At 46.6% G+C, this 57671-nt stretch carries 43 protein-coding genes (2 of these 43 cut by a window edge); 25 read left to right on the forward strand and 18 right to left on the reverse strand.

The window, feature by feature from the left end; all coding sequences use genetic code 11:
* The 3 genes from IC229_RS10670 to IC229_RS10680 form a co-directional block, all read right to left on the reverse strand.
* Positions 1-970 carry the 5' portion of a phytoene desaturase family protein gene (locus tag IC229_RS10670; protein ID WP_190886951.1) on the reverse strand. Its footprint begins 503 nt before the window's first position, so the window shows 970 of its 1473 coding nt (coding positions 1-970); its start codon is at positions 968-970; its stop codon lies off the left edge, out of view.
* A gap of 476 nt (positions 971-1446) precedes the next feature.
* Positions 1447-1962, reverse strand: coding sequence for an RNA polymerase sigma factor (locus tag IC229_RS10675; protein WP_190886952.1), 516 nt, complete (start codon positions 1960-1962; stop codon positions 1447-1449).
* A 695-nt stretch (positions 1963-2657) separates the two neighbouring features.
* Positions 2658-3626, reverse strand: a complete 969-nt coding sequence (locus IC229_RS10680) for a KpsF/GutQ family sugar-phosphate isomerase (protein ID WP_190886953.1) — start codon at positions 3624-3626, stop codon at positions 2658-2660.
* 106 nt (positions 3627-3732) lie between these two features.
* Here IC229_RS10680 and recQ point away from each other — a divergent pair, with 106 nt between their 5' ends.
* The 3 genes from recQ (at position 3733) to IC229_RS10695 (ending at position 8580) form a co-directional block, all read left to right on the forward strand.
* Complete coding sequence (gene recQ, locus IC229_RS10685) at positions 3733-5943, forward strand: DNA helicase RecQ (RefSeq protein ID WP_190886954.1); 2211 nt, start codon at positions 3733-3735, stop codon at positions 5941-5943.
* A gap of 83 nt (positions 5944-6026) precedes the next feature.
* Positions 6027-7313 (forward strand): phosphoribosylamine--glycine ligase, encoded by a 1287-nt coding sequence (gene purD, locus IC229_RS10690; protein WP_190886955.1) that lies wholly within the window; start codon positions 6027-6029, stop codon positions 7311-7313.
* Positions 7314-7422: 109 nt separating this feature from the next.
* A complete protein-coding gene (locus IC229_RS10695; RefSeq protein ID WP_223833952.1) occupies positions 7423-8580 on the forward strand; it encodes a PSP1 domain-containing protein in 1158 nt (385 codons plus the stop codon).
* Positions 8581-8626: 46 nt separating this feature from the next.
* On the opposite strand, the gene IC229_RS10700 is transcribed toward IC229_RS10695, so the two are convergent.
* Genes IC229_RS10700 through IC229_RS10710 form a run of 3 tightly spaced genes read right to left on the reverse strand, consistent with a single transcriptional unit; the run spans position 8627 to position 11852 of the window.
* On the reverse strand, positions 8627-9619 hold the full coding sequence (locus IC229_RS10700) for a hypothetical protein (RefSeq protein ID WP_190886956.1): 993 nt from the start codon (positions 9617-9619) through the stop codon (positions 8627-8629).
* A 6-nt stretch (positions 9620-9625) separates the two neighbouring features.
* Complete coding sequence (locus IC229_RS10705) at positions 9626-11485, reverse strand: M56 family metallopeptidase (RefSeq protein WP_190886957.1); 1860 nt, start codon at positions 11483-11485, stop codon at positions 9626-9628.
* 4 nt (positions 11486-11489) lie between these two features.
* Positions 11490-11852 carry a BlaI/MecI/CopY family transcriptional regulator gene (locus IC229_RS10710; protein ID WP_190886958.1) on the reverse strand — a complete coding sequence of 121 codons (363 nt, stop codon included), beginning with the start codon at positions 11850-11852 and terminating at the stop codon, positions 11490-11492.
* A 107-nt stretch (positions 11853-11959) separates the two neighbouring features.
* Here IC229_RS10710 and IC229_RS10715 point away from each other — a divergent pair, with 107 nt between their 5' ends.
* From IC229_RS10715 to IC229_RS10725, 3 genes are all read left to right on the forward strand, one after another.
* Complete coding sequence (locus IC229_RS10715; protein ID WP_190886959.1) at positions 11960-12436, forward strand: gliding motility lipoprotein GldH; 477 nt, start codon at positions 11960-11962, stop codon at positions 12434-12436.
* 122 nt (positions 12437-12558) lie between these two features.
* On the forward strand, positions 12559-13197 hold the full coding sequence (locus IC229_RS10720; protein ID WP_190886960.1) for a phosphatase PAP2 family protein: 639 nt from the start codon (positions 12559-12561) through the stop codon (positions 13195-13197).
* A 103-nt stretch (positions 13198-13300) separates the two neighbouring features.
* Complete coding sequence (locus IC229_RS10725) at positions 13301-15193, forward strand: amidophosphoribosyltransferase (RefSeq protein WP_190886961.1); 1893 nt, start codon at positions 13301-13303, stop codon at positions 15191-15193.
* A 77-nt stretch (positions 15194-15270) separates the two neighbouring features.
* On the opposite strand, the gene IC229_RS10730 is transcribed toward IC229_RS10725, so the two are convergent.
* A complete protein-coding gene (locus IC229_RS10730; protein WP_190886962.1) occupies positions 15271-16692 on the reverse strand; it encodes a vanadium-dependent haloperoxidase in 1422 nt (473 codons plus the stop codon).
* Between the two features lie 227 nt (positions 16693-16919).
* Between IC229_RS10730 and dnaG the strand changes: the two genes are divergently transcribed.
* Positions 16920-18998: a DNA primase gene (dnaG, locus tag IC229_RS10735; protein WP_190886963.1), complete on the forward strand. Its 2079-nt coding sequence runs from the start codon at positions 16920-16922 to the stop codon at positions 18996-18998.
* Between the two features lie 86 nt (positions 18999-19084).
* On the opposite strand, the gene IC229_RS10740 is transcribed toward dnaG, so the two are convergent.
* Positions 19085-19462, reverse strand: coding sequence for a hypothetical protein (locus tag IC229_RS10740; protein ID WP_190886964.1), 378 nt, complete (start codon positions 19460-19462; stop codon positions 19085-19087).
* A 241-nt stretch (positions 19463-19703) separates the two neighbouring features.
* On the opposite strand from IC229_RS10740, the gene IC229_RS10745 reads away from it, so the two are divergent.
* Positions 19704-20399, forward strand: a complete 696-nt coding sequence (locus tag IC229_RS10745) for a response regulator (RefSeq protein WP_190886965.1) — start codon at positions 19704-19706, stop codon at positions 20397-20399.
* Positions 20400-20405: 6 nt separating this feature from the next.
* Here the strand turns inward: IC229_RS10745 and IC229_RS10750 are convergent, their stop codons facing one another.
* Positions 20406-21371, reverse strand: a complete 966-nt coding sequence (locus IC229_RS10750) for a LytTR family DNA-binding domain-containing protein (protein ID WP_223833953.1) — start codon at positions 21369-21371, stop codon at positions 20406-20408.
* 241 nt (positions 21372-21612) lie between these two features.
* On the opposite strand from IC229_RS10750, the gene IC229_RS10755 reads away from it, so the two are divergent.
* Together IC229_RS10755 and IC229_RS10760 are read left to right on the forward strand one after the other, a co-directional pair.
* Positions 21613-21783 (forward strand): hypothetical protein, encoded by a 171-nt coding sequence (locus tag IC229_RS10755; RefSeq protein ID WP_190886967.1) that lies wholly within the window; start codon positions 21613-21615, stop codon positions 21781-21783.
* A 13-nt stretch (positions 21784-21796) separates the two neighbouring features.
* Entirely contained in the window at positions 21797-22909 is a 1113-nt protein-coding gene (locus IC229_RS10760) for a lysophospholipid acyltransferase family protein (protein ID WP_190886968.1), read from the forward strand.
* Positions 22910-23006: 97 nt separating this feature from the next.
* Here IC229_RS10760 and IC229_RS10765 read toward each other — a convergent pair whose 3' ends face one another.
* The 3 genes from IC229_RS10765 to IC229_RS10775 form a co-directional block, all read right to left on the reverse strand.
* A complete protein-coding gene (locus IC229_RS10765) occupies positions 23007-24569 on the reverse strand; it encodes an Rne/Rng family ribonuclease (RefSeq protein ID WP_190886969.1) in 1563 nt (520 codons plus the stop codon).
* Positions 24570-24955: 386 nt separating this feature from the next.
* Positions 24956-25822, reverse strand: a complete 867-nt coding sequence (locus IC229_RS10770; protein WP_190886970.1) for a tetratricopeptide repeat protein — start codon at positions 25820-25822, stop codon at positions 24956-24958.
* 50 nt (positions 25823-25872) lie between these two features.
* Entirely contained in the window at positions 25873-26172 is a 300-nt protein-coding gene (locus tag IC229_RS10775) for an HU family DNA-binding protein (RefSeq protein WP_190886971.1), read from the reverse strand.
* A 138-nt stretch (positions 26173-26310) separates the two neighbouring features.
* On the opposite strand from IC229_RS10775, the gene mutY reads away from it, so the two are divergent.
* From mutY to IC229_RS10795, 4 genes are all read left to right on the forward strand, one after another.
* Positions 26311-27399 (forward strand): A/G-specific adenine glycosylase, encoded by a 1089-nt coding sequence (gene mutY, locus IC229_RS10780; protein WP_190886972.1) that lies wholly within the window; start codon positions 26311-26313, stop codon positions 27397-27399.
* A gap of 72 nt (positions 27400-27471) precedes the next feature.
* A complete protein-coding gene (locus tag IC229_RS10785) occupies positions 27472-27975 on the forward strand; it encodes a single-stranded DNA-binding protein (protein ID WP_190886973.1) in 504 nt (167 codons plus the stop codon).
* A gap of 37 nt (positions 27976-28012) precedes the next feature.
* Complete coding sequence (gene gldE / locus IC229_RS10790; protein ID WP_190886974.1) at positions 28013-29350, forward strand: gliding motility-associated protein GldE; 1338 nt, start codon at positions 28013-28015, stop codon at positions 29348-29350.
* Between the two features lie 93 nt (positions 29351-29443).
* Positions 29444-30469, forward strand: coding sequence for a phytanoyl-CoA dioxygenase family protein (locus tag IC229_RS10795; RefSeq protein WP_190886975.1), 1026 nt, complete (start codon positions 29444-29446; stop codon positions 30467-30469).
* A gap of 76 nt (positions 30470-30545) precedes the next feature.
* Here IC229_RS10795 and IC229_RS10800 read toward each other — a convergent pair whose 3' ends face one another.
* Positions 30546-31649, reverse strand: a complete 1104-nt coding sequence (locus tag IC229_RS10800) for an LBF_2804 family protein (protein ID WP_190886976.1) — start codon at positions 31647-31649, stop codon at positions 30546-30548.
* A gap of 171 nt (positions 31650-31820) precedes the next feature.
* Here IC229_RS10800 and IC229_RS10805 point away from each other — a divergent pair, with 171 nt between their 5' ends.
* Positions 31821-32933: a DUF3500 domain-containing protein gene (locus IC229_RS10805; RefSeq protein ID WP_190886977.1), complete on the forward strand. Its 1113-nt coding sequence runs from the start codon at positions 31821-31823 to the stop codon at positions 32931-32933.
* Between the two features lie 88 nt (positions 32934-33021).
* Positions 33022-34626 carry a S8 family peptidase gene (locus IC229_RS10810; RefSeq protein ID WP_190886978.1) on the forward strand — a complete coding sequence of 535 codons (1605 nt, stop codon included), beginning with the start codon at positions 33022-33024 and terminating at the stop codon, positions 34624-34626.
* A gap of 107 nt (positions 34627-34733) precedes the next feature.
* On the opposite strand, the gene IC229_RS10815 is transcribed toward IC229_RS10810, so the two are convergent.
* Together IC229_RS10815 and IC229_RS10820 are read right to left on the reverse strand one after the other, a co-directional pair.
* Entirely contained in the window at positions 34734-37475 is a 2742-nt protein-coding gene (locus tag IC229_RS10815; protein ID WP_190886979.1) for a S8 family serine peptidase, read from the reverse strand.
* A gap of 112 nt (positions 37476-37587) precedes the next feature.
* Positions 37588-41637, reverse strand: coding sequence for a S8 family serine peptidase (locus IC229_RS10820; RefSeq protein ID WP_190886980.1), 4050 nt, complete (start codon positions 41635-41637; stop codon positions 37588-37590).
* Positions 41638-41878: 241 nt separating this feature from the next.
* Between IC229_RS10820 and IC229_RS10825 the strand changes: the two genes are divergently transcribed.
* The 6 genes from IC229_RS10825 to IC229_RS10850 all read left to right on the forward strand — a co-directional run bounded on the left by IC229_RS10825 (position 41879) and on the right by IC229_RS10850 (position 49867).
* Positions 41879-44665, forward strand: a complete 2787-nt coding sequence (locus tag IC229_RS10825) for a hypothetical protein (protein ID WP_190886981.1) — start codon at positions 41879-41881, stop codon at positions 44663-44665.
* Between the two features lie 4 nt (positions 44666-44669).
* Positions 44670-45194 carry a hypothetical protein gene (locus tag IC229_RS10830; protein ID WP_190886982.1) on the forward strand — a complete coding sequence of 175 codons (525 nt, stop codon included), beginning with the start codon at positions 44670-44672 and terminating at the stop codon, positions 45192-45194.
* Between the two features lie 327 nt (positions 45195-45521).
* The gene (locus tag IC229_RS10835) at positions 45522-46352 is read left to right on the forward strand and encodes an alpha/beta fold hydrolase (RefSeq protein ID WP_190886983.1); all 831 of its coding nucleotides are present in this window, start codon (positions 45522-45524) and stop codon (positions 46350-46352) included.
* Positions 46353-46569: 217 nt separating this feature from the next.
* On the forward strand, positions 46570-48018 hold the full coding sequence (locus IC229_RS10840; protein WP_190886984.1) for a DUF1800 domain-containing protein: 1449 nt from the start codon (positions 46570-46572) through the stop codon (positions 48016-48018).
* 14 nt (positions 48019-48032) lie between these two features.
* Entirely contained in the window at positions 48033-49238 is a 1206-nt protein-coding gene (locus IC229_RS10845; RefSeq protein ID WP_190886985.1) for a DUF1501 domain-containing protein, read from the forward strand.
* Positions 49239-49369: 131 nt separating this feature from the next.
* Positions 49370-49867, forward strand: coding sequence for a hypothetical protein (locus IC229_RS10850; RefSeq protein ID WP_190886986.1), 498 nt, complete (start codon positions 49370-49372; stop codon positions 49865-49867).
* Between the two features lie 45 nt (positions 49868-49912).
* Here the strand turns inward: IC229_RS10850 and IC229_RS10855 are convergent, their stop codons facing one another.
* On the reverse strand, positions 49913-50575 hold the full coding sequence (locus IC229_RS10855; protein WP_190886987.1) for a deoxyribose-phosphate aldolase: 663 nt from the start codon (positions 50573-50575) through the stop codon (positions 49913-49915).
* A gap of 83 nt (positions 50576-50658) precedes the next feature.
* Positions 50659-52530 (reverse strand): pseudouridine synthase, encoded by a 1872-nt coding sequence (locus IC229_RS10860; protein ID WP_190886988.1) that lies wholly within the window; start codon positions 52528-52530, stop codon positions 50659-50661.
* Positions 52531-52801: 271 nt separating this feature from the next.
* On the opposite strand from IC229_RS10860, the gene IC229_RS10865 reads away from it, so the two are divergent.
* On the forward strand, positions 52802-54826 hold the full coding sequence (locus IC229_RS10865; RefSeq protein ID WP_190886989.1) for an acetoacetate--CoA ligase: 2025 nt from the start codon (positions 52802-52804) through the stop codon (positions 54824-54826).
* Positions 54827-54961: 135 nt separating this feature from the next.
* Entirely contained in the window at positions 54962-56689 is a 1728-nt protein-coding gene (locus tag IC229_RS10870; protein ID WP_190886990.1) for a S41 family peptidase, read from the forward strand.
* A gap of 140 nt (positions 56690-56829) precedes the next feature.
* On the opposite strand, the gene IC229_RS10875 is transcribed toward IC229_RS10870, so the two are convergent.
* Positions 56830-57273, reverse strand: coding sequence for a hypothetical protein (locus IC229_RS10875; protein WP_190886991.1), 444 nt, complete (start codon positions 57271-57273; stop codon positions 56830-56832).
* Between the two features lie 75 nt (positions 57274-57348).
* On the opposite strand from IC229_RS10875, the gene accD reads away from it, so the two are divergent.
* Positions 57349-57671, forward strand: partial view of an acetyl-CoA carboxylase, carboxyltransferase subunit beta gene (gene accD / locus IC229_RS10880; protein ID WP_190886992.1) — the 5' portion only. The gene runs 520 nt beyond the window's last position; 323 of the gene's 843 nt are visible here — the first part of the coding sequence; the start codon lies at positions 57349-57351; its stop codon lies off the right edge, out of view.

The raw sequence follows: 57671 nt of genomic DNA on the forward strand, positions 1-57671 counted from the left end.
GGTGCTGTAGTCGCGGCACTCGTTTGTTAATGCCTAAATAAAATAGCAGCGATGATGGCGCCATCACCCGGCTCTGCCAATACGTATCACTATAGTTACGATACGTAGCGTCGACAAGTTTGGATTCAACGTGATGATAATCGGCACCGGCCACCACTACGTCGGTTTCGAAAATTCCCTGATCGGTCACTACTTTCTGCACCTGGTTTTTCACTACGTCGATTTTCTGAACGTTCTGATTCAGAAGAATTTTTACGCCTTTTTCTTCTGCCAGGCGGACCATTGCCTTAACAATTTCGTGCATGCCACCCAATGGATACCAGGTGCCCATTGCCATCTCGGCATAATTCATCAGGCTATACATTGCAGGCGTATTTTCGGGCGTAGCTCCCAGAAAAAGCACTGGAAATTCGATGATTTCGAGTAAACGGGAATTTTTAAAAAACTTGCGGGCGTGAATAGCAAACGACTGAAATACGTCCAGCCGTGCTACGTCGAAAAGCAATTTCAGGCTAAGAAATTCGGTAATCGAGCGGCTGGGTTTCCAGACGAACTGGTTCATACCCACATCGTATTTATAGGCGGCCTGTTTCAGAAATTCGCGCAGTCTGATACTGCTACCCGTTTCCATCTGCTCAAACAGTGCTTCAATCTGGGGCATCCCTGCCGGAATATCCACTACGTCGTCGGGTCCGAAAATGACGCTGTACGATGGGTCTAGCCGGATGAGGTTATAATAATCGGAAGGTTTTTTACCGAAACGGGCAAAATAATTCTCAAAAATATCGGGCATCCAATACCAGCTTGGGCCCATGTCGAAGGTAAACCCCTCAGCCTGAAATACGCGGGCGCGGCCACCGGGCGTACTATTTTTTTCGAGAATGGTAACGTCGTAACCTTTATCGGCTAGACTGGTCGCAGCGGCCAGCCCGGCAAATCCGGCTCCGATAACAAGAATACGTCGGGGCATTAGTATGGGTTAATTGATTGAGCGGCTATGTCTGGTAAGTGTTTGTGGATGGGATTTGTTTGCTCGAAGCTATCGGATTTTACCGCCCCCAACCCCCTCCTGTTTTAGGAGGGGGTTGGGGGCGGTCGCAGAGCAAGTAAACACGTTTCGGCTATTAACTCAAACCGCTATCTAAAAATACCTGAAAAATTTTTTGAAATTATTTTGAAAAAAGCGTGACGAGACCGTCTTGAGCAAGAAAAAACGTATCAGAAATCAGGTTTTGAACCTGATTTCTGATACGTTTTTTTAGGATACTAAATACTAGCTACGCTATTCCTGCCTTGTTCAGGCTATTTTGCTAAAAGATTGATTTTGAGTTATATAAACAAAAAAAGTTGGAGGGAATTCCCTCCAACTTTTCGAACCTTCCTCTTTTTTAACCAAAAACTACTCAATCAATATTCCTTAGACGGAGCATGATTGAAAAAGTATCGCTATGCATTGTAATATGCATAAACTTTTAGCTGATCTTTCAATTCCTTACGGGCAATGTGAATCCGATTTTTCACGGTGCCGATGGGGATATTTAGTTTGGCAGCAATCTCGTGGTATTTAAAACCACGGAAATGCATCATGAATGGAGTCTTATAGGTATCGTCGAGCCGATTCACAGCCCGGTTAATATCATCCTGAGCAAATGACGAATAAGCGAGGTTATCGGTGCTGCTTTCAGTTGAGTTGATGTAGTGTAAGTTGTCCGTCGTGTCGATAAAAGTGTTCTTACGTAGCATACGTTGATAATTAGTTATGAACGTATTTTTCATAATGGTGTATAACCACGCCTTAAGGTTTGTACCGTCCGTATATTTATCGCGATTGGTAAATGCCTTTAACAAAGTATCTTGTAACAAGTCATTTGCGTCTTCAACATCTTTCGTCAGACGGAGCGCGAATGGGCGCAGAGATTTCGATACTTTGCCGATATGATGGGTAAATTCGAGAGCGGTCATGGTCGTTTAAGTTTTTCCTGTTGAATCAAATCTATCAGGCTATCAGACAAAAACATAACCAGTCTTTTCGAAAATCAGATTGTTGCTTCAAATTATGGGATAATTGGCTGATAGTGACTACTTTAAATAGGTGTTAAAATATTTTTAATACCTATATACGTTTGTGGAATTTAGTGTAGAGTGTGGAATATTTCCCCCATACTGTGGAATCTTAAGCCACTCATTTGTGGAATCATTCATGATTTTTCTTAAACAGAAAGAGTTTGGTAATGAATAACTAAAAAGGTGCACTAGTTTACAGTATTACGTTGATTATTAGCGTATTGCTTATGATTTAAGTATTATAAGCGATTAATTAAGGCAAATACTACGTTGACTTTCGTCGCGTAGCGGCCTAACGTAACATGAATATTGGATTAATCAACATATTGCTTCCTCGTGGGGCTTGGACAGGCTCAGCCTGACAGTCTATTTAGTTGGTTAACTCAAGCTGGCTTGTCAGGCTGAACCTGTCCAAGCCCCACGAGGAAGCAATGCGCTGTAAACGAATTAGTTAACCCCCTTGCCAACCCCTTATTCACGTTACGTTTGTTCGCTACGCGACGGTAACTGATATAACAAGCGTAAATAGCTATAAACATTAGCCGGGTCGTCGGAGCGGTCGCTACGCGATGAAAAGCTATATCATCTAAAAATTACACCAGCCCTTCTTTTAACAGATCGTGTAAGTGCACAAAGCCTCTGAGATGACCATCTTCGGCAACAATTAATTGGGTGATGTTACGTTCCTGCATGAGTTGCAGAGCTGCCACGGCGTAATCATCAGGCGTTACGCAGACGGGCGAAGGCGTCATTACGTCACGCGCACAAAGTTGCCAGAACGATTCGTGTTGATAGGCCATCCGACGAATATCGCCGTCTGTAACGATACCGGCCAATAAGCCCTGGTCGTCAACGATGGCCGTTGCACCGAGCCGATTTGCTGAAATATTAAAAATCAATTCCCGAACGGGCGTATCGGGCGATACGTGTGGACACTGGTTGTGGGGAAAAATATCAGCAACTTTCAAATAAAGTTTTTTGCCGAGTGAGCCGCCTGGATGATACCGGGCAAAGTCCTGTCGGGTGAATCCGCGCCTTTCGAGGAGACAAATCGCCAACGCATCGCCAAGTGCTAGCGCAACCGTAGTGCTGGTAGTTGGGGCTAGGTCCATGGGGTCGGCTTCGCGTTCGGCGTAAGCATGTACTACGTAGTCGGCGTGTTGTGCCAAATAGGATTCGCGCGCGCTCACGAGGGCAATCAGTCGAACACCCGTACGTTTGAGCAAGGGTAACAATACCTTAATTTCGGCCGTATTGCCACTTTTTGAAATCACAATCACTACGTCGTTGTCCTGGATCATGCCCAAATCGCCGTGAATGGCATCGGCCGCGTGCATAAACAGAGCAGGAGTTCCCGTAGAATTTAACGTAGCAACGATTTTCTGCCCGATCAACGCACTTTTACCTACGCCCGTCACCACCAGCCGACCGGTTGTATGCAGGATCACATCGACTGCGGCATCGAACTGGTCGTCAAGCAAATCGGCTGCTTTTCGAATGGCTTCGGCTTCGGCTAAGAGTACCGAATGCGCAATCGTTTGCGTATTTTTTACTACTTTCAATATTAGTTTTGTTTATCAAGACCCGTTTGCTACGTATATTCGCTAACTTTATAAAGCAAAGATACGCCAACAGAAAGAGTAAAGTAACTTTTGTACGATTTGTAGAATGATGCAGGTTGATGAGTCAGTCCATGCGACGCTTAAAGAGCGATTAAAAGAAATTTTTGGGTACGGTCAGTTTCGCGGAGAGCAGGAAGCCATTATTTACAGTATTATGGCGGGTCGCAACACATTTGTTATCATGCCCACAGGGGCCGGTAAATCACTGTGTTATCAATTGCCCGCCATTGTTAGTGATGGCACTGCGGTCGTGATTTCGCCCCTAATTGCCCTGATGAAAAATCAGGTCGACCAACTGAATGCTTTCGGTATCAATGCCCAGTTTCTGAATTCGACCTTGTCGAAAGCGGAAATGAACAAGGTTAAAAAAGACACGCTCAACAGCTCGTTGAAGCTTCTTTATATTGCGCCCGAATCGTTGACGAAGGAAGAGAATTTGGATTTTTTAAAGAAAGCCAATATTTCATTCGTTGCCATTGATGAAGCGCACTGTATTTCCGAATGGGGTCACGACTTCCGGCCCGAGTACCGGAAAATACGGGGTATTGTCGATAACATTGGCAACCTTCCCGTGATTGCACTTACCGCTACGGCTACGCCTAAAGTGCAGCAGGATATTCAGAAAAACCTGCAAATGGAAGACGCGAATCTGTATAAGTCGTCTTTCAACCGGAAAAACCTGTATTACGAAATCAAGCCGAAAGTTGATGCCAAAAAACAGCTTATCAAATACGTTAAGCAGAATAAAGGCAAATCGGGGATTGTGTATTGCCTGAGTCGTAAGACTGTCGAAGAAATTGCCGAACTGCTGAGTGTCAATGATATAAAAGCACTTCCTTACCACGCTGGCCTCGACCCGCAAACGCGCATGCATAATCAGGATGCCTTCCTGAACGAAGATGTCGATGTAATTTGCGCGACCATTGCGTTCGGTATGGGTATCGATAAGCCGGATGTTCGGTTCGTTATTCACTACGATGCGCCCAAATCGCTCGAAGGATATTATCAGGAAACGGGACGTGCCGGACGCGATGGGCTGGAAGGTAACTGCGTGATGTTTTACAGCTACGACGACATCGTGAAGCTGGAAAAGTTCAACAAAGACAAGCCGGTTACTGAGCGTGACAATGCCAAACATCTGCTCCACGAAATGGTGTCGTACGCCAATCTGGGTGTTTGCCGCCGTCGGCAGTTGCTAGGCTATTTCGGTGAGTTTCTAGATAAAGATTGTGGTTTCTGCGATAACTGCATGAAGCCGACCGAAAAATATAAGGCGCAGCATGAGGTAGTACTGGCCCTACAAACTGTTCTTCAAACCGACCAGCGCTTCGACGTAGCGCACCTGGCCGACGTATTAACGGCCACCCACAACCAATACGTAACCAGTTACGAACACGACCGGCTCGACGTATATGGAAAAGGACGTGAGTTTAACGAAGACTGTAATTTCTGGTGCTCACTCATCAAGCAGATTACCATTTATGGATATCTGGAAAAAGATGTGGATAACCATGGCATTCTGAAACTGACGCAACGGGGTTTGAATTACATCGAAGACCCGTATCCAATCAGCCTCTCGAAAGACCACGATTATGAGCAACAAACGACCGAGACCAGAGAGGATGACGATAAAGACTCATCGCCGTCATCAGGAGGAGTAGCATATGACGAAGAATTACTCGGTTTATTAAAGGCGCTTCGGAAGAAGATTGCCAAAGAAAAAAACCTGCCGCCCTACGTTATTTTCCAGGAGACATCCATGGAAGAAATGGCGACGACCTATCCAACCACGCGGGAAGAAATGGCCCAGATTAATGGCGTTGGGATGGGTAAGGTGCAGAAATTTGGTCGGCCGTTCATTGACCTGATTACTAAATACGTTGAAGATAATGAGATTGAGACGGCGAAAGACGTAGTAGTGAAGTCGACCGTCAATAAATCGAAAGTCAAGATTTTCATTATTCAGCAAATCGACCGGAAGATCGATTTAGACGAAATCGCCGAATCTAAATCGCTGTCGATGGAAGATTTGATGGAGGAAATCGAACACATTTGTTATTCGGGTACTCGATTAAATCTTGATTATTACATTAACCAGGTAATGGACGAAGACCGGCAGGATGAAATCTACGACTACTTCATGCGGGCCGAAAGCGATAATATCGCCATCGCCATGCGTGAATTTGGAGGAGATGATTTCACCGAACAGGATTTGCGGCTGATGCGCATCAAATTCCTGTCGGAAGTAGCTAATTAAATGAAAAATGTACAATGTATAATGGATAATGCTTGCTGACACTGTCATTTTGCATTGTTCATTATACATTATTCATTCCATAAATGAATATACTAATACTGGGGTCGGGTGGGCGCGAACACGCTTTTGCGTGGAAAATGGCGCAAAGCCCGCTGTGTGATACGTTGTTTGTAGCTCCCGGAAATGCGGGAACAGCACAAGTCGCTACCAATCTACCCATTGCTTTTACGAATTTCTCGGCAGTGGCGAAGGCCATTCGCGACCACAAAATCGACCTGCTCATTGTTGGACCAGAAGAGCCGTTGGTGAAAGGTATTGTCGATTTTCTACGTAATGACCCTAAATTAACCAACCTACGTATCGTTGGACCTGATGCAAAAGGGGCTCAATTGGAGGGAAGCAAGGATTTCTCCAAACAATTCATGCTACGTTACGGCATTCCGACGGCGGCTTCACAAACGTTTACAGCAGAAACGCTTCAGGAGGGATTAACGCACCTCGAAACGCATGCATTACCCGTTGTGCTGAAAGCGGATGGATTGGCGGCTGGCAAGGGCGTGATTATAGCTGAAACAGCAGTTACTGCCCAGGGGGCTCTTCGGGAAATGCTGGAAGAGCAGAAGTTTGGCGAGGCTGGCAGCAAAGTGGTTGTGGAGCAATTTTTGCGTGGTATCGAACTGTCGGTTTTTGTACTGACCGACGGTGAAAACTATAAAATTTTGCCCGAAGCCAAAGATTATAAACGTATCGGCGAAGATGATACAGGGCCAAATACGGGAGGGATGGGTGCCGTTTCGCCAGTGGTGTTTGCCAACAAAACGTTTTTGAAGAAGGTTGAAGATAAAGTTGTAAAACCGACTCTCGACGGTTTGAAGCAGGAAGGTATTCGTTACCAAGGATTTATATTTGTCGGATTAATGAAAGTGAATGGTGAACCTTACGTTATTGAGTATAACGCACGCATGGGTGACCCTGAAACTGAAGTGGTGTTACCACGTATTCAAACCGACTTTGTTGAACTCATGGTGGCTACGGCCGATGGAGAGCTGGAAAAACTCGATGTACAGGTATCTCCACAAACGGCCGTAACGACTGTGCTGGTATCGGGTGGGTATCCCGGTACGTATGAAACGGGTCAGGTTATTTCAGAATTAGATCGTCTGGACGACGTAATGGCGTTTCATGCCGGCACGCTGGCCAAAAATGGCGACGTAGTAACGAATGGCGGACGTGTACTGGCCATAACGGCACAGGCAAACTCGCTCGAAAATGCCGTCCGAAAGTCGCAGGAAGCGGCCCGGATGGTGCAATTTGATGGAAAACAGTATCGCCGTGATATCGGGGTCGACCTGATACGGTATGCTGACTAACTGACTGAGTTATAAGGTTATAAGGTTGTAAAGTTATAATGTGAATGGAATTAAGTTGACGCAATAACTATACAACCCTACAACTCGACAACTCTATAACGATATATATATGAGTTGTAAATCCTGCGCCACTGGCGGGTGCGGCACTCAAAGCGGAGCATCCAACGGTCAAAAAACGGCTACAGTAGGATGCGGAAGTGGCGGGTGCAGTACTGGCGGTTGTAATAAATTAAATTCGTTCGACTGGCTGAGCGACATCGCCATGCCCGGTATGAAACGATACGACGTAGTGGAGGTGAAATTTAAAGGTGGACGTAAAGAATACTACCGCAATGTTCACCAACTCGACCTCACTACCGGCGACTACGTAGTAGCCGAAATGCAATCGGGCTTTCACATTGGTGCCGTATCTCTCCAGGGTGAACTGGTACGTTTACAGGTGAAAAAACGGGGCGTCAAAATTACCGACGACACCAAAGTGATTCACCGAATTGCTACGCCAAAAGATATGGAACGGCACGAACAGGCCGTGCTACGTGATTTGCCCGCCCTTTACCGTTCTCGCGAAATCATTCGTGAACTGAAGCTGAGCATGAAGCTGTCCGACGTTGAGTTTCAGTCGGATAACAGCAAAGCTACCTTTTATTATTCCTCCGAAGAGCGCGTCGATTTTCGGGAGTTAATCAAAATGCTGGCCAGCGAATTCAAGGCACGTATCGAAATGCGCCAGATTAGTTTGCGGCAGGAAGCGGGCCGCTTGGGCGGAATTGGTTCCTGCGGGCGCGAACTTTGCTGTTCTACCTGGCTCACCGATTTCAAAAATATTGCTACGTCGGCGGCTCGTTACCAAAACCTGTCGCTCAATCCGGCGAAACTGTCGGGGCAATGTGGACGGTTGAAGTGCTGCCTGAATTACGAGCTCGATACGTATATGGACGCTCTCCGCGATATTCCAGCTATTGAGAAACCGCTGGAGACGCAGAAAGGCAAAGCGTATTTGCAGAAGACGGATATTTTCCGAAAGCTGATGTGGTTTGGCTACGGAGCTGAGAGTACGTGGCATCCGCTGCCTATCGTCCGAGTTCTTGAAATTGTTGAATTAAATAAGAGAGGAGTTATTCCTGAATCATTTGACGTACTGACGCCCATCGGCGAAAAAGAGCCATCGGTACCAGCGACCCTTAACAGCGATTTGCAAAAATTAGACGCCAAGTACAACTCACGTTCGCCCAATAAAAAGAAGAAGAAGAAACCCAGAGGGAATTAATCATTTTTTGTTTGGGCCAAGCTGAAGCTTGGCCCAAACAATTTTACTAAAAGTCGCCAGAGTAAAAGGGGCTGAAGACGTAGTAACTGCTATCACGCTTGGCGAGTTTAGGGGCGGTCTGGACGTAGAGCACAAATCGATGAGCTCGGTTAGAACCATCGGTCCATTCGTAAAAAGGCCGCTCGCGGGTGTATAACTTGTCAACTTCCCGGATGTGTACTCCTTCGATACGTTTAGGTTCAACGGCGAGGCCATTTATCAATACGTCGATATCGGTGGCGTATTCATCGTATAGCTTCAGGTAATCGTCTTTGGTACGGGTAACAAACGCATTCTTATTGCTGAAAAATGTAGCTTCCATCAGTTTGTTCATGGAAAAGCTATTAGATTCTCCAAGTGGATGCTCTGAAACAGCGTTTGCCAACAAAAACTGTTTCCAACGTAATCGAATTTGATTCGGAGTTGGAGTTTTATGAGTTGTGCTCACAAAGATTCGATACAATTCAGGGTATCTTTCAGCTCCTTCGATGTTCTCCCACTTCTGATAAATCAAGATTTCATTGGTATTCTCAAACGAAACAGTAGACAAGTCCGCTAGTTGTGATTCCTGCGCATTAATGAAAAGTTTGATTGGCAGGGTCGGGTCTTTGAGGTCCAGATGATTATTCCGAATACACAAAATATCCGGATAATGAGTTGTAGGCGAAGATTTAAACAATATGACCCGACCTTTATAACGTATTGTATCAGGTTTTGTGTAGTCAGCTACGAGAGCCGACTCGCAGAACCAGGGCAAATCCGGCTGGTCGAGTTGGTTGGCTAATACACGTGTCGCATTTGTGAGCGGAAATATGGCCTTTTTTTTAGTCGAAGTTACTTCAGTTTGCGATGAATGTCGACACGCAAATGCCATAACACTCATAACGGCCATCCAGGCAACGTAGCGCCACCAGGTTGCTGAGCCAGAACGCTGGCTGTTTATCATGTCGATACGTTGCCGCAGGCCGGAGCCATTGAAACGGTTCGTGAATGAGTACATAACATTCTATTCTTCAATGGTGTAGATCAGAATTGCTGATATGAAGGATTCTTTGCTTTCAGAGTTTTGTTGTGATTTTTTGACAACGGAGTAGAGTTGATTGACCTTCAATTTTCCAATAGACTCAGGCGTAGCAGCTTCATTATTAACAAAGACTTTTACGGCTCCTAATCGTTCATCAATAGTTAACGTACCATCGTCCTTGACGACTACTCCACTGCTACGGGTAGTTTTATTCTTGAAAAATTCCTTCGAATAGCTTGATGATCCACTCCCTAAATCTTTGAATTTTTGCTCTCCATCTGAAAGTAAATAATCCAGGCGATGTTCCCTGAAAAACTGAGCGGCAGCATTTTCTTCAGCAAGAGCAGTCTTTCGGAGTGATTCAGGTAAATTATCTCCGTAATAGCGAAGTGAGCCTGTGCCGCGATAGCCGACATTTCTGCCAATCCCTATATATCCCGCAATCGTCTCAATAGGCTTGTTACCCGTTTGTAGCTCATTCATGGTCGTACGTGCACCCTGATCTTTAACTGAGAAGATAATTCGATTAATATGAGTATAGAATAGGTCAAACTTAATCTCATTTATCTGCATACTATCGCCGTGTTTGGCAAACTCCTGACGCATCACAGCAAAATCGTCAAACGTAGTTTTTGGGGTAACAATCCAGTAAAGCCGATTGCCCTGATAAGCCATATAGCGAGAAGGACTTGAACGTAGCGAATCGACTTCTACACTACGTTGAACAGAATCTGCCTGTACTTTAACAAGTTGTGATGAGGGTTTAATTGTAGACGTAGCAACTTCAGATTTAATGATTGACTTACTGTCAGGGATAGAAATAATCTCTCCGGGCTGCATTACTACGTTGGGGGTGCCACTTAGCGTAGTAATTGTCTCGACGATGGGTTGCGGAACGTAGCGTTTTATTGTCTCCACGTGCTTATGACGGGCAAAGGCCGATGCTATGGTCAGGGCTGCCAGCAAAAAAACAGGGTATTTGAGCCAGGAAATGGCAGCCGATTCTTTTCGATTCAACATAGCAATTCTGGATTTAAGCTGCGACTTGCTAAAGTGATTTGTAATACCGGATGAGTTGGCTAATAAGCTTACTTTCAATAGATTATATTGATAGGCTTTTGGGTCGATTCCTTCCTGTAATACGGCATGATCGGCCCGGAATTCGAGCGTCTGGTGAATCAGATATCGGAACAGATACGCGGCTGGGTTGAACCAAAAAACGATGGAAATCAACTCTGAGCCTAACATATCGATGCTGTGACGTTCGCGTACATGCACGCGCTCGTGTCGGAGAATTTGTTCTAGTTCTTCGGGTGTATGCTGTGTCGGATTGAGAATTACCCAATTAAAAAAAGAGAACGGAGAATCTACCTTTTCACTCTGGACCAGCGTAAAATCGTCGTATGACTCATGACTCGAATGGCGAATGAGTTTCCAAAGGGATAACAACTGCACACCAAATCGAATAAATAGCACCAGCACTACTAATAGATACAAGGCTATCAGGCTCAGTTGCCACGTCCAGACGTATCGTTTGGGCTGCCCATCGAATGCCTGATACGTCCTTTGGTTCGGAAACGTAATCGTTACGTCGGGTGAAGTCGGTTTGGGTAATACGTGTGGAACAACAGCCTGCGCGGTTCGTTGCATTACGTTACGTACCTTTTGCGGTCGCCAGTCGGGTAGTTCGAGCAATGGCAGGACGAGCGCACCGGCCAGACCTAACCACAAAGCCAGCCGATTGGCACTAAAAAACGTTTCGCGACGTAGCAGTACGTAGTGAGCAAGACTTACAACCGCCAGCAGGCCATTAGCTAATACAACGTAGCGCAGGATTTCCATTTCGCTATTTTTTTTGTTCGATCATCGCTAGAATTTCACGCAACTCGTCGGCCGAAATTTTTTCTTTCTCCGCAAAATAGCTGACCAGATTTTTGTACGAACTGTCGAAATATTGCTCTACCACTTTCGTCAAAACGAACCGGTTCTGGTAAGCTTCTTTCGTAATAATAGGGTAGTACTCATGGGTATTACCATAGGCCCGGTGGCCTATGTAACCCTTCTCTTCGAGGTTTCGGACAATGGTCGAAACGGTATTATAATGCAGGGGTGGATCCGTAAACTGCGGAACCATGTCTTTTACGTATCCCTGCTCCATTTTCCAGAGCACCTGCATCACTTCTTCTTCTTTGGCAGTTAGCTTTTCCATAAAACAAACTTAAAACTATTTTTCTCGTTTACAAACTATTTGTGTAGTTTTTATAATTTGAAAAGCCAGCCTTGCAATCGTAGCTTTGCCAATTATTTGAGTGAACTATGAAACAGTGGATTGCAGGACTGATGTTGTTAGCGCTCGTTACGAGTTGCGACACGAATGCTGTTTATAAAGAATATACGGATATCGATGAGGGGAAATGGTTCATCAAAAATGCGCCGTCGTTTACCTTCCAGATTGACGATGCTACCGTACCGTATAATATTTACTACAACCTACGTAATAGCCTGTCGTATGGTTATTATAACCTATATCTGACTCGGTATCTACGCGATGAATCGGGGAAAGAGATGGAATCGCGGCTGGACGAGCTTATTCTAATGGACCCCAAAACCGGCAAACCCAACGGCGACGGTCTCGGCGACCTTTTCGATCACAAGTTTCTGATGAAGCGCAATTACCGTTTTCCGAAACCGGGCAAGTACACCATGCAGATTCGGCAGTACATGCGTCAGGACCCCTTGCTTAATATTCTCAGTGTAGGCATCACCGTCGAAAAAGCCGCGCCGACTCGTTAAATGACGTAGCGTTTTTTGTCATGCTGCTTTTTGTCATGCTTCCGCTTCGGCGGCCCGGCTTCGTCAGCATGACAAAAAGCAGCATGACAAAAAAAACACATTGCCTACCCTTCAAGTAAGAAATGCTCATCGGATTACTACGTAATAACTGGTTCTTCTTTCTTCCCTATGCGTTTTTGCTAGTGGTTGTCGGCGTATTGCAATTGGTTTTTACGCAGGAACAGTTGATGCAATGGATAAACGTGCGAAACAACCCGCTTGGTGATTGGGTGTTCCCGTACGTTACCTATATGGGCGATGGCGCATTCTACGTAGTGGTTTGCGTGGGGCTGCTTATTTATAATCGACGTATCGGTTTTATGGCTTTTGCCAGTTTCGCGCTTTCTTCATTGACGTCGTTGTTTTTGAAAACCGTGATTTTTCCCGGTTCACTACGTCCGCTACGTTACTTTGAACATTCGACGTTTGAATATCACATTATTGAAGGCTTAGACATTTACAGCTATAATAGTTTTCCATCGGGGCATACCACCACGGCATTTGCTATGTTTTTACTGCTTGCTTTGATGGACTCACAAAAAAAACGAGGCTTAGTTTTTCTGTTTCTGGCGGCTATAACGGGTTATTCTCGCGTATATCTGTTTCAGCATTTCGTTGAAGATGTGTACGCTGGCTCGCTTGTGGGCACAATTTCGTCGTTATTGATTTATGTTTTGATGTGGCCTTGGGTAATAAAGAAAGAAAATGATGGCGCGATTTAGCCAGCCTTTTGCCTACCTTTGTTATAGACTCCCGCGAACCAATGCCTACAGGGAGTCGTTACTTCATTACTGACTACAACCAACGCGCTTCGACAACTCTCTCATGAGCGACGCCATCAAACACGAATGCGGCATTGCCCTAGTTCGGCTCCGCAAACCATATCAGTATTACATCGACAAATACGGCACTCCACTCTACGGAGCCAACAAACTCTACCTGCTGATGGAAAAGCAGGTGAATCGCGGTCAGGATGGAGCCGGGATCGCAAATATCAAAATCGACGTACCACACGGCCATCGCTACATCAGTCGGTACCGTTCCGTCGACCAGCGTCCGGTGACGGATATTTTCGAGAAGGTCAACAAGAAATTTCGTAAGGCACTTAAAGGCAATAAAGAAAAGGCCAAAGATGCCAAATGGCTTCAGGAGAACGTAGCATTTACGGGCGAAGTCTGGATGGGGCACCTGCGTTACGGTACGCACGGTTCCAACGAGATCGAAAACTGCCACCCGATGCTACGTCAGAGTAACTGGCGCAGTCGAAATCTGGTGGTCGCGGGCAATTTCAACATGACCAACGTAGAGGAGTTGTTTGCAAAACTTGTCTCGCTGGGTCAGCATCCGAAGGATAAGGTTGACACCGTTACGGTGATGGAAAAAATCGGCCACTTTCTGGACGAAGAAAATCAGCGAGTATTTGAGCGATTCAAAAGCATCTACGAAAATCCCGATTTGTCGGATATTATCGAAGATAATCTTGACTTACAGCGGGTTCTACATCGTTCGTGCCGGGATTTCGACGGTGGCTACGCGATGGTAGGTATGACAGGTTATGGAGCCGCGTTTGTGGCACGTGACCCGGCGGGTATTCGTCCTGCTTATTATTACGCTGATGATGAGGTAGTTGTGGTAGCGTCAGAAAAGCCAGCTATTAAAACGGCGTTCAACGTCGAATACAGCGCGATTCAGGAAGTGAAACCTGGCCATGCGCTCATTGTCGATAAATATGGGGAGTATCTGGAGCAGCAATTCGTGCAGCCCATCGAGAAGAAACCCTGTAGTTTCGAACGTATTTATTTCTCGCGGGCAACTGATCCTGACATCTACAACGAGCGCAAAATGCTTGGGAAGCTGATTATCCCGCAGGTGCTCAAGGAAATCGACTTCGATCTCGAAAATACCGTTTTCTCCTACATCCCTAATACGGCCGAAACAGCTTTCTTTGGCATGGTAGAGGGGCTGGAAGAATACCTCTATAAGCAGCGGAAAAAAGCCATTATGGAAGGAATTCTGTTCGAGGAGGAGTTAGATCGCGTCTTGTCGTTCCGACCACGTATCGAGAAACTAGTTTCCAAGGACGTAAAGCTTCGTACCTTTATTGCTGACGATGCGCAACGCGATGACATGGTATCGCATGTGTACGATACTACGTTCGAAGTCATCAAGAAAGGAAAAGACAACGTAGTGGTTGTGGATGATTCCATCGTGCGCGGTACTACGTTAGAGAAGAGCATCCTGCGTATGCTGGACCGGCTTGGTCCCAAGAAAATAATAATCGTGTCGTCGGCCCCGCAGATTCGGTTCCCCGATTGCTACGGCATTGATATGTCGAAATTTAAGGAGTTCATTGCGTTCCGGGCGGTACTCGAATTACTACGTGACCGTGGTCAGGAATATTTGCTGGAAGAAGTATATGCGCAATGCGTAGCGGCTATCGAATCGGGCAACGCGTCTCAGCAAAACCACGTACAGGCGCTTTTCGATGTATTTACGAACGACGAAATCTCCCGTAAAGTATCCCAGATTGTTACGCCACCCGATCTGAAAGCAGAAGTAGCTGTTGTGTATCAGACAGTTGACAATCTGCACCGCGCCTGCCCCAATCACTCAGGCGACTGGTATTTTACGGGTAATTACCCTACACCTGGAGGAAACAAAGTTGTGAACAAGGCTTTTGTTAACTTCATGGAAGGAAAATTAGTGCGGGCGTATTAGATTGTCATGGAGTGGCAGGTAGCAAGGTGCATGGGGCGCGGCTAAGCACCTCCCGGCTCCGCGCTTCCTGCCACTTTTTATTTCTCCCAGGCCAGTGCGTTCACATTGGCTCCAATCTTTTTACCTTCACTCAGGCCGGTTTCGTTGTCCTGTTTTGTATGGATATTGCCATAGAAACGCGAATCGGCTGATTCTTGAGCTGCCTGAGTAAACGACATAAAGGAACGAGCCTTAAACTCAATATTACGTAGTGGGTCAATAGGTCGGCCAACGTGTGAATCGTCGGTAAAAGCGAAGTTCTCACCATACATAGCCGTTAGTACTGTTGCGGCCGACGAAGACTGAGTTGCGTGACCCGAAGGATAGCCTGGAAACGGTGGTGCTGGCCAGAAAGGCACCCAGGCAGGATCGATGGCTAACCGGACATACGTGTAGGGGCGAAGATTGTTGTAAACGAATTTGCAGCGCCAGCATAAAATAAATGCGTCGGCAACAGCAATGCCGGTACGTGCAAATGTTTCAACGGCTTTCGCCAACGTAGCGTTTGACGTTTGAATGGCAATGCGGGCGAGGCTGTACGAGTGGCCTGGCGGTGTAAAGGTTTCAGCTGGGTTATCGGCCCACCAGACGGCAATTTCCTTTTCTGTATCTGTCAGGCTTTTCGATTTGTTGTAAACATCCAGATATTGTGCGAACACGGCCGATTTTACATCTGTAGAGTGGGGTAAAGGACGCGGCATAGGCAGATCATTATTAGCCTTCACAAATGTTCTGACTTTGCCCCAGTAAGGCTGCATCGGAATCTTCTGCCCATTTTCAGTAGGTTGCCAGAATCCACCGCCTATCGGCACTACGTAGCTCGCCGGAAAATTTCGACTGTAGCCTTCGTGACCACCGTCCGTCTTCGACCATTCGAATAATGCACCAGCAATTTGCTTTCCGAAAGCAATCGACCGTTGATAAACTGCTTCGTCGGCGCCCTCCTTATATGCTTCCTGTAAGGCTGTTTCAAGCGAATCAATTGTCGCTTTATTAGCAGCGCTCGTGGTCGGATATAAATTTTTAATGATAGCCGCTTCAGCTGCATTGGCGCTCAGCGCCCAGTTATACGCCTGTCCCGCTTCTGGCTGAGGCAACGTCGTCAATCCATTAAGTTGTCCGGCAAGTGATTTTCGACTGGGTATGCCAGGAACAGTCGCTTCATACATAGCTACACCGGCATAGCCGTACGCCCGAGAGGCAACCGGTGGCGTAAATCCAGGCGTTGTTTTGGTTAACTTTAATTGAAGATCAGCCCATTTAGTTGCTACGTCGCTACTATAAAATTCAGCTGATTTACCACTTACTGTCGGTGAAGCTGGCTGAGTCGGTTCTGGCTCGATTTTACAGGCTTGGATTAAAGCAGCCAGAAGAACAGTAACGAAAATGATACGTTGGTTACCTCGGCTTTGAGACGTAGTATCAACGCCAGTATTGATACGTGTAAAATTATGAGCCATAGTAATTTACGAATATTAATAGACTATTTAGGGAGAATCGACGCACGTAGCGTTGCTAGGATTTTAGCAAAAACATTGCCAGAGTTGTATCCAGAATAGAAGAAAAGAATATAACATTAACTCTATGAAATTCGGACAAATACTATTTATCCTTTTCGTATCTGCGATATACAGTTGGGCGACTTTCGATGTAATTTTGGTAATACGTAACGCAATAATCTTATCTGATGCGCATTCCCGAGGAAACTGTAGAACGAATCCGTCAGGCTTCTGATATACTTGAGGTAATCAATGATTTCGTCTCGTTAAAAAAACGAGGAACGAACTATATTGCCTGCTGCCCGTTTCACAACGAGAAATCGCCTTCGTTCAACGTTAATCCCAGTCGGCAGATTTACAAATGTTTTGGTTGCGGAAAAGCGGGCGATGCCGTGCGTTTTGTGATGGACATTGAGAATATTGGCTATGGCGAAGCGCTACGTTATCTGGCTAAAAAGTACGGTGTCGAGATTGAGGAGCAGGAACAAACGCCGGAAGAGTTTCTACGTCAAAATGAGCGCGAAAGTCTACTTATTGTACTCAATTTCGCCAAAACGTTTTTTCAGGAACTACTTACAGATACGGACGAAGGAAAAAGCATTGGCCTGAGTTATTTCCGGGAGCGAGGATTCACAAATCCGACTATCGAAGCCTTTGAATTAGGCTATTCACTAGATGCCTGGGACGCTTTACTTCAGGAAGGTCAACGCCGGGGTTATAGCCTTGATCTACTTGAAAAAGCGGGCTTGATTCTAACAAAAGAAAGAGAGGGGGGAGGCAACCGCAAAACTTTCGACCGATTTAGAGGGCGGGTCATGTTTCCCATCCACAACGTATCGGGCCGGGTTATTGCGTTTGGGGCACGAATCTTAAAGGTCGATAAGAATCAGCCAAAATATCTCAATTCACCCGAAACGGCTGCTTACCATAAAAGCCAGGTGCTGTATGGTATTTTCCAGGCGAAGCAAACCATTCGTCAGGAAGATGTTTGCTACCTGACCGAAGGTTATACCGACGTGATATCGTTGCACCAAGCGGGTATTAAGAACGTAGTGGCCTCATCGGGTACGTCGTTGACAACGGAGCAGATTCGATTGATTTCCCGCTTCACGCCCAACGTAACGATTCTCTACGATGGCGATGCGGCTGGTATCAAAGCAGCACTACGTGGTCTGGATATGGTACTAGAAGAAGGACTAAATCTACGATTGTTACTATTGCCCGATGGTGAAGATCCGGACAGTTACGTTCATAAAGTTGGGGCGGAAGCGTTTAAAACCTACATCAAGCAGCACTCGCAGGATTTTATCGATTTTAAGGCCAATCATTGGCTGGCTGAAGCTGGTGATAATCCTCTCAAAAGAGCGGAGGGTATTTCAGATGTTTGCGCCAGTATCACCAAAATTCCTGATCTGCTCAAACGACAAACTTTATCACAACGTGTTGCTCAGGTTTTTCATGTTAGTGAGCAATCTGTCATTTCTGAAATAAACCGATTACTACGTAAGCAACAGGAACAGCAGCATAAGGATTTAGAACGTCAGCAACGTAACGCAGGTAACAGACAACAATCTTCAAGTAATACTTCAAATTCCCCTAGCCAACCGTCTCTTGATGATATAAATGCATTACTAGACGGGTTTAGTATAGAAGATACACCGGAAACTGAAATCGAAAATGCGGCTCTCAGCGCCCCAAATATTCCACAAGAAACGCGGCAGCTTGTCAGAACGCCACTGTCTTATCAGGAGGAAGAATGTATCCGTTTACTAATGAATTATGGAGCAAGAGAGCTAGAACCAGGTATCACAGTTTGTCAATACATTCTTAGCGAATTACACGAAATAGACTTTCAGACAACGCCATTCAATTTAATACTGACTCTGTTTCGGGAAGCCTATAACCGAGGGGATATTTTAACAACAAATGACTTTCTGGATCGACAGAGTATTGATGATACGTTAATTCAGCAACAGGCTATCAACCTGACGACCCCACGATACGAAATCAGTAGCGGGTGGGAAAAACATGAGATCTTTGTCCCTTCTGAGGAGGAAATTTCTATTTTAGCCGATTCAGCGTATCGAAATATATTACGTATAAAAAAAATGCTTGCTGAACAGCGTATGGCCTCGTTACAGCAGTTGCTGCGTGAGTCGGGTAATCAGACTCCTGAGGAAGCAGATCAGCTTTTAACCGAGTTTATGCATTTCAAACGGATTGATATGCATATATCCAATTTGCTGGGTACAGTAATCTCTGCTTAAAGTAATACTTTAAGTATAAGCTATAAAAAAGCCCCAGTCTGAGAGTCAGACAAGGGCTTACCTTTATCAATAGGGACGGTTGAACACTATGCTTGCGCTACCGTAGAGATCGTAATCAATTCGGCATCGATTTCACGGCTCATCTCGCGCAGTAATATTGCATGTGAGCGAAGTTGGCCAGGTTTTGATGGAAGTGCTGAGCGACCAGATTGCTGGTTACCCATATCGAGGAACAATGTCATTAAAACATCGCCCATATGCTGACGCAAATCCATTAATTTACGCAAATGGGCACGGTTTGCACTAGACTGCCGACGTGTGGCGCCTTGTAGACTACCAATTACCCGAGTTAGTTTAGCATAACGAGCGTGGAATGCATCAGTAGCTGTTGCCCATTCCAGAATCATTTTTTCCATTTCGGATGGTGTAGCTTCGTAGTTAGATGACTTATTATCCTGATTCATTGCCTTCGCTGATAAAAATTTTTAATTCTTTTTTTTCGCTTTGATGAATCAAATATATTCTCTCAAAATACCTTAAATCAAGTCCTTTTGCGTGAAATCACCATTTCACCGGATGAAATCACCAAAAACACCCAGCCGATCTGTATGAAATCACACCGGGAATTAATGATTTTCTTGAACTGTTGTTAACAAACATAAAATATGTGTGTTATCTTCAATCTCCCATAAGTGTAAGACAGTCATGAATAATTCAACTATTAGCCAGGAGGCTAATAAAAAATTCGCCATTCGTAGGCGTGATTTTTCGATTCTCGTTGCACAATCAGAACTCTTTACTTGTGAGGTGCTAAGCCAGCTTCTCAAAGAACAGGGGTATAACGTAGTTGGGCGAGCAGTCGAAATGGAAGATACGCTCCAGCAGATTAGAGTAAAACGCCCTCAGTGTGTAATTCTGGAATCTGAAATTTCAGGCCAGCGCGGCTTTGAAATTGTTCAGGAAATGAGGCAGGCAAATCCGCAGACAAAATTCATACTTTATACTAGTAAACCCGACCTGCGGATTGTTGCAAATGCAATGCAAATGGGTTTCTATGGATTCCTATATGCATCGGATGGATTAGATGAATTATATCGCTGTTTTCAGACCGTCAGTGATGGTGGGTGTTATTACAGTAATGGCTTTATGAATTTACTCCGAAATTATGGAGTAGAAGTTATGGCTGAACAAACCCGGAAAGAGTTAAATCGACTCACTGAACGGGAAAGAGAAGTACTGCGTATGATTGCCTATGGTCATACAGCTACTGAAATTGCAGAAGTCCTGGGTATCAGTTATCGAACGGCTGTTAATCACAAAACACACATTGCCCGAAAACTAGAATTAAGCAGCTGCCGGCAACTACCCCGATACGGTATTGCTGTAAAAAATTATCTCTAAAAATTGTCAGTTTAAGTGGGGTGAGGCATATAGGGCATCGGATGCCCTATCAGGAGGGGAAGTTTTCTGTAACCATTCCCGGAATTCCTGCATCCGAGCGCGAGGAACTACAATCTCGTATCGCCCGGGAGTATTGAGTCGGACAATATATTTTCCATTCTCCCAATAAGCATAATTCAATACTGCATCCCTGTTTACGATATAATCACGTTTTATGCGGAAAAATTGATTTGGATCTAACTCTGTTTCCAAATCATTAAGCGTTTTAACGACCATATATCGGCCCTTTGGCAATTCGGCATAATAAAATCTGTCTTCAATTGTGAAAAAATAAGCGTCGTTTACCGGAAAATCTAATTCACCGAAGGTATTTTTACCTTTTAAATGAGCTAGGTAGGTTGTTGTAGATTCGACTGGCTTCGGCGTGAAAATTGTCGATAAAGCAAGTGCTTTTTGCGACGCTTCTGCGGCTTCTGCCTCTGCTTTTTCCTGAGCCTGTTTTCGTTGTTGCAGGAAATCTTTGAGAAGTGAAATATTAAGAGCAATATATCCAATTAAAATAATTGGAAATATGTATTGAAAATATGTTCTCCACGAATAAGTATGGAGAATGTAATCTTGTATATAATTATTAAGTGTGTAAGCTGGAAATTGTTCTAAAAAGAAACGAACAGTCTGTGTTATTGGATTAAACACTAAAAAAGACAGCGAAATAACTGGCAGGAATTTTAATTCATAATGTCCAATAGAGGGCCAGTCATTCTTAACAGAGTTAATACCTCTAAACTTGTGATAATAATCAATTAAAGTAACGGTAATATACACTGATATTGATTCAGGAATAACCATAGACCGTAGAAACCTACCTACGTAAAACAAAATTCCGCCTGCATTTTCAACTTTAAGTATTTTGCTAGCATAAGCTGCAGACCATGAAACAGCCTCAAATATGATCACAATGCATAGCATCATGATCAAGCTATTTACGGGTTTGCGTAAGAAGTCTCGAGTGAGTCGAATTTCCCTCATGCTGTCACCTTATTCAAAACTACCCCCAATATAGTAGTAATATTTAACTAATGCTAACCTACAATTGTGACTTTTTAATGATTGATGCCCGTTTATAGGGCTGGTAGCTTTGTAGTATAAAAAAAGAGCAATAACCGTGCTGAATATTCAGCTTCGGAAATGATCTAAAAAACTACAAATCCCCATGAAAAAACAATTTAGCATTAAGCCAGTTCAAGTTCTCAAAAGTGTTTCCAAAACTGTTACCAAAGTTGAATCTAACAACGTATTACGTTTTGTATTAGCCGCAAGTGGATGTTGTGCCGATATGGGATATACCTTTACCGGTCAGTCAAAACCTGTGTTCTCGCTTTAAAATCCGCATCTCCATGGTAACGACACGCCATCTCTATAACCAGGAACTGGCTCGCTGTCGCGAACATTTCGAGCAAATAGACCTGCAGAAGGAACGGGGGTATTTGATGAAATTCACTACGTTCTCAGCAAATGTAGAAAATCTTATCCCGTCCATACCGAGACATAAACACGAAGCGCTGTTCAGAAAGTTACTCCTTAATCAGGTTTTTACAACTTTTGATCAGCAATGTTTAACGGCTGGTGATTTGGTTAAGTTACGTGGAGATAGTAGCGCATTTAAGAATAACAGTAACAAAATTTATTGTACGTACCACCTTGGCTCATACCGCCTTTTAACTAGTTTACTCTTCAGAAATGGAGTTGACTGCGTGCTTCTGGTAGGTAGTAATATGAGCCGCAGCCAAGGTGGCGATATGACCGAACATATCGATGCACTACGTAAGAAACATGGCTTAACAAACGTATTTCGGATTGTAGAAACCGGGAGTCCTACGGCTGGTTTAACTGTTCTGCGTGAACTCAAAGCTGGCCGATCCCTGATTGTATATGTAGATGGAAGCCCCGAAACTGCCCCAGAAGAAGGCGAAGCAGACCAATTTCTATCTGTGCGTTTTGGGAGTAGAAAGATATTGACTCGCAAAGGTGTCGGGTATTTATCGCACGCTTCGGGCGTTCCTATTGTACCCGTTGTTAGTTACCGACAACCGGATCTGACGAATGTATTGCACAGCCTTAAGGCTATTCGTCCTATTGCTCATAGTGATCGGGAAATGTTTTGCCGGGAGGCTCTGCAACAACTTTATGACGCCTTCTGGCCTTTCTTGAATAGGTATCCAGAGCAATGGGAAGGATGGACTTACATTCATTCGTTTCTGGAGCCAGAAGCACCCAAGCATACCTATTTCAAGCCTAATTTAAAGCAATTGGTATTTAACGAAAGTCGTTATACACTTTGTGATTTGGAACAGGCCCCTATTTTATTCGACCGTAGGTTATATCAGACTTATGAAATTACCGAAGATTTGCGCGATCTCTTACTAAATTTAAAGACGGTCGATTCAGTTGAAGAAGTAGTTGGTCGAGAAATGTTCACAGAATTGATGGAAATGGAGATTATCCATTAAGTTGTAATATATCTTTATAAAGTGCAGAAGCCGAATTGGTATAATACAGATTCGGCTTCTGCACTTTATATTAAAGTATAGTAAAATTTTACTATGTCTAAGTATTATTACTAACCTCGATTTCCTCTCCTGACTTGTTAAAAAACTTAAAGTTAACTATTCCTAGCGAACTATCCTTCACTAATTTAACCCAGGTCATATATTTCACAAACCATTGCATCTGTTTTGAGTAAAAACCCTTAGAGTAATACGCATAAAGAAATGGGTGCATCGAAATTGAAATACCGCGCTCGTTTTGCTTAGTGAGAATATAATCTAAGTTATTTTCGATTACATCAGTCACTAATACGCTCGCCTGAATAGTACCTGTTCCACCACAAGTAGGGCAAACTTCGCGGGTTACTACGTTCATTTCAGGCCGTACACGCTGCCGGGTGATCTGCATCAGCCCAAATTTCGTAAGCGGCAGTATTGTGAATTTTGACCGTTCAGGCTTCATTTCATCGCGCATGATGTCCTGCAAGAGCTTTTTATTTTCTGCTTTCTTCATGTCGATGAAATCAACGACGATAATTCCGCCCATATCGCGGAGCCGAAGTTGCCGGGCAATCTCTTTAGCTGCTTCCCGGTTTACGCTAATGGCAGTAGCCTCTTGATCTTCCTCCGAATTAGACTTGTTACCGCTATTTACGTCAATAACGTGCAGGGCTTCGGTGTGCTCAATAATTAAATAACCACCCCCTGGCAGGCTTACTGAGCGACCAAACAGTGATTTAAGCTGTTTTTCAAGACCAAGTGCTTCAAATACCTTTGTTTTGCCTGTATAAAGTTTTACGATTTTTTCCTTGTCAGGGGCAATCGTATGAATATAATTACGTATTTCATCAAACGATTCTCTGGTATCGACCGTAATACTTTCAAATGACTCATTGAGCATATCCCGAAGGATGGATGAAGCTCGGTTCATCTCGCCAAAAACGCGATCACGTGGCTTAGCGTCTGCCAGAGTTTTAATAGCCTGGTCCCATTTAGCAAGCGAATGTTGCAGGTCACGGTCAAGCTCTTCGACATCTTTATCTTGAGCAACTGTACGTACAATAACACCGAAATTCTGGGGCTTCAATGACGACATGAGCCGCATAAGCCGCGATCGTTCGGCCCGGTCAGTGATTTTTTTAGAAAGGTTGACGCCATCTGAAAATGGCACAAGGACCAGATAGCGGCCCGCAATGGAAATATCACAGGAAAGGCGTGGACCTTTAGTCGAGATAGGCTCTTTAACCACCTGAACCAGAATAGGCGCATTTTTAGTCAGCACCTTATCAATTTTACCGATTTTCTCGATAACTGGCTCCAGCTTCATGCCGTTCAAACGACCCGTTGTGACGCGTTTTGCGACCACGTCCTTAACCAGTTTATTGAGCGAATTTATGTTTGGCCCTAAGTCCTGGTAGTGTAGAAATCCATCTTTCTCATGACCTACATCCACAAAAGCAGCGTTAAGGCCCGATGATAATTTCTTAACTGTTCCTAAGTAAAGATCGCCAACAGTAAAACTGCTGTCTAATTCCTCCTCGTGATACTCCAGCAGTCTCTTATTCTGCAAGAGCGCAATCCGATCACCTTTCTGAGTCGAACTGATAACTAATTCATTACTCACAAGATGAATTTACGGTTAGAATGGCTATGTTAAAAAAAAAGCCACGTACGGGCTTTACAGACCGGCACGGGCTTCCCTAAAAATAGTTTCAGGTTCCAGATTTCAGGTTAAATATTAAACTTGAAACCTGGAACATTAAACTACTTTTTCTTATGCCGGTTTTTTCTGAGCCGTTTCTTCCGCTTATGAGTTGCAATCTTGTGCCGTTTCCGTTTCTTTCCGCAAGGCATAGTCAAAAAATGTTTTAATGGTTGAAATACATGTCGGCCAGCCAATCGACAAAGCCCTAAAAATATTATAAAATTGAAGAGTTGTAAAGTTGTAAGGTTATAAAGTCAATCCGAACGAACAAATTAGGTAACTCTACAACTATAAAACTGTATAACTCAATTTTTTAACCGCTCTTCATACTCGCGGATAGCGGCAAGAATCTGCGGGTCTTTTTCCTGTTTTTTTACCTGTTCCAGTACCTGACGAGCTTCTGCTTTCTGACCAGCTTCTGCTAAACTGATACCCAGATAAAACTGCGCTTTTCGGCTGGCTGGATTACTAACCAGAATTTGCCGGAACCGCTCAATTGCGCGTTCGTATTGGTTCGACCGCATCGACAATAAACCAAGATTAAACAAAGCCAGTTCATTAGTTGGGTCTTGTTTAATCACTTCACGCAGCAGCATAATACCCTGCATAGGTGTGTCGGTATTGACATAAGTCATGGCCATATTGGCTTTTGCCGACAGCAAATTCGGGTTTTTAGCAAGCGCTTGCTGGTAGAAATCGCGAGTTTTCTGACCTAAAGAAGCCGTTTTTTTATCATCCATTGCGAACGTAAAGGCTTCAAAATAATGATCACCTGCTCGAAGCAAGTGTTGCTCAGTTGGTTGATCCGTTGCTAGTAGTTCTGCGTAGTACGCTGCACTATCATAGCGGGTGACCTCCCTGAAAAACGCAATTATTTTTTCGCTGCTCGCTGCTTTTTCTGCTACAGAAGCCGAAAAAAACTGTGCCCGCAACGCTGACAATCGATCCTGCTGCGCTGCTGATAGCGGTTTTTCGTGCATAGCCGCTCCGGCAGATGATTCTGCTGGAGCGGCTTCTTTTCCTGCACCTGTTCTATGCTGAGACGAAGCGTTTGACGTAGTGTGCTCGCTGAGTTGTTTGTTTTCATTTCGTACCACCACTTTCGGCAGAGAGTACAACCCTACTGTAAGGGCAGCAGCCAATATGATAACAAACAGCACTGATTTATTCATGATACGAGCATCACCTTGCTAAACGTCCGAGTCTCCGACAATAGGACGTCTTACGCCGTTACTTTAGTCTTTTCGCTGGATTTAACCTGCTCAACAAAGACTTTAGCAGGCTTGAAGCTTGGAATAAAATGCTCCGCAATGACCATAGCGGTATTTTGCGAGATATTCCGAGCTACTTTCTGGGCTCTTTTCTTGTTAATAAAACTGCCAAAACCACGAACATAAATGTTTTCGCCTTCGGCTAATGAGTCTTTAACTACGGAAAAGAAAGTTTCCAGCGTGTTTGTTACTTCTGCTTTGTCAATTCCGGTCTTTTCGGAAATTTCTGCAATTACGTCTGCTTTCGTCACGACTTCTTAAACTTTAACGTTTATTACAATGTTGAAAATTGGGGTCCTAAACGGGAGCACAAAGGTAGGGGTTTCCTATAAATTTAAAAACATTCATGCGCCCGTTTTCAGGGGAACGGTAGAATTTCTTCTTTTATTTTGAATTGGCAATCAGACTTTAACACGATCGAAGTATCATTTGCGCCTACCCTCGAGGCTTGGTATGAATACCATAAACGAGACTTACCGTGGCGTCATACCCGTGATCCGTATCTTATCTGGCTATCCGAAATTATCCTTCAGCAAACCCGTGTCGCGCAGGGGAAACCCTATTATGAACGGTTTGTCGAAGCTTATCCGACCGTTGCCAATATGGCGGCCGCTGATGAACGCGAATTGCTCCGGCTTTGGCAGGGGTTAGGTTATTATTCCCGTGCTCGAAATTTGCATCAGACAGCTCGCTATGTAACCAAAGACCTGGATGGGAAGTTCCCCGATACGTATAGTGAACTCCTGAAAATGAAAGGAGTAGGTGCTTATACTGCAGCCGCTATTGCTTCATTTGCTTTTGGAGAGCGTGTGCCTGTTGTCGATGGAAATGTATATCGGGTACTGGCGCGCGTTTTTGGGATCGAAGAAGATATAACGACAACCGGTGCAAAAAAAACGTTTTCGGCTTTAGCTACACGGCTGATTCAATCGGCGCACGACCCTGCTACGTATAATCAGGCAATTATGGAGTTTGGGGCTATTCAATGCACGCCTGTTTCTCCTGATTGTCTGCTTTGTCCGCTACAACAGCAATGTGCGGCTTATCTGACGGGGCGTCAGCATCTGTTGCCCGTCAAAGCTAAAAAAGCACCCGTGCGAGAGCGGTTTTTTAATTATTTTATTTTCCGGATCGACGGGAAAATGGCTATGCGCGAACGTACCGATAAAGATATCTGGCAGAATCTGCATGATTTTTGTCTGGTTGAAACCGATGAGCCGAAGGCGTTGCTACGTACTATTCCGCTTCCCGAGTCGGTTGAAAAGCTGGTAGAACGTAGCATTTTAGTGGAACCGCCCGTTACATTGACCCAACTGCTTTCGCACCAGCGGATACGCGCTACGTTCTATCTGATGGACGTAACAGAAGGGGATTTGAATAGTTTACCTGTAGGCTTAAACTGGTATACTTATAAGGAAATAAGTCAACTTCCCAAGCCAGTAATAATTACAAACTATTTTGGGGATCTGCTTGGATAAGACGGCGAATTTCAGTATCTTTAATCCTCTTAAACACTACGCATTTCCTACGTAACCAACAAATCAAATAGTATGGCAAGTCTGAATAAGATGATTATAATCGGTAACTTAGGTGCCGATCCTGAAGTACGGTATCTGGATGGTGGAGCCGTTGTTGCTACGTTCAACGTGGCCACTACGGAAAAATTTACCAACCGGAATAACGAAAAAGTTGAGCAGACTGAATGGTTCCGGGTTGAGTTGTGGAACGAACAAGCAAAAGTGGCTGAAAAATATTTAAAGAAAGGCAATTCTGTTTACGTAGAAGGTCGTTTACGTACTGAGGTCTGGACGGATAAAGAAGGTAAAGAGCGTACTTCGCTACGTGTGCGGGCTAGTACGATGCAATTATTAGGTAGTCCGAACGCTGATCGCCAGGATGATGTTCCTTACGAAGCACCCCGTCAACAGGCAGCTCCCGTGCAATCTGCACCTACGCCACCGCCTGCGACGCCACGCCAGCAACCGGCCGCCCGTAAGGCTCCGGAGCCGGTTCCTTTTGAGAGCAACGCTGGTGATGACGACCTTCCGTTCTAGCCTGTAGCGCTCTGTTGTTGAACGAGATTCGATATACATGGACCTTAGTGACCCTCTTCCTCGACAGGTGCTCCCAGCCACAGAAAGCTGGGGCACCTATTTTAATTTATACGGACCTTATCTGGCGCTGATTCTATTGCTCCTGACACTAGCTGGTTTAGTGTCTGCATCTGAAGCCGCCTTCTTCTCGCTCTCGCCCGACGACCGGGCTTTTTGCCGCGAAAGTCACAAAACCGACGACCGACGTATCGCCAATCTGCTGGAGCGGCCAAAACGTCTGCTGGCTTCGCTGGTTATTTTCAACAATCTCCTCAATATCGCTATAGTCGTAATTGTTACGTACCTGACGTGGGCATTCTCGCAGGCGCAGGGCTCGGGCTGGGTGCTCGCTGGCGTAACGCTTACTACGGCCATTGCCATTGTACTTTTTGGCGAAATCATTCCAAAAGTATATGCCAGTCAGAATAACTTAATGGTAGCCCGCCGAACGGCCACACTGGCGCAGGCGGGTTTGTTTGTTTTTCGACCACTGGCGATGTTGCTTGTTTCATTAAGCAATCAGATTGACCGACGTATTGATCGACGCGGCTATAAATTATCGGTTGAGGAGTTAAGTCAGGCCGTTGAACTAACGGGTAACGACGCTACGTTGGAGGAAAAGGAAATTCTGAAAGGTATCGTTAATTTTAGTAATCTGACGGTACGTCAGGTGATGCGTACCCGACTCGATATTTCGGCAGTTAACAACGAGCTGCCGTTCGCCGAATTAATGGCTCAGATCAATGCATCGGGCTACTCGCGGGTGCCGGTTTATCATGAATCACTCGACCAGGTCGACGGAATTTTATACATAAAAGATTTACTGCCACATATTCACCAGGACGATACGTTCCGCTGGCAGGAACTGCTACGTCCCGCTTACTTTATTCCGGAAAATAAAAAAGTAGACGATTTACTTCAGGATTTCCAGAAGCGTCGGGTGCACATCGCTATTGTCGTTGACGAATACGGTGGCACGCGGGGGCTCGTTACGCTGGAAGATATTATCGAAGAAATTTTCGGCGATATAAACGACGAATTTGACGATGAAACGTCCGTCGGATACCATCGCGAAGATGACCGCACTGTAGTATTTGAAGGGAAAATGCTGCTAACTGACGTATGCCGAGTGCTGAATGTCGACATCACTACGTTTGAGGGGGCGCAGGGCGATAGCGAGTCACTTGGGGGCTTACTGCTGGAGTTATTCAATCGATTGCCCAAAACCAACGAAGAGACGACATATGGGGGGTTCACCTTCCACGTTTTATCGGCCGATGATAAACGTATTAACGAAGTGAAAGTAACTAGTAACAAAACGGTAGCAAACGTATAAGAAACCGTTTAGTACGTTCAGTAAGCTTCAAATTTTGGGTATAACGAGTCAATTAATTTTCTGCTATTTTTGGGAATTAACCAGCATCCAATCATGAGCAGTTTATTTGATAAGCTAAAGTCTGTTGCCAAACGGACCCTGATGCCCGAAAAAACCGTCAAGGAATTCGATTACGCTACGTTACCCTGGATTGATAAAGAAGGTGCTGACATTGACGCCTTTGTAAAACAGCACCCAGCCGCCAAAGGACTTTCCTACGATTTGGCCGAAAAGATGAAGTTCTGGAAGAAAAACGGCTATGTTATTCTGGAACAGTCGATTCAAAAAGAGTGGCTCGACCAACTCTGGAACGAAGTAGAAGAACTCATTGACCATCACGAAAAATATGAAACGCTCATCCGAATCGACTTGCCCGAATACCAATCAAAGCCGGTTCAGCCCATTAAAGACGTACCGAAGAAGGTGCTGAATGGTCCTTACATCAAATTCATGGATTTCCATGAAAACTCGGTGATCGGGAAGAAAATCATGTTACATAAAAATATTGTAACGTTCCTTCAGGCCGTATTCAACGATAAAGTGATTGCCATGCAGAGTCTGTTGTTCAAATACGGCAGTCAGCAGGCAACGCACCAGGATTTTGCCTACGTAGTATCCGAAATTCCGAGTCACCTGGCCGCTGCCTGGATCGCTCTTGAGGACGTTCATATTGATTCAGGACCGCTTTTTTACTACCCAGGTTCACATACCATCGGCAAATTCGACTTTGGGAATGGTATTTTCTTTAACAATAAATCGACGCTGAATCCGAACGATTTCGCAAAATACCTGGACCAAACCTGTCAGAATGCGGGGCTAAAGAAGGAAACACTGCTTATCAAAAAAGGCGACGTATTGCTCTGGCATGCGGCTCTGGCTCACGGGGGCGACGAAATACGTAACAAAGCATTAACACGCAAGTCTTACGTTTGTCACTATTCGTCTGACAGCGCGTTCAAGCACCACCGGCAAAGCCCAAATACGGAGCCAATCCGCCGTACGATCAACGAAGCCGACGTGTTTGTTAATCCTCAAATGCTCGATCAGGAAGATATTTTCGCCGAAGGGAAGAAGATGTAGAAATTAGCAGAGGGGTTAGGGCATAGGGTAAAAGTTGGCGTCAACTATCACCCTATGCCCTAACCCCTCTGCAAGATCACACCCACAACCCTTTCCCCTCATTATACTCTTTCCCGATACGTTGAATGTCGGCGGCTGAATACGTCAGGAGTTTCTTTTTCCGCAACTCATTGAGTCGTCGTTTTTCGAGCCAGGAGAGTTTGCCATCGATCAGTACGCCAAAAACAATTAAGCGTTCCAGGCTACGGCGGACGTTCTCTGGGGCCTGTTTAACCTGTTCTGGAAAATTACCTGTTAACGGCGTATTCGTCCGTAAATCGAATTGATCGACCAGGGTTTCGGTGAGCAGGAAATGGGCGTAATTATATTGACGCTTCAGAATGGCAACGTATTGAAGGGCTTCCAGAATCAACGGTCGGAACGCTATGTTTTTTCCCCACTCATCGTACAGTTCATGAACGAACTCGCGGATTGTAGTTGGTGCCATGATACGCACCTGCGCTTCGTGCAATACCTGCCACGATGCCCACGCATTCCAGAAGGCATAGATAGGCATGCCCGCCAGGTCAACTACCTGACGTAGTGCGAAACGGCCCAGAAATCGTTTTACCAGGAACTTCAACAACAGATTACTCAGGGCAGCCTTTGCCATATTGAGCAGAAAAAATATCGTAAGGCCCCAGCGCGGCAGATTTAGGTAAGGGTCGATGCCGAAGCGGAGAATACCTTTATGTGTTTTTTCGAGAGCTGCATCGGCCAGCGCCTGTAAGTGACGGTCGTACTGAGCGTCGTGTGCACGCGGAAACTGGCACACCTTCATAATAATACTGACACTCCGCAAATTGAGGGCAATCAACAGATTTACTTCCAGATAAACCAGCAGCAGGCCGTATAACGTAGCGACCAGCGGAATATCATACGTAGTGCCGAGAAACGTAACTGGAGTATCAATGAATAAATTAGGCCATAGGTATTGCGGTCCATACAGCAGCAGCACGCCCATGATCCCTAGCAGGGCAGCTATGGTTAACGTAATGACTTTAGTACGTCGAATAACCCGACTTTCAATAGGATTCAGTACGTACGGTTCATCGACCGGGTGTTCCACCTCAAGCGCCTGACGAAGGTAGCGCAACGCCAGAAAATCGAGAGGTCCAGTACCATTGGGCCGATTAGACATAATCATAATTAAACATAACGGTTACAGGCTTAACTACTAAATCGGTTCTGTTGTTAGGGAAAGGTCTATATATTCTGCTATAAGTATCATAAGATTCTGGCTATACCCTATTGGTCTACAGGTAGATATATATAGTGCTCTACTTTTTCAGGTGCGCAAAACCGATTTTCTATGAAATACCTCCTTTTCGGCTGGCTGCTGACCACCACTGCCCTGGCCCAGATCGCTCCATCGCCCAAAACGTTACCCCTTCAGCAGAGTCTGAAAGACGAAATGCTCGAAGCGGCAACTACCTTTCTTGCTACACTTTCGCCGGAACAACGCAAGCAGGCTACTTTTCCACTGAATGATGAAGAGCGGTACAACTGGCATTTTGTCCCCCGCGAGCGAAAGGGACTACCTTTAAAACAAATGTCAGCCGAACAGCGGAAAGCCGCATTGACACTGCTCAAAACGGGCCTCAGTGTCCAGGGATACCAGCGTGTTATGGATATTATGGATACGGAAAATGTGCTGCGTGTCATCGATAATCGGCCACCCAACGATACGTATCGCGATCCCGATAACTTTGCATTTACCATTTTTGGCGAACCGGCTGCTAAAGACCCCTGGAGCTGGCGGATCGAAGGCCACCATTTATCGCTCCATTTTTTGTCGAAGGAAGGAAAAGTCATCGCTCAGACGCCTACGTTTTTTGGTATCAACCCGGCCATTCTGGAATATGACCCCAAAATGGCCGACAAACGTATGTCTGACGAACGAGTGAAAACCCTTCCACAGAAAGGTCGGCAGATATTGAAGCAGGAAACCGAACGGGCCTTTGCGCTGCTCAAAACGCTCGACGCCGATCAGCGAAAACAGGCTATTGTAGCGGCAGTAGCCTATCCTGATATCGTCACCACCAACAAAAGGAAAGCATCAATTGAAAAAATGGAGGGTGTACGCCTGGCGGATATGAAGCCCGATCAGAAAAAACTATTCATGGATTTATTGCAGGTTTATCTGACCAATTATCGCATTACGCTGGCCAAGCAGCAGATGGACAAGCTCGAAAAAGATGGCCTGGATAATCTCCGGTTTGCCTGGGCGGGTGATCTCACGCCTGAGTTAGGCGAGGGAAAAGGCTGGTATTATCGCATCCACGGCCCCACGATTCTGATTGAATATGATAACACGCAAACCAATGCTAATCATATCCATACGGTTGTCCGGGATTTAACAAACGATTTCGGCGAGGATTTACTGCTGGAACATTACCGGAACAGCAATCACAGTAAACCGTAGAGAAGATCATGTTGCCGTTTAACAAGTTTTAAGTCGATGAGCTAGGGCTTCTTTGTAACTTGTACGGTTTATTTTTCGTTACTTATTCATGAAGAAACTTCTTATCTGTGCGTCGGTTGGGTTGCTGTCGGTAGCAGCTTCGGCGCAGGAAGCGCAGTGGTATCTGCGCGATAAAACTGATAATTCGGCAGGCATTAGCGTTGAACGAACCTACCGCGAACTCCTTAAAGACCGCAAACCTACTCCCGTAGTGGTGGCAGTAATTGACGGCGGTATCGACACCACCCACGAAGACCTGAAACGGATTCTCTGGATAAACCCAAAAGAAATTCCGGGTAATAAAATAGACGACGACAAAAACGGCTACGTCGATGATATCCACGGCTGGAATTTTATTGGCGGTAAAGACGGACGTAACGTCGACGTAGAATCCGCTGAAGTGACCCGGCTTTACGTTCAGTTGAAGCCGAAATACGAAGGGAAAGACCGCAAAACACTAAAGCCCGCCGAGCAAAAAGAGTACGACCTCTACGTTAAGGTAAAAGACGAGGTTTCGAAAAATCGGGCGCAATATAAAGCACAATATCAGGGTATTAGCCAATTCTCTGAACAGTTCACCACGGCAGTAACGATGCTTAAAAAAGCGCTGAACGTAACGATGCTCGATACGGCTACGTTGAGTAAAGCAGCCGATACCCTCAGAGATGCTGCTCTGAAACGGCCAGTGATGGGCGTGCTACGTCTGCTACGTGAGCAGAAAGCGGGTTCGACGGACGTAGTAATGAACGAACTGGAAAAGGCAAACGGGCAACTCAAGTCGCGGGCTGAGTTTAACTACAATCCTGAGTTTGACGCTCGTTCCATCGTTGGCGATGATCCAAATAATGTCAACCAGCGCGATTATGGTAATCCTGATATTGCCGGTCCCCGCCCTGATCACGGCACCCACGTAGCAGGCATAATTGGTGGCGACCGATCTAATAATCTGGGAATTATGGGTATTTCGGACGCCGTACAGATTATGGGTGTGCGGGCCGTTCCCGACGGTGATGAGCGTGATAAAGACGTAGCAAACGCCATTCGTTACGCGGTTGACAACGGAGCGCAGATCATCAATATGAGTTTCGGTAAAGATTACTCACCCCAGCGTAAGGCGGTTGAAGATGCCGAGCGTTACGCGCTTTCCAAAGGCGTATTGCTGGTTCACGCAGCGGGTAACGATGGCAAAGATATCGATACGTCGGCCAGTTATCCGGCGGCCCGGTTTATGGATGGTTCCGAAATTGCCAACGTCATTACGGTTGGCGCCAGCGCCGAGCCGAACAATGCTGAACTGATAGCCAGCTTCTCGAACTACGGTAAGAAAAACGTGGACGTGTTTGCTCCTGGTAAAGACATTTATTCGACCGTGCCAGGTAGTAAATATGAAAACAACAGCGGTACTAGTATGGCGTCGCCAGTGGTTGCTGGCGTAGCTGCGGTGCTGAAATCGTATTTCCCAAAATTAACCTACGCCGATATCAAGCGGATTATTCTGCAATCGGCTACGCCGTATACAACTAAAGTCCAACGGCCAGAATCGACCGATAGCGTTGATTTTGCCGTCCTGTCGAAAACGGGCGGTATCGTCAATCTGTACGAAGCCGTAAAACTGGCCCTATCACTGGAAGCCGGTTCGGGTAAAGGGAAGTAAGCGATTATAACGTATCAAATTATCCTACAAAATGAGTTTTTATCATGCTGACCGGCGGACCGGTCAGCATGATAAAAATAACCCCGACCACTACGTAGCAGTCGGGGTTATTTTTTAACAAAACGTCGGCTGAACGTATTGGAATCGTCGGTTAGTTGGAGGACGTAGTTGCCGGAAGGTAATCCCTGAACCGATACTGTCTCATCAATCTGGCTGTTTCGAGCTTTTACAGTTACAACGGGTTGCTGTAAGGCGCCTTTCAGATCATAAATTCGTAATTGCACCTGTTTGGCCAACGGATTCTCGTAACGTACCGAAAGCGTATGGTCGGCAGGATTCGGGTAAATCGAAAACGCGCCTGTAGGTTCTGGTATCATGCCCGTAACAACAGATGTTTGCACGATACGTTCGCTGGAAAAACTTTCGCAGGATTGTTGTTTAATTAACACCTTATAAACACCCGCTTGCGCCACGACCAGCCGATTGGAGAGAGCATTAGCTAATGCCTGATTGTCGCGATACCACTGATAACGGTACGTAGTGTCGACAGGCGCTCTCAACGTAATAGTCGCGCCCTGTGGCAGAATCAAATCAGTTTCCTGAGGAAGCAATTCGAGCTGGACCAGCGTAGAAGGTTGCATTACCGTTTCATTCGAGAGTGCCTGGCAGCCATCATCCGTAACCCGAATCTGGTAGCGGCCTGGCTCGGTAACACTCAGCGTATCAGCTCGTTCAGTAATTAACAATTCATTATTACGTAACCATTCAATGGCCGCGCCGTTGGCTGAAGTAGCTTTCAACTGAACGGGCGTCTGACCGACGCAAAGCCATTGATTTCCCGTCGGCGTAACGGCCGCCAGCGGTTTTTTAACCTGTATATGAACGGGCTGCGATGTAGCAGAACACCCTTTTTCATTGGTGATACGTAGCGTATACGAACCTTCCTGAACCGCCCTATAATCACTGTTGGTGCCATCGGCCAACGTAGTGCCATTACGTAACCACTGGTAACGCAGGTCGGTGGAAGGATTTGCTAGTTGCAGGGGTAGGGTAGACCCATCACAGAGTACAGTATCCCGATTCGGCGAGATATTGGCCGTAAGGTCGCATTTGCTACGTTTCAACCCGCTCGTAATCAGCGAAAAAGGCTGGCTCGAATAGGTTAATTTCCCCTTGTGCGACACGGTAAGCGTGTAGGTTTTCCCCGGAATCGGATTCGCAATGTATACCTGCTCTACATTATCCCGGTCGTTGTTTCCCCGGCTCGCAGCCATATCCGGGCGTTCTGGGTCCATCACGAAAGGCATATCGACATACATCCCATCGCTTAGCCGCAAATCGAGGTCGTTGACCAGTTTAGGTATCCGGCTATTTAGTGAATTTGCCGTAACGGGTGTTGCAGACCCTTCAGGATCGGCCCAGCAGAGCGTAACGATTAATGGTTCATAGCCTTGAGCCACAACTGTTTGACTGAACGAATTGCCAGTCGATAAGACTTTTTCCTGAATCGTATGCGCCAGTTCTTCGTTGAGCAACAATCGGGCAGCCGCTTCGGTATTGAGCAAACCCCATCCCTGCCGATAATCGGGCCCGGAAGCGGGATTTTGGCGGTAAGCTGTATGGATAGCTAATCCTTTCAACGTAGCGGCCTGCATAAACTGTCCCGTTGCAGGTAATCCGGGTGCCCGCTGTTTGGCATACAATTCCTGAAGTAGAAATAAGGAGCCCGCTACGTTGGCAGAAGCCATTGAGGTTCCCGAAAGAGCGCCGTAAGCCGATTGACTACTTGCCAGGGTCGAAAATACGGTAGAGCCAACGCCCAGCAAATCCGGTTTGATACGTCCATCATCCGTTGGCCCCCAGCCGCTGAATCCGGTTGTACCTTCCAGGATGGGCTGATTTGGATCTGCATAAGTTAGGTTTGCAGCTCCAATGGTCAACACATTTTTGGCCGTAGCTTCGGCGGGAATCACATCATACGTATCGTTTCTACTCCGGCTTCGTTTACTCTGGGTATCCGTGTTTTTGAGGTAATAAGGCGTTCCGTCGGGCGGGCCAGTTTCGCCCCGTTTGTTATCTGCCGAACGTACCATCAGGTGAAACGGATTATTGTAGGCAATCCGGTCGAGGTCCTGCGTGCGGGTCGTGTAGAAACCAAACAGGTAATCTTCGGTACTGCTTATAGCCGTATTTCCCCACCATTCCCATTTCAGATTTGGGTCGTTGCCGGGTCGTGATTCGTTGAAAACCCAACCAACTACCGGCCCATACGCGTGATTGGAAATCAGTAAGTCCGGAGCCGCCGAATTGATTTCAATGATATCGTCGGTATAATCCCAGACAGATAGATTCGCCCCGAAAGCCATGCCTTGTGCGTCGGCATTAATTCCCTGTGCTACCAACGTACCAGCCAGGTGCGTCGCGTGATCGTTCAGAATCGACGCGCTGTTCTTATGGGCAATCCGGGCGCTGCTTCCTGTAAATTCCTGATGCGTAGTCAGTACTTTTCCCCCATCCCAAAGCCCCAGCCGACCCGCCATAACAGGAGAATTTCCCGAAAACGCGATGGGTAACGACCCCTGCCCATGCATAGCTAACGTATGCGTACCGCGTGCTGCTTCGGTATTGTGCGACGTATAATAAATCGGTTGCCCGTAGGGGTCGATTTCCTGAAGTTGAAGAATGCGTTGTCTGGAATAGTTTTTGCGGAGGAACCAACCGTTACGTTGCGCCAGCTGAAGGGTTTGTTTTCGCAACTGATTATACCGTAACGTGAGATCTTTTTGCCAGTTTGGAGCCTGATTCTGTCGTAAATTCTGCGCCTGAACCGTACAAATACTGCCGTTCATACAGGACAATAAAAGAACTGTGACAAAGGAGGTTAAGCCCCCAATGCCGCATTTCGCCCTGATTTGCGTACATCGTTTAAGCCAGTAGAGGGTTAGCAGAATGATAGTCCGATTAGTGTTTTTGAATTCGTTTCACCCGGACAAACTCCGTCCGTTCATCGTCAACTACCACAAAAAACGTACCGCCGGGCAGGTCAGAAATATCCACTACCGCCTGATAAGTTTTTCCGTCACGCTGTAGCGTTGACTGTCGGACCGTCAGGCCACGAACATCCGTTAGACGTAGCGTGGGGGGTGTTGGTCTCGCAGCCGTGATGGAAAGCGATACAATTATTTGCTTAGTCGCCGGATTGGGATACACGTTCAATTCGGCCTTATCATCTAGGGGTTCTGCCGCTAAAATTGTTACGGCAACTTCATCGGAAACCAGTTCGCCACAGCCGTTAACGTTGCCCTTAACGGAGTAGCGGCCCGATTGACCGGCAATATACGTAGTCGACGTAGCACCTGGAATGGGTACGCCATTAATTAACCACTGAATTGAGGAAACGGCATTCGATGTAAGCGTGCCACCATTAACTGTAACAGTGGGCATTTGCGCGGTACGTGACGTAAGCGTGACTGCGGAAGAACGTACCGCCGGGCAAACGCTCGCTACGTCGACCGCGTAACTTCCCGACGTAGCAGCCTGAAGACTATTGCTGGTAGCGCCACTGATAATCTGGCCATTACGGTACCACTGATACGTTAATCCATTGCCCGTATTGGCCTGAAGCGTGAGACTCGCTCCCTGACAAAAACTGGCTGATCCACTTGGTGTAATGCTGGCTGTGGAGGACGTAGCGTTCACCGGACTGACGGCGGTGCGTTGCAAACTAGGGCAATCGAGCGAACGAACCCGCAGGTTATAAAAATAATACCAGGCGGTTTTGAGCGTATCGTTCGTGCTGCCATTTGCAAAAAGTGCCCCTTTGCTGGTTACCACAGGCTGCCCACTCTGCGTTTTAAGCTGATAAGGAAAACCATTAACGCCGACATTACTTCGGAAAATAGACGCTCCGTTGGCGAATTCAATGGTGATTTTATACTCACCCGCCTGCGGAATCTTTAGGTTGAGCGGATAAACGGCCCCCTGATCGTCAGGGTCATCAACGAGCTGATTATTGGTGGTGGCGGTGAGGTTCTGATTTCGGGTGGGCACTACGTCCAGCGTTACGCTCGAAATAGCCGTGTTGTCGTATCGACGTACCGTAAATGTCAACTGACCCGCATTTCCAATGTAGAGTCGCGCACTTTCCAGCACGATGGGTACGGTGGTAGCGATGATGGGCGCCGGACCAAAATTGTTGCTATACGTACCACCACCGAACGCTTTTTTGTCAACTGGCCCTAATGTACCAGAAAAATCGTTGAGCGTAGCGTAGAATTGACGACCGGTAGGTAGCGTTTTTACCGAAATTTGATTTCCAGCCGCAATCAGATTTCCCCCAATTGGCGCGTCGTACCAGAATGCCGTTCCGTTGCTCGTGTTCCGTAGCGAAATGGCCGTATCACTTCCGCAACTAGCCGCTGAAAATAAACCGGCTGCCGGTGCCGGTGACGTAGTGACGTTGGTAATGAGACTGTTATTAGCCGGATTTTGGTCGCTGCTCAGGCTGGTAGTTACGGCAAAACGATACGTTTGTCCGGCAGATAACGTAGTGCCAGCTGGTAACGAAAGCGTCAGACTGCTTTCGCGGAATGCCAAAAGTTTTGTAACCACACCAGTCAGACTTGCTACGTTGGTGTTATTGACGTCTGTCACCTGAATACTGACTGGTACGTTGGCCTGGTCTACGCTGCCAAAGTTTCGCACCCTGACACTCACCGGTACGTCCGCACTAGTCTGGCCGCAGAAATTGGCTCCTGGACTAATCAGTGACGTAGCACCAACATCATTGTTCGTCTGCACTACGTTGAGGACATAATCCTGCGTTTCACCATTTCCATATGTACCACAGGCCGATACGGAAGTGGCGTTATCCGTTTCGGTGGCAACGATACGTAGACGGATAAACTGGCCCTGCTGCACACTGGCGGGTATCGTTACGCTGGCAGCGAATTGTCCTGAGTTCGGTAGTACGTCAGAGGTGGCCAATGTTTCGCCCGCATCGTCGAACGTACCGTTCTGATTCCAGTCGGCGAAGGCTTTCACCACTACGTTTTTCGTAGCGCCACAGGTGCCCAGCGAAACCGTCAGCGGAATTTGCTGGCTGGCCTGGACACTCGTTTTCACTTGGGAAAAATCAGTATACGACGTACAACCGTCAGCGCCGATCTGGTTGATACTCCCAAACTGAACCCGGTTAATTTTTGTGTCGCTGGTCGACGTAGCGGCTGATGCACAGTACGCTGTTCCGCCGATACCGCTGACAAGCAGTGCGTAATCCTGCTTGCTGCCATTGAGTGTATTTTTGTGCGTAACGGTTATCGTATAACTTTTTCCGGGCGTTGGGTCAGCGATTAGTACCTGCTCTACGTTGTCGCGGATGTTATCGCCCCGTGTGGCCGCAGCCGATGGATTATCGGGATTTAGTATCCAGGGCAACGTAGTGGTTTTGCCGTCGGTAATGCGAATATCGAGGTCGTTGACGAGTTTGGGCGTTCGGTCGTTCAGTACGCTCGATGCCATACCCACTGGATCTGTCCAGCAGATGGTTGACATTAGTGGGCCTCTGCCCGAAGCAACTACGGTTAATGAATAGACTTCACTCTGTGCCAGCGTTTTTTCGTCGAGCAGGTAACTCTGGTCGCTATTGAGTAGCAAACGTCCGGCCCGTTCTATATTCAGCAATCCCCAGCCATTCTGATAATCAGGACCTGGCGTGTTACCCGCTTCGTCGGCGGTGTGAATGGCGAGTCCTTTCAGCGTCGATGAACGCAGGAATCGCCCACTGTTACGTTGCGAAAAGAGTTCCTGCAAAAGTAGTAGTGAACCTGCTACGTTGGGCGACGACATCGACGTACCACTGAGCGACGTATAGGCACTGTCATTCTCTGACGTTGAGGATAATACGTTGACACCAACGCCCACAATATCAGGCTTGATACGTCCATCGTCGGTTGGGCCCCAGCTACTAAAATCACTAATGATTACGTCGGTAGGGTAGTTATAACCAAAATTCAGATTGTTGATAGCGCCGACCGTCAGGATGTTTTTAGCGGTGCCATAAGTCGGTATCAGGTCGTAGCCGTTCTGGCTATTCCGGGGGGCCGTGCTGGTTGCGTCACTAACGCCCAGAAAATAAGGCTGACCAGCCCCCGGCCCGTTTGAACCTCGATTATTGCCAGACGATTTGACAATTAAATAATATGGAGACGCCACGGCAATACGGTCCCAGGAAACAGACGTTGAGTTGTAAACACCAAACTTATAATCTTCTGTATTACTGACCGTTGTGTCGCCCCACCATTCCCATTTATTGGCGGTGGTCCGAGAATCGCTAAATACCCATCCAGCATTTGAACCATAGGAATGATTGGAAATCAGGAGATTAGGCCCCGCCGAACTCATCTCGTTGGCATCCTGGTTGAAGTCATAAGCCCGTAGGTTGGTACCGAAGGCCATACCTTTGTCGGCCGTATTGACACCAGCCGCAATCATAATCCCGGCTACGTGGGTGGAGTGGGCAGATAACGTAGCGGCACCATCAGCCTGCGTAACGCGACTCGCCGAATTAGTTCGAAACTCAATGTGGGTGTTACGCACCTTGCCGCCATCCCAGATCGCTAATTTATCCGTCAACGTACTGCCCGAGAGCGATACGCCCAGACTTCCGCCTGCATACAAAGCGTTGGTTCGGGTACTTTGAGCCGCTTTGGTGGTACTGTTGGTGGCATCGTAAAGGAGTTCGCCCCGCTCGCTGATACCACGTAGCGCAACCACGCGGCCCGAAGGCGATTGTTGAAAGATGGGACGCTTCAGTCGCTGGGCTTCGGCAAGCGCTTGTCGGTAATTTTCGGTCTGTTGTTGCTCAATGGATTGCTGTAAGGCTTTTTGGACCACCCGCTGCTGCACATTATACTGCGGTAATGATTGTGCCCGCAGGCTGGCGAACGTAGCGATGACTAAACCGATAGTTGCCCATCCGTCTCTAAAAAATTTCCATAAACGTTGATTCATAAAAAAAAGAGGAAGAATCTGTAACGAGGCTATGTATTTAGTACGAAAAAAAGTGAAGCCTCGTTGCGCGATGGATACTAGTTGTTTCTGAATATACAAAAATAGTTTGTTAAGGAAAAATTTCCAGTTCATGACACTGGATTAGCTAATTGGTATATAAAAACTAAGAATTGATGTAATTGTGATTGTTTGATAAGTATACTATTTTATTATTTGAGGTTATCTAATCAAATGTGATTTTATGAAAACAGTTTACTTATTTGCTAGTGCATTATCTGCATATTGTTTCTTTATTAGCGTTAGTACATCGTTGTTGCCAGCCAATCGTTCGTTCGAAGTAACCAGTAATCTGGCCTTTCAGATTGTGAGTTATGACTGTAATTCAGGTGTATTGCAATACAAAATAACTGGGGGCGATGGCTCGCCTATTAACCTGGTTTTACCCGGCATATTCGCCGGTACGGTCTCGGCGGAGAACGTAGCCACACACACCTTTCCGGGGGATGCCCGCGTAGGACGTACCACTACGGGTTATGCCAACCAATCGGGTAATCAGATTTCGATCACTTTTATCACCAGTTGTAATCTCTCGTTGAACAATCCGGGTAATCCACCTACTAATCCGCCTGCCAATTCACCCTCAGGCGGTAGTCTGGCCTTCCAGATTGTGAGCTACGACTGTAACTCAGGCCTACTGCAATATCAGATGAATGGCGGGGATGGCTCGCCGATTAACCTGACGCTCCCCGGTATATTTGCGGGAAACGTATCGGCGGGCAGCGTTGCTACCCATACGTTTCCGGGTGATGCGCGAACTGGTCGGACGGTGAATGGGACGGCAACTCAGAGCGGAAACCAGATTTCAATCAACTTTACGACAAACTGTAATCTGTCTAATTCGAACCCAAATACGAATCTGCCTTCCAATCCAAATCCGGGCACAAATCCATTATCCGGGAGTAATTTATCATTTCAAATTGTGAGCTATGACTGCAATTCGGGCGTGCTGCAATACAAAATGACAGGAGGAGGCAGTTCACCCGTTAATCTTACATTACCTGGCATATTTGCAGGAACAGTATCTGCTGGAGTAGTAGCATCCCACACGTTCCCCGGTGATGCGCGAGTAGGGCGCACAGTGAACGGGACGGCATCTAAGGATGGCAACCAAATCTCAATCAATTTTACAACCAGTTGTAATTTAACTGGTTCAGGTTCAACACCATCTTCTAATCCCAATTCAGGTAATCAACCCAGTACCTCTAACCCGGCTGGATCTAATTTCAGTGGAAGCTTTGATGAAGCGAATTGCCGTTATATCCGTGGTTGGGTCATGAATAGGAATACGCCTTATCAATCCACAAAGGTTGATATTTATGTGAACGGCTGGCTGGTAGTTAGAAATGCACTAGCGAATCAACCTCGTCAGGATGTAGCCAACGCGTTTGGTATTTCAGGCTATAATTCATTTGGATTCGTTGCATCGATACCCCGTAGCTTTAAGCTGGGAAGTGTGTTGACCATCTCAGTGAAGTATGCAGGCACTAGTACGGATATTCAAGGCAGCCCTAGACTAACAGAAATATGCCCTAATATGTATATAAGTACTACTGGTGGTGGTGATTGTGGTGGACAGGTTGCACGGGTTTTCCCTGGTGCGGAGGAGGCTATCACAACGGTGATCGCACGCACAGGAGCAACGGGATTACAACTCAATGCGGAAAAAATAAAGTCGCTGACCAGCAAACTCATCCCGATGTACAAGGATCGTGAAATCTCCTTACATACTTATGCGTTCACGCCCCTATCTAATGCAAAGAATCTTGCCCCACAGATTACCAAAGCCGTGGTGGGAGGAGCTGTAATAGGTATGGCTTTGTCGCGGCAATCGGCTTTACCTGATCAACGTAGCTCAGCTCAGACCTTGCCCACTGTCGGACTAGGTACCGCTCTGACAATACCGCTAGTCAAAGACGTATTAGCGAATCGACTGCCGAAAGCGGGTATTGAGCTGGCCTTTTATGATAAAAATGGCAAATTTATTTATCGGCAGGTAGCAACAATTAATAAACCGGCACGTAAAGACTGGCAATTACTTCAGATTCGAGGACGTGCCCTACAGGATGGCTACATAGCAATGCGCATCCATAACCGGAACAAAATTCCGGTTTACTTTGATGACATAAAACTAAAGATTACTTCAACGCGGGTGTTAGATAAGAATAACGAAATGGAATTGAATTCACGAAAATTTTCATCTGCTAATGGCTTTGTCATTCAGGTAGACACCGAAAAGAACACCTATCTTACTAGTGCTGATGATGACTGTGAAGAAAGCACAATCGATTTAGGAGCAATAATTACCTTGCAGGAATGGGCGAATCTGACAGGTGGGAATTGGTTAGATCCAGTCAGTGTTACAGCCCCTGCTCCATCCTATGGCTACTCTAACGGAGACGTTGTACCCTTACCTAATACAGGAGGAAGTGGCAACGGAGGTGGGAGTAGTGGTGGTCAGGGAGATCTACCCAGACCTACTCCTGTATTTACAAATGAACCTTTATGTTGTACCCTGAAGCGTATGTGGCAGGCTAGCCTTGATAGTAATGGCCAACCAAAGGTAGAAGTAATGGCTTTGGCAACTAATTTAGGTACACTTGTATTCCCAGTTTCTGGATTAGATTGTGCTGGAACTTATCAAACCAATTCAGTCAGTCGATCATATACTGACATTTTTGGTAATTATGTTATAGTTACTGATGTAAATGGTAATATGAGTACAGTACTGGATTTGTGCGATGGAAGAAGAGTAGAGGTTTATGGCGTATATCATACTCATCCTAGTACAGCAGTTGGTAATCCTTTTCAGCCGAGTCCTGCAGATATAGGATGGGCGGCATCCCATCCGGGAACATCTACATTCATCTTAGGTCAAAATGGATTGATGAGGTATGACGGTAATGGAAATACTTATCCAGCTTTATCCTCTCAAGATTTGGTTAATTGTACTATAAATTGTCCCCAATAACATTATGAATAAAACCTTGCTGTGCTGTCTGGGATTTTGGCTGGTTAGCATCTCAATTAAGGCACAAAGTCAAATAGACATGCTTCTGGATAATGAAGATTTTAAGCCAGTCTTGCAGGAACATTTATGGACAGTTCGTGGACTAAATTTTCCTAACACATCTGTAATCCTACTTCAACCTCAAAAAAATGGTTTGACGGCTTATCTTACAGTATATACGTTCTTAACAGAAGCACAAAAACATTTGCCAGCGAGTTTTACCACAGTGCAGGGCCAGCCTTTTCTAATTTACGATGGTTCTGAACTAAAGGTTGAGGATAAGGAGAGATGGTTTGAAACGGTTAGGACCTTTATTGGTAAACATCTCTGTGATGACGTTGAATTTTTTGAATTATTGAAGAAGCCTGGTCCCAAGGAAATTCGATCTCCATGTAGCGTAATTTATGATGCGCCGATAGAGCAGTTAACTTTTGTTAAGGGGAAATTGAAAAAGCGTCAACTAGTAGGCAAGGTGCCGTATTACCAATGACGTAGTATAATTCTGATAAGGAACATACTACTACGTTTACACCCCGCCCGTCAATCCAGAGACATTTGGATTAGACAGGCGGGTTTGTTTTTAGTGCGGAAGCCCAACTTAGTATAGCCCTATCCTGATGAGATTTAATTGTTTAAAAGTCAGTTTGTTATCCACGCATTCGTGTATTTGAAACAAATAGGCATGTGGGAATATTATAAACAGAGAGATAATAGCTGTCGCTTTTAGCCCGTATGAATGTCGCATAAGCACTGCAAGTAGCACAGCGTTGTTTCTGAAATTTGTCTTGTAACAAACGCTTCAACTACTTCAAAAGCTATGGATACCAGTCAGAAATTACAGCCGGCCGACAGCGGCTATGCAGACGTAAATGGGTTAAACATGTACTATGAGGTTTACGGCAAAGGTAAATCCCTTATACTTTTACATGGCTCTTTTCTGTCGATACCTTTGAATTGGTCACGTATTATACCCTTGTTGGCCAAAGACCGACAAGTAATTGTAGCCGAAATGCAGGGTCACGGTCGCACAAAAGATATAGATCGTAAATTAAGTTACGAAGGCATGGCCGACGATGTATCTGGTTTGCTTAAACACCTCAACGTAGATAGTGCCGACGTACTGGGATACAGCATGGGAACTGGCATAGCTTTTCAGGTAGCCGTGCGCCATCCTGAGCAGGTACGCAGGCTCATAGCGCTGTCAGGGGCTTATGCACACGACGGATGGTGGCCCGATACGGAGGCTAGTTTTGCTACGTTCACCGCAGATATGTTCAAGGGTAGTCAAATAGAAAAAGAATACAATAGACTTGGAAATGATCCAGCCCACTTTCCGGAGCTTGTGAAAAAGATTGTCGGCGTAGACCTAAAATCCTATGATTGGTCGAAAGATGTAAAAAACATACTGGCCCCCATATTCATGGCCATTGGCGATGCCGACGGTGTACGCTATGAGCATGCGCTGGAACTCTTCCGGGCCAAAGGCGGTGGGAAACAAGGTGATTTGCACGGATTGCCAAAATCGCGGCTGGCCATTCTACCGGGTACCACTCATATAGGAATGTTGCATCGGACAGACTGGCTAATACCTATGATCACTGATTTCCTGGATTCCGACCTAAATTCAGAACCGCCCTCTACGTTTTAATGTGTTGGGAATGACGTAGTAAAACTCAACCAAAAATAAATCATTACGTTCTTTTCCGCCCGTCAATCTGTTTAGATTTGGCGGGCGGGTTTGTTGTATGGTACAAGTGCCAACGTAGTATAGCCCGGATAGGGAAAGATTAAATTGTTTTACTATACAGGTAGTTAAACCTTTGTGTCATCTGCACATCTTATTGGCTCAACCTTCTCCTTTGCTGATGGATATAGTGACAAAACAACCTCAGGAGATTGCCCGATTGCGCTACCTATATAGCCGGGCCGGATTCGGTGCTACACCCGCTGAACTGACTGAAGCGTCCCGGCAATCGTTACGTAAGGTGGTGAGAAAACTGGTAAAAGATAGCGAATCCATCACCGATCTACAGGTTGTAGAAGCTGATCAGAATGAAACGAAGCGGCAACTGAAAGGGCTATTTCGGGATGGGCAGCTTGATAAAGACATGCTGAAAGAGCGCATCCGGCAGAACGCCGAAAAAGTGCGTGATCTCAACCTGCAATGGATTGATCAGATGGCATTGGGGAAATCGGCGTTACGTGAAAAAATGGCCCTTTTCTGGCATAGTCATTTTGCCTGTCGGGCGCAGGGGCGTAATCCGCTTTTCATGCAGAAGTACGCTAACACGCTACGTCAGAATGCGTTGGGCCGTTTCGGCGATTTGCTGATGGCCATCTCGAAATCACCGGCGATGCTTCAATTTCTGAACAATCAACAAAACCGAAAAAACGCGCCCAACGAGAATTTCGCCCGCGAAGTGATGGAGTTGTTTACACTAGGTCGGGGCAATTATTCGGAGCATGATATTAAGGAAGCCGCCCGCGCTTTTACTGGCTGGCAGTTTACTTCAGATGGTAAATTCGTGTTTCGGGAGCGCGTACACGACGAAGGGGAGAAAACAATTTTTGGCAAAACCGGCGCTTATAAAGGCGAGGACGTAGTGGATATGCTGCTCGAACGGAAAGAAACGGCACGGTTCATTACCGCTAAAATCTATCGCTTCTTCGTGAATGAAGAGGAAGATAAAAAGCAGGTCGATACGTTAGCCGAGCAGTTTTATAAGAGCAACTACGACATCGCTCAGTTGATGGAGACGATCTTCTCTGCTGACTGGTTCTACGATTCCAAAAACATTGGTTCGCACATCAAATCGCCGGTCGAGTTGCTGGCTGGCCTGCGTCACACACTTGGTGTTCAGTTTGATCAGCCACAACCGCAGATTTTTGTTCAGCGAACACTCGGGCAACTGCTTTTTTATCCACCGAACGTAGCGGGCTGGCCGGGCGGCAAAAACTGGATCGATTCATCGAGTCTACTATTTCGGATGCAGTTGCCCAATTACGTACTGAAAGCGGCTGAAGTAGCGATACGCCCAAAAGAGGATGGCGACGTGAACACGGAGCCACTGGCCCGAAAAGGAGCAGCCCGTTTCCAGACAAAAATTGACTGGGCCGATTTCGAAGCGTCGTTCGCGAAAATCAGCGACAATGCGCTAACTGACGCCATCGCACTCACTTTACTGCCATTCCCACTACGCGCCGAACAACGTAGCATTGTCGAAAAACAAACTAAACCCGATCAGACTCGCTCTGAGCGCATCCGTGCCCTAACAGCCGCGCTTATGAGCCTGCCCGAGTATCAACTGACATAATTGTGATTGAGCGAATGAACCGTAGAAACTTCCTGAAACAATCGGCTTTTACGACGGCGGGAACTATGCTGATTCCGCATTTTCTGAAAGCCTACGAAGCGCAGATGATGGGCCAGACGGCCGCATCGAACGGAAAAATCGTTGTGATTGTGCAGCTGTCGGGCGGAAACGACGGCCTGAATACCGTTGTCCCTTACCGTAATGACATCTACTACCGCGAGCGTCCGACGATTGCGATACGCCCGGAAAAGGTGCTGAAACTCAACGATGATATTGGTGTGCACCCTTCTATGGGACCTATAAAAGCGTTATATGACGAAGGGTTGGTAACGGTTATAAACAACGTTGGCTATCCTAATCCCGACCGCTCGCACTTCCGCTCGATGGACATTTGGCAAACCGCCAGCGATTCCGACAAGTACGTGCATACCGGCTGGGTTGGCCGTTATCTCGACGCGACTTGTGCCAGTAAGCCGCAACAGCCATTCCGTACCATTGAGGTTGATGAAACGTTGAGTCTGGCCATGAAGGGCGATACGTTGAATGGCCTGGCTCTGCTGGACCCTAAAAAACTGTATAACCAGACACGTAGTGGATTGGTCACCAATCTGAGTAAGGAACAGCCAGCCAACCAACATCACTCAGTTTCGTACCTGTACAAAACACTAGCCGAAACGGTATCATCAGCAGAGTACGTATTCAATAAGGCGAAAGTAGCCGCTACGTCGACGAGCTATCCGGCCAGTGAGTTGGGTAATCGGCTGAAAACGGTGTCACAACTCGTTCAATCAGGCGTTAATACCAGCATTTACTACGTATCGATTAGCGGTTTCGATACGCACATCAATCAGCCGGGGCAGCAGGAGCGGTTGTTGGGTCAATATGCCGAAGCGGTTGGTACGTTCATGAACGATTTGAAACTGGCAGGACGCCAGAATGACGTATTACTGATGACGTTTTCGGAGTTTGGCCGTCGGGTAAAACAGAACGCCAGCAACGGAACCGACCATGGTACAGCCAATAACGTATTTCTGATAGGCGGTGGGCTTCCCTCAAAACGTGTCCTGAATGAAGCACCGAATCTGACCAAACTCGACGAAGGCGATTTAGTCTATTCCGTAGATTTTCGGCAAGTATATGCCACCATTCTCCGCGATTATCTTGGAGTCGACGACGTAGCGATTCTAGGCCGAAAGTTTGATGGACTGAAGATTGTGTGATAAGTCGAGATAAAGAATCAGTAAGTTGATTGTGTTAGCCAAAGTAACCTGAAAGTCGAATGCCGTATTTCCTGACTGATTGTCAAATAGATAAGTAGTTGTATTTTGACCGAAAAATCACTCGCTTGATTATGGCTAAGTCTAAACTTACAATCATTTGCCTATTTATTCAATGTCTGGCTTGTTCTCAGGCAGATCGGTCAAATCCGCAGGAAACAGTACTCGCTTCACCTTTAGAAGGGAGCTGGGAGTTAGTGGAAAATCGGGTAAAAGGCGAACTTGTTATGCCCCAACGATATCCGCAGCAGTTTAAGATTTTTCACGATGGATTTTTTAGTTATCTGATGTATAAACCAGACGGTAGCTTTTATAATGCCGGAGCTGGCACGTATCTGGTTGAAGGAAATCGCTTTAAAGAAAAGTTTCTTTACTATTCCGATACAGTCTACGTTGGTTCTTCAGATTGGCAAGAGTGGAAGTTGGAAGGAGATACGCTTTATTTTTATGGCTTCAGCAGGCGTTCGACAAAAGTGGCCGGGATGTTACACAGGAGTGGGGACAAAATAAGTTCGTGGAAAAACGAGTTCGGGCTAGACGTAATTTGTAGTCGTCGATTGTGGCATGTTTAGATCAGGGATAAAATAACTGATTAACTTTTATTTACATTCTTTAAACTACAACTTCCACAAATTGCTGATAGCTAATCGCTCTACGCCAGCATCTATCAATTTTTCCAACTGCTGCTCACTGGCGCCGTCGGCTACGATTTTTACGCCCACTGATCTCGGAACCAGTTGCCGGAACGTAACAGCTGATTCGTGGTGATACGTTGGTTGACTAGCCTTTTCTAACGTAACAAAACCCGTTGCATTCTTGATAAAATCGGTTCCGGCGTCGGCAGCTAGTTTGATGAGCTGCTTTTGCTGATCGACCGTGAGTAAAGCCGATTCCAGAATAACGGTGAAGAATTTTTCTTTCGCATGAACCGGAGCGACCAGTTTGGCCAACTCAATTTTTAACCAAACCGATGCAGGCGAAAACAGCGCCGACGTATTGATCACTACTTCAATCTCAGTTGCGCCATCAGCCAGCGCCCATTCGATTTCGGTCTGCTTAGCTTCGGTACGTTGGTAGCCAAACGGAAACCCAATAACCGTTGCTAGCGTAGCGGGATGTGTTTCTCCCATTTCCCGGCGGAACTTCTTTACCCAGAACGGCGAAACCGTCATTCCTGCCAACCCCAACTGTGTCACTTCATCCAGTACCTCGTACTGCTCATTCAGGGAAACTCCCGGATGCAGCAACGTCCGCTCGATGTACGGGAAGAGGTGGTTCATGGATGTGTATTGAGCGAAAGTATGAAAGAGTGAAAGAGCGAATTTCCTATGCTCTTTCACTCTTTCATACTTTCGCTCTTTTATTAATTAAAGTACTTCAACTTGATGACTTCCTTCGGTTCGAGGAAGCGCCATTTACCACGGGGAAGTTCTTTTTTGGTCAGGCCGGCATACGTAGTACGGTCGAGTTTGGAGACTTCGTAACCGAAGTGTTCAAAAAGTCGGCGGACGATGCGATTGCGACCCGAGTGAATTTCGATTCCCACTACGTAGGCGTCGGGGGTTACAATGCTGATGGCGTCGGGCTTGATGGGGCCGTCTTCCAGTTCAATGCCTTGCTGAATGGCTTCAAAATGCTCGGCCGTCATCGGCTTATCCAGCTCAACCTGATAGATTTTGCGGATGTTGTTCGATGGGTGCGTGAGCCTGTCGGCCAGTTCGCCATCATTGGTCAGAAGCAGCAAACCCGTGGTATTGCGATCCAGCCGACCGACCGGATACATGCGATAATTACCGGCATCGGCTACTAATTCCATCACTGTTTTACGTTCCTCTGGATCGTCGGTGGTGGTGATGAAATCTTTAGGTTTGTTCAACAGTACATAGACGAAACGTTCTGGATTCAGCACTTTGGTGCCATATTTCACCGTATCGCCATCTTTAACTTTAAAGCCCATTTCCGTCACGACTTTGCCGTTGACCGAAATATCACCACGAGCAATTAGTTCATCTGCTTCCCGGCGGGAGCAAACGCCTGAGTTGGCAATGTATCGGTTCAGGCGTATCAGGCCAGCTTCTTCAGGTGATTTCCGTTTGGGTTTGTCGAAATCGCTGGCACCAGTGTTACGTTTCGGTTTGAACGGCTTTTCCTCCGACGAAGGCGTACGATAATTGGGCGCTTTGTCATATTTCCCCGTGCGACGTTCACCGGATTCTTTACGTTGCTCTGGTGAAAAACGGGAATTTTCAGATTGGTTGGCTTCGTCGTTACGGCTGTTACGGCGGCCCCCGTTACGTTGGTCATCGTTTCCAGAACGACCTCTATTCCGATTATCATTGTCTCGATTGAATCCGCCTTCGCGCTTGAATGTTGGGCGTTCATCCCGCGAAAAACGGTTGGGACCGTCGTTACGTCGTGGCGAGTCGTTATCCCGGTCGCGACGGAAATTTGGACGGTCATCGTTACGTCGGTCTGAAAAACGGTCCCCGCTACGTTGGTCATCGTTTCCAGAACGATCGCGGGGTTTGCCCCACTCTGGTTTCCGTTCCTGCCATCTGCCGCTACGTTGTTCGTCATTTCGCGGTCCGTCGCTACGGTTATCGTCGCGATTGAAGCGGGGGCGTTCAGTATTCCGGTCGTCCCGGTTGAAACGAGGTCGATCACCGTCGCGGTCATCACGGCGAAAACTGGGTTTATCGTTACGTTGGTCGTTGAAACGGCGTTCGCTGCCAAACCGGTCGGTGTTACGTTCAACACGTGAATTCTGGCTCCGGTTTTCGTCCCGATTTCCGCCAGAAAATCGGTCGTTGTTACCTCTCGGCCGGTCATTATCGCGGGGAGCGGGTCGATCACTACGTTCCCGGTTGAAATGGGGTTTATCATCGCGCGACCCGACATTATCCCGTTGAGGGTGCTCGCGATTGGAGCGGGGAGGGCGGCTTTCGGAATCATCCCGATGGGGACGTCCTTCAAAACGGTCGTTATTGCCTCTTGGACGGTCATTGTCACGCGAAAATGGTCGGTCGCTACGTTCCCGATTGAAACGTGGCTTATCGTCGCGGCTATTAAAATCTCTCGAATTGTCTGACCGATTAAAACGAGGTCGGTCGTTATCGCTGTTGCGAGTAAAGCGTGGGGCGTCATCCCGACGGCCAACTGAACGACCCTCCCGCTGGGGGCCACCATCACGGTTAGGGCGTCGGCCCCGGTCGTTCTGTTCTGAATCCTGATTCATGGAAAAATACAGTAAATCGTATTGTTATTGAAGAAGATAAGGCTGATTGTCAGCTTTTTTACCTGCGTAGTTTCGAAATGGGGTGCAAAGTTACGTCTTTTTTCAGGAACGTAGTATTAGGTGGTTTTATGCAAACAATTTTTATCGAAAAAACAATCCACAGACGTCTGGAATACTAGGTAATAGTTGTCAGTCGTTAGTCGATAGTCACTATGTAGCCGACAGCCGGAGCCTAACGACTGCTGACTAATGACCCTTGACGAAATTCCCTATGCCCCGAACAACTTTGTCTCCACTTTATGCTCCGTCGCGGCAAGCCATCGAGCAATCCTGCATGAAGCGATATATGGACTGGTTATTCGTCAAGAAAGGGCTCTATTTTCGGGATTACGACGATTTGTGGGACTGGTCGGTCACCGATCTGGAAGACTTCTGGGAAAGCATCTGGCAGTTTTTCGACATTCAGTCGCATACACCTTACAAGCAGGTTGTGTTCCGACCGTCGGGGCGGGATATGATTGGAACAGAATGGTTTTCGGGCGCCACGCTCAATTACGCAGAACATATTTTTCGGCAGAAAACGACTCAACGGCATTCAGACCCACCCGCCCTACTGTATGCGTCAGAGCATCAGTCTTTAAAGTCTATTTCGTGGGAAATGCTCGAACAGGACGTAGCGGCAGTAGCCACGTACCTGCGCCAGCAAGGCGTTGGCGTTGGCGATCGGGTAGTGGCTGTGCTGCCGAACATTCCTGAAGCAGTTGTGGCGTTTCTGGCAACAAATGCTATTGGGGCAGTGTGGTCGAGTTGTTCGCCGGATTTTGGAACGGCCAGCCTAGTGGAACGGTTTCGACAGGTTGAGCCAAAAGTGCTGATTGCGGCTGACGGTTATCATTACAACGGTAAGTCTATTGACAAAACGGAGTCAATTCAGGAACTGATAACGCGGCTGCCCACGCTACGTCAGGTTATCTGGGTACCTTATCTGGCTGGTGATTCTGCTACATTATCGGAAACATGGCCTGAGTCGATAAGCCAGTCGCGACGATTTTCAATCCATTGGGACGACGTTTTGGCAACCCCCGCACCTGATGGATTGACGTTTGAAGCCGTTCCGTTCGCGCATCCCATCTGGATATTGTATTCGTCGGGTACTACCGGAAAGCCGAAAGCCATTACCCACAGCGTGGGCGGCTGCCTGCTCGAACACCTGAAAGCGCTGGCGCTGCATCAGGACGTACGTGTGGGCGAGCGGTATTTCTGGTATTCGACTACGGGCTGGATGATGTGGAATTATGCAGTTGGGTCGATGCTCACTGGTGCTACGTTGGTTCTGTACGACGGTTCGCCGGCCTATCCTGATTTAAACGTACTCTGGAAACTCGCCGACGACGCTCGTATTCAGCATTTTGGTGGTGGTGCTGCTTATTTCCTGGGATGCCTGCGCGCGGGCCTAAAACCTGGTACTACGTTCCGGCTGAATTACCTGCGTAGTATTGGTTCAACCGGTTCGCCGTTGCCATCCGAAGGATTTCGGTGGATATATGAATCGGTGAAGTCGAATGTATGGCTGATTTCGTTGAGTGGCGGAACCGATGTTTGCAGTGCGTTTGTAGGCGGAAACCCATTACTGCCCGTTTATGAAGGAGAAATTCAGTGCCGAATGCTGGGTAGTAAAGTTGAAGCGGTCGATGGGAAGGGAAAACCGGTTCGTGAGGAGTTGGGTGAGATGGTCATTCAGGAACCCATGCCGTCGATGCCCATTTATTTCTGGAACGATCCTGATAACAACCGCTACCGGAAAAGCTATTTCGAGGAGTATCCCGGTATCTGGCGGCACGGCGATTATATACGAATCACCGAACGTAACGGCGTTATTATTTATGGTCGTTCCGACGCTACGTTAAACCGCGATGGGATACGTATTGGCACCAGCGAAATTTATAGTGCTGTAGAAAGCTTACCCGAAATCGCGGATAGTCTGGTCGTCGGTCTTGAACAACCGGGCGGCCGCTATTTTATGCCCTTATTCGTGGTGTTACGTAACGGCGCTACGTTAACGGATATGTTGAAAGATCGTATCCGGCAAACGCTACGTACCCAGCTCAGTCCGCGCCATGTGCCTGATGCCGTATATGCGATTGAGGAAATACCTTATACGATCAGTGGCAAAAAACTGGAAACACCCGTCAAGAAGATTCTGGCCGGCATGGACCCGACACTGGCGACCAGCAAAGACACGCTACGTAATCCGGATTCGCTGGCGCAGTTTGTTGGGTTTACAATCAGTCGGTGAGGTAAAGTCGATTCGCCAAACAGAAGTAGTCTGACCAATTAGGAAATTTTAACAGTATGTTAAGTTTCTGGCAAACATTTCGCTATCTTCCAAACGTTAAAGAGGTATACAGACTACTCAGCTCATTACGTCCAGATGGATACAGAAAATAAATTTGAGAACGAGCCCATGCGTGAGGATGCAGGTGGACCCACAAATCGGATTCAGAATGATAAAGCGACCGTTCGGCTGCCGATGCTCGTGGGAATCACACTGGCCGGTGGCATGCTCATTGGCGCTACGTTCTTCGGGGGCACCAAGAGCCTGAACAGCATTGGCCGGGGTTATACCAAATACCGGGAAATTCTTCAATTGATTGAAAACAACTACGTTGATACGGTCAATACGGACGATCTGGTTGATTTCTCGATTGAGAAAATGCTCCAGAAACTCGACCCACATACGGCCTATATGAATCCGCAGGATGCCGTTGCGGCCCGGTCGCAGTTGGAAGGTGGTTTCGATGGAATCGGTGTTGAATTCAACATCTACAAAGACACCGTCTACGTAGTAACTCCGCTGGCGGGTGGCCCGTCGGAAGCGGCTGGTATTCTGAGTGGCGATAAAATTATCAAAGTCGATGATAAGCCGCTGGCGGGAGGGAAAATTGAAAATAGTGCTGTTTTTAAGGCACTACGTGGCAAACGTGGTTCGGAGGTGAAACTGACCATCTTGCGCAAAGGCGATAAAGAGCCTAAAGTATTCGCCATCACCCGCGACCGGATTCCAACGTATTCTGTCGATGCGGCCTACATGATCGACGCCAAAACGGGCTATCTGAAAATCAACCGATTCTCCGAAACTACGTACGACGAGTTTAAAACAGCGTTGACTTCGCTGAAATCGCAGGGAATGTCGCAACTCCTACTCGACTTACGTAACAACCCCGGCGGCTATATGGACCGCGCTACCAGCATTGCCGACGAATTTATTTCGGGCAATAAGTTGCTGGTTTACACCGACGGTAAAGACAACCGCTACGACCGCAAAACTTTCGCCCGCTTTACGGGACAGTTTGAAGAAGGTGCCTTAGTGGTGCTGGTCGATGAAGGCAGTGCGTCGGCTTCCGAGATTGTGGCTGGTGCTTTGCAGGATCACGACCGGGCGCTGATTGCAGGTCGGCGGTCGTTTGGTAAAGGGCTGGTACAGATGCCCGTTACGTTGTCGGACGGTTCTGAACTCCGACTGACGATTTCGCGCTATTACACGCCCAGCGGACGTAGCATTCAGAAGCCTTACGTACCGGGTCATGAAGGCGATTACGAAAAAGATCTCGAAGTCCGCTCGAAACGGGGCGAATATTACATTGCTGATTCGATCAAAAACGACCCTAAACTGAAATTCAAAACCGATGGTGGTCGGGTAGTTTATGGAGGAGGTGGCATTACGCCTGACTACTTTATTCCGCGTGATTCGAGCTGGCAAACACCTTACCTGATTCACCTATACAGCAAGAATATCATTCGTGAATTTGCGATGGAGTACACCAATGACAATCGGAAAAAACTCGAAAAGATGTCGTTTGCCGAGTTCGATAAAGCCGTTGTTATTGGTGACGATCAGATGAATCGTCTGGTAAAAGACGCTACTGCTGAAGGGATTAAGTTTAATGAGAAAGAATTTAATCGTTCGAAAAACTACATCCGTAATCAGATTAAAGCGCTGGTGGCGCGGACGGTGTTCCAGAAAAGCAACAAGGGCGGTCAGAACAACGAGTTTTTCCGTGTAATCGCCCAAACTGACGATACGTATCAGAAAGCCATCAAGCTATTCGACCGGGCCGATAAACTGGAACACGGCATGTTTTCGTATAATCAGAAATAAGACGTAATACTTAATAAAAACGGCGAAGGGAACTGATTAACGGTTCCCTTCGCCGTTTTTGGCCGCGACAGGCGCTGGCTGTCAGCTACGTAGTATAGACCTAATTAGTCACTATCGCGACTTCGACAGGTGGAGCCTAATTACTGCCGCTTTTTAAACTGGTATGCAAAGCCCAGAAACGACTGAAGATTGCCGGTTTTGAAATCTTTGCGGGAATAAGGCGCAATTTCGAAAGCGATACGTAGATTAGGCATAAATGTAAGCGGCTTAATTCGAACACCTATGTGCAGCGAGTAACCTTCCAGAACATCGCGGTTGTCGATGCCGTTCAACGCGTTGAACCGAATGCCCAGCCCGGTATAGTAATTGACCTGCGTCTGGCGCGATACGTTAATCATCGGACAAATAGTTGTGCTGAGCGACCCAAACAACGTATTGGTTTGCATTCGGGCGTCGAGCCAGAAGCCCCGGTCGGAGTTGGTACTAACCGACACTACGTTATTAAATGGATAATAGGCGACTGATGCCTGTCCGAAGGCCGATAGGGCGCTCCCCAACAGCAAAGCGATTAGTACGTGTTTCATAGCCGCAAAACAACAACTTTCTACCTGTTTTCTTTGTACCTTTACGGCTCTTTTTTCGATAATCACCCTCTGGAAATGTCTTGGTTCGTCCGAAAAGATAAAGGGATTCAGACCCCAACCGAAATGAAGCGGGAAGCTCCCGACGGCTTGTGGTATCAGTGTCCCAACTGTAAAAAAGCAATGCAGACACGGGAGCATAAGCTCAATGCCTATACCTGTGTTCACTGCAATTACCACGAAAAAATAGGCTCAGAAGCTTACTTTTCGATTCTGTTCGATGAGAACGAGTTCACGGAGATGGATGCCGATATGCGGTCGGGCGATCCGCTCCATTTTGTGGATACCAAGCCTTACCCAGCGCGGATTAAGTCGACCATTGAGAAAACCGGCCTGAAAGA

This window comes from Spirosoma profusum, from assembly GCF_014699005.1.
Lineage (GTDB): Bacteria > Bacteroidota > Bacteroidia > Cytophagales > Spirosomataceae > Spirosoma > Spirosoma profusum.

Excerpts from the sequence above, each read along its gene's own strand:
- IC229_RS10840 (WP_190886984.1), top strand. The coding sequence starts at position 46,570 with ATGGATATAGTGACAAAACAACCTCAGGAGATTGCCCGATTGCGCTAC.
- IC229_RS10795 (WP_190886975.1), top strand. The coding sequence starts at position 29,444 with ATGAGCAGTTTATTTGATAAGCTAAAGTCTGTTGCCAAACGGACCCTG.
- IC229_RS10675 (WP_190886952.1), bottom strand. The coding sequence starts at position 1,962 with ATGACCGCTCTCGAATTTACCCATCATATCGGCAAAGTATCGAAATCT.
- IC229_RS10745 (WP_190886965.1), top strand. The coding sequence starts at position 19,704 with ATGAATAATTCAACTATTAGCCAGGAGGCTAATAAAAAATTCGCCATT.
- IC229_RS10825 (WP_190886981.1), top strand. The coding sequence starts at position 41,879 with ATGAAAACAGTTTACTTATTTGCTAGTGCATTATCTGCATATTGTTTC.
- IC229_RS10755 (WP_190886967.1), top strand. The coding sequence starts at position 21,613 with ATGAAAAAACAATTTAGCATTAAGCCAGTTCAAGTTCTCAAAAGTGTT.
- recQ (WP_190886954.1), top strand. The coding sequence starts at position 3,733 with ATGATGCAGGTTGATGAGTCAGTCCATGCGACGCTTAAAGAGCGATTA.
- IC229_RS10805 (WP_190886977.1), top strand. The coding sequence starts at position 31,821 with ATGAAATACCTCCTTTTCGGCTGGCTGCTGACCACCACTGCCCTGGCC.
- IC229_RS10760 (WP_190886968.1), top strand. The coding sequence starts at position 21,797 with ATGGTAACGACACGCCATCTCTATAACCAGGAACTGGCTCGCTGTCGC.
- IC229_RS10835 (WP_190886983.1), top strand. The coding sequence starts at position 45,522 with ATGGATACCAGTCAGAAATTACAGCCGGCCGACAGCGGCTATGCAGAC.
- IC229_RS10725 (WP_190886961.1), top strand. The coding sequence starts at position 13,301 with ATGAGCGACGCCATCAAACACGAATGCGGCATTGCCCTAGTTCGGCTC.
- IC229_RS10815 (WP_190886979.1), bottom strand. The coding sequence starts at position 37,475 with ATGAACGGCAGTATTTGTACGGTTCAGGCGCAGAATTTACGACAGAAT.
- IC229_RS10695 (WP_223833952.1), top strand. The coding sequence starts at position 7,423 with ATGAGTTGTAAATCCTGCGCCACTGGCGGGTGCGGCACTCAAAGCGGA.
- IC229_RS10750 (WP_223833953.1), bottom strand. The coding sequence starts at position 21,371 with ATGATGCTATGCATTGTGATCATATTTGAGGCTGTTTCATGGTCTGCA.
- IC229_RS10850 (WP_190886986.1), top strand. The coding sequence starts at position 49,370 with ATGGCTAAGTCTAAACTTACAATCATTTGCCTATTTATTCAATGTCTG.
- IC229_RS10845 (WP_190886985.1), top strand. The coding sequence starts at position 48,033 with ATGAACCGTAGAAACTTCCTGAAACAATCGGCTTTTACGACGGCGGGA.
- IC229_RS10705 (WP_190886957.1), bottom strand. The coding sequence starts at position 11,485 with ATGGAAATCCTGCGCTACGTTGTATTAGCTAATGGCCTGCTGGCGGTT.
- IC229_RS10855 (WP_190886987.1), bottom strand. The coding sequence starts at position 50,575 with ATGAACCACCTCTTCCCGTACATCGAGCGGACGTTGCTGCATCCGGGA.
- IC229_RS10820 (WP_190886980.1), bottom strand. The coding sequence starts at position 41,637 with ATGAATCAACGTTTATGGAAATTTTTTAGAGACGGATGGGCAACTATC.
- IC229_RS10865 (WP_190886989.1), top strand. The coding sequence starts at position 52,802 with ATGCCCCGAACAACTTTGTCTCCACTTTATGCTCCGTCGCGGCAAGCC.
- IC229_RS10875 (WP_190886991.1), bottom strand. The coding sequence starts at position 57,273 with ATGAAACACGTACTAATCGCTTTGCTGTTGGGGAGCGCCCTATCGGCC.
- IC229_RS10710 (WP_190886958.1), bottom strand. The coding sequence starts at position 11,852 with ATGGAAAAGCTAACTGCCAAAGAAGAAGAAGTGATGCAGGTGCTCTGG.
- IC229_RS10770 (WP_190886970.1), bottom strand. The coding sequence starts at position 25,822 with ATGAATAAATCAGTGCTGTTTGTTATCATATTGGCTGCTGCCCTTACA.
- IC229_RS10785 (WP_190886973.1), top strand. The coding sequence starts at position 27,472 with ATGGCAAGTCTGAATAAGATGATTATAATCGGTAACTTAGGTGCCGAT.
- IC229_RS10800 (WP_190886976.1), bottom strand. The coding sequence starts at position 31,649 with ATGTCTAATCGGCCCAATGGTACTGGACCTCTCGATTTTCTGGCGTTG.
- IC229_RS10700 (WP_190886956.1), bottom strand. The coding sequence starts at position 9,619 with ATGTACTCATTCACGAACCGTTTCAATGGCTCCGGCCTGCGGCAACGT.
- IC229_RS10810 (WP_190886978.1), top strand. The coding sequence starts at position 33,022 with ATGAAGAAACTTCTTATCTGTGCGTCGGTTGGGTTGCTGTCGGTAGCA.
- IC229_RS10730 (WP_190886962.1), bottom strand. The coding sequence starts at position 16,692 with ATGGCTCATAATTTTACACGTATCAATACTGGCGTTGATACTACGTCT.
- IC229_RS10870 (WP_190886990.1), top strand. The coding sequence starts at position 54,962 with ATGGATACAGAAAATAAATTTGAGAACGAGCCCATGCGTGAGGATGCA.
- dnaG (WP_190886963.1), top strand. The coding sequence starts at position 16,920 with ATGCGCATTCCCGAGGAAACTGTAGAACGAATCCGTCAGGCTTCTGAT.
- IC229_RS10715 (WP_190886959.1), top strand. The coding sequence starts at position 11,960 with ATGAAACAGTGGATTGCAGGACTGATGTTGTTAGCGCTCGTTACGAGT.
- purD (WP_190886955.1), top strand. The coding sequence starts at position 6,027 with ATGAATATACTAATACTGGGGTCGGGTGGGCGCGAACACGCTTTTGCG.
- IC229_RS10830 (WP_190886982.1), top strand. The coding sequence starts at position 44,670 with ATGAATAAAACCTTGCTGTGCTGTCTGGGATTTTGGCTGGTTAGCATC.
- IC229_RS10860 (WP_190886988.1), bottom strand. The coding sequence starts at position 52,530 with ATGAATCAGGATTCAGAACAGAACGACCGGGGCCGACGCCCTAACCGT.
- IC229_RS10740 (WP_190886964.1), bottom strand. The coding sequence starts at position 19,462 with ATGAATCAGGATAATAAGTCATCTAACTACGAAGCTACACCATCCGAA.
- gldE (WP_190886974.1), top strand. The coding sequence starts at position 28,013 with ATGGACCTTAGTGACCCTCTTCCTCGACAGGTGCTCCCAGCCACAGAA.
- IC229_RS10720 (WP_190886960.1), top strand. The coding sequence starts at position 12,559 with ATGCTCATCGGATTACTACGTAATAACTGGTTCTTCTTTCTTCCCTAT.